Genomic DNA, 57,671 nt, shown 5'->3' on the forward strand with positions numbered 1-57,671 from the left:
ACCTGCTGGATCATCCGGCCATCCAGCCCCTGGCGCGCGGCCTGGCGGCCGAAGCCCCCGCCCATTGCCAGGCCAACCTGGCGCTGACCACGGCGCAGGATTTCCTGGCGGATCCCGACCGCCTGGGCGCGGAAATCTTCGGCGCCAGTTCCCTGATCATCCGCTGCGCCACGCCGGCAGAATTCCAAGCGATCGCCCAGGCATTGGAAGGCCAACTGACCGCCACCCTGCACCTGGAACCCGGCGCAGACGATGCACTGGCAGCGGGTCTGATTCCCATCCTGGAGCTCAAGGCAGGCCGCATCCTGGCCAACGGATTTCCGACCGGCGTCGAGGTCTGCGACGCTATGGTGCATGGCGGCCCCTACCCGGCCACCTCCGACAGCCGCACCACGTCCGTCGGCACGCTGGCGATCCGTCGATTCCTGCGCCCCGTCTGCTATCAGGACATCCCAGATCGCCTGCTGCCCGCAGCCCTGCAAGCCGCCAACCCCTGGCGCATTACCCGTACAGAGCGTTGAATCATGAGCCCAAACGCAGTTCCCGACAGCAACACCCCGCGCATCACCCAGGTCCGGGTCGTGCCGGTGGCCGGCCAGGACAGCATGCTGCTGAACCTCAGCGGCGCCCATGGCCCGTATTTCACCCGCAACATCGTCCTGATCGATGACGACGCCGGCCACCAGGGCCTGGGCGAAGTGCCCGGCGGGGAAGCCATCCGCGCCGAAGCCCAACGGTTGGGCCAGTCCCTGATCGGCCAGCCCATCGGCCGGATGAACGAGCTGCTGGAACAGTGCCGCCGCGCCACCCAGGGCGGCTCCGAGGATCGGCGCGGCAACCAGACATTCGACCTGCGTACCGGCATCCATGTCATCACCGCGCTGGAATCCGCCCTGCTGGACCTGCTGGGCCAGCATCTGGGGGCGCCCGTCGCCGCGCTGCTGGCCGACGGACGCCAGCGCGACGCCGTCGAGGTCCTGGGTTACCTGTTCTATATCGGCGATGCGGGCAAGACCACCCTGGGCTACCGCCAGGAAGACCAGGCCGACAACGCCTGGTTCCAGTTGCGCAACCGCGAGGCCCTGACGCCGGACGCCGTCGTGCGCCTGGCCCAGGCGGCCCGCGACCGCTATGGTTTCCGGCACTTCAAGCTCAAGGGCGGTGTGCTGGCCGGCGATGCGGAAATCGAGGCCGTCACCGCCTTGGCCGAGCACTTCCCCGACGCCCATATCACCCTGGATCCCAACGGCGCCTGGTCCCTGAAAGAAGCCATCCGCCTGTGCCGTGGCCAACACCACGTCCTGGCCTATGCGGAAGACCCCTGCGGGGCGGAATCCGGCTATTCCGGGCGCGAAGTCATGGCGGAATTCCGCCGTGCCACGGGCCTGCGCACCGCCACCAATATGATCGCCACCGATTGGCGGGAAATGATGCATGCCATCCAGCTGCAGGCAGTAGACATCCCGCTGGCCGACCCGCACTTCTGGACCATGCGCGGCTCGGTGCGCGTGGCCCAGCTGTGTCACGAATGGGGGCTGACCTGGGGCTCGCATTCCAACAACCACTTCGACATTTCGCTGGCGATGTTCACGCACGTCGCAGCCGCCGCTCCCGGCGACATCACCGCCATCGACACCCACTGGATCTGGCAGGACGGCCAGCAGCTGACGACCGACCCGCTGCGCATCGTCGATGGCCGCATCGCCGTGCCGGATGTGCCGGGCCTGGGGGTGCGTATCGACCCCGACAGCCTGGACAAGGCGCACGCCTTGTATCTGGAAAAAGGCCTGGGCAGTCGGGACGATTCCGTCGGCATGCAGTTCCTGATTCCGGACTGGCGCTTCGACAATAAACGCCCCTGTCTGGTGCGATGACCCCAAAAGCCCAGGGAAAAGCACTATGATTCCCCTGCCAGGCAGCCGATTCTCGGCGCCTGGCAGTTCTTTTCGTACTCCATGACGATCGACAAACGTTCTCCGGCCTGGCTGGGTCCTGCCCTGATGTGCGGCGCCAGTCTGTGCTTCGCCATGCTGGACACGGGCACCAAATATCTGGCAGCCCACTACCCGCTGCTGCAGATCGTCTGGGTCCGCTACATCGCGCAGATGATCGGCGTCGTACTGATCTTTGCCCCCGCCATGCGGCTACGCCTGCTGGAAGCCCACAACTACGGCATCCAACTGATGCGCGGCCTGTGCCTGTGCTGCGGCAGCGTCTTCGTCATCAACGGCCTGGCGCGACTGCCTTTGGCCGAGGCCACCGCCATCGTCTTCCTGGCGCCTGTCCTGATCACCATCCTGTCCGGCCTGCTGCTGAAGGAAAAAGCCCGGACCATGGACTGGCTGGCTGTGAGCTGCGGATTCGCCGGCGTCCTGATCATCGCCCGGCCCGGCGGCGGCTTGTTGACCTGGGCCATTCTGTTTCCGATGGGCTCGGCCCTGTGCAATGCCTTCTACCAGCTCGTCACTCGCTCCACGCGCAGTTCCGAACATGCCGCCACCAGCAATTTCTATACCGGATTGATCGGCGCCCTGGCGCTGACGCCCTGGGGCGCCAGCGCCTGGACGCCCATGTCCACGCCTGATTTCCTCATTCTGCTGGGCATCGGCGGCATCGCCTCGATCGGACACCTGACCATTACCTATTCCTTGCAGCATGCTTCTGCAGCATCGCTGGGCGCCTACAGCTATTCGCAGATCCTGTGGGCGACGCTGCTGGGCTGGATGGCCTTCGGCGCCATCCCCGACGTCATGGCCTGGGTGGGGATCCTGGTCATTGCGCTGGGCGGGCTGGTATTGTCCGTGCCGCAAGTAGGACAGCTGGGGGCCGCGCTGCTGCTGCGCTTTCGGCAACGCTGACGCCCCTGCTGGTGCAGCTGCGCTGCCGGACTCTATCCGCTAATCCGCATCCCCGAACGGCCCTCTGGCGGTAAACACGCCGCCCTGGTACACCATGACCGGATCGTCCGCCGCCGGGGCGGGCTGGGCCTCGATCCCTGCGCGAAAGGGCTCGGACGAATCCGCCGGCGCATAAGCCAGATGCGCCGCCAGGCGGTTGTCCCACCAGACGTCCCGGTTGTCCGACATGCCGAACACTACGGTATGCCCCACATCGGGGGTGAACAGGCTGCGCCGGATGAGTTCCGTCAAATCGCCGAAGCTGAGCCAGGTATGCAGGGCCCGGCGATCAGCCGGTTCAGCCACCGACGTGCCGATGCGGATGCTGACGGTCTCGATGCCATAGCGGTCATGGTAAAAACTGGCCATCTGTTCCCCATAGACTTTGGACAGACCGTAGTAGCCATCCGGTCTCGTGGGGGTCTGCGCATCCAGACGCTCACCCTGGCGGTAAAACCCGATCGTGTGGTTGGAGCTGGCGAACACGATGCGACGCACCTGATGACGGCGGGCGGCTTCGTACAAGTGGAAGACGCCCTTGATGTTGGCCTCGAGGATTTCCTCGAAAGGCCGCTCCACAGACACCCCGCCCATGTGCACGACGGCATCACACCCCTGCACCAGACGATCCACGGCCTGCTTATCCGACAGATCGCATGGCTGGATTTCTTCCCCTGGCCGTGGGTCGCCCAAAGACTGCACATCAGACAAGCGCAGGGTTTTCGCCATCGGCTTGAGCCTCTCCCGCAGCACGCGTCCAAGGCCGCCTGCAGCCCCGGTCAATAACAAGCGCCCGATCTGCGCATCTTCCATCTTGCACTCCAGCAATTCGGATTAGTGATACGTCATCATATGACAAGTCCGGACACAGCGCTCTGTCTCGGCATCATCCGATCACGGGTACGACTGAAACAAGCGTCAGAACCCCACCGGCAGCCAGCAGCCCCGCTCATAGCGCTGCAGCGCATCGCCCTCGTAACGCCACAGCAGCATCCAGCCGTTATCGCACAACTGGGCCAACACCGCATGACGCGCAATGATGTCGCGGATCACCTGGGCGGACGCATCGATCACGACCGTCAGACGCACGGGCTGGTGATACCAGCCGTCGCCATCGTGCAAGGACTGCTTGGGCAACCCGATACGCAGATCGCCGCCGTTGCCCTCGAAGACCCCGACATGCCCATCCACCACATTGTGCAGCACCTTGTTGCCCGACCCGTAGTGCAGGGGATCGCAGGTGGAGGCGTGATACTGCCAGGACAGCCAATTGGTGACCAGCATGGGCCCCATCATGAGCTGTTCCAGTACTGCGCCATCCGCATCGAAGCGCGCATCGTAATCGTGCAGGTAGGTCCGGCTGAGCACCCTGCCGCGGCTGCGATCGCGAGGACCGATGATGAACGCGGCATTCCGGGTCAACCCCCACTCCGGCCGGGTCTGGGAACCATCATTGGCACGGCGGCGGAAGGATGCCAGCAAGGCCTCAGGCGGAAGGTTCGCATCCATCCACAGCGCCGGCGCACGTTCATGACGGATCCGATCACCCGCCCGGGCAAAGGCCTGCTCCATTTTCTTCCAGCGCGCCTGCGCCGCCGGCGGCAGCACATCCAGATCGAAACCCGTTACCTCATCCGTGGTCGTATTGTGCAACGCGCCCATGAAGACTACGTGGGGCGGGATGCTCAGCCCCCGCAGACGCAGGCCTTCACGGACCTGTGCATCGTTCAGCAGGAACGCCAGCGCACGCGCATTGGTCTCGCCTGGCCGGCCGTAACACGCCCCGCAATCCAGGGTCGAGGCATGCGCATTGTTGGTGCTGTGCCCCGCGTGGCCGCACAGGATCACCAGCGGCGCCAGACGATCATCCAGCCCCATGGTGTGCAGAACGCCGGCAGCCAGCTCGACCTGCGCGTCGATGTCCAGCCCCGCCACCATGGGCCGGCAACGGTCCTGGACCGCCACCGGCAGACCCAGGCGGTCGGCGCTGGCACGCGGGGCCGTCGACGGCCAGATCCACCGTGCGATCTTGCCCAGATAGCCGACGCCCAGCACTTCGACGAAGGAAAACGTGGCATTCGACCATCGCACGGCAGCCAGCCACTGATCCAGCCGCGCCAGCCGCGTCCGGCGGGCCGCCTGGGCCCGCAGCGTCTCTGCCTCGTCGACGTGGGCCCGCCCCGGCGCCGTCACCACATCCCGCACCGCGATGCTGGGATAGGCCAGACCCGGCAGCTGCGGTCGATGGACATCGGTGCCCAAAGGCGTGTAATCAATGGGGATGCCGAAAAATCCTGCGAACGCCCGTGTCTGCACGCCCGGCCACACGGCTTCCAGAGCGCGCCGCATCCGCTCGCTGCGCGTATCGATGCAGAAAACAGCCTGCACATCGGGCGCCTGCATATCAGAGGACGGCACCGCAGTCCGCAGCGCCTGCGCAAACCCGCGCTGGAAGCTGATTTCCAACGCCTGCTGCCATCGCTCATCCACGATCAGCGCCGCCTCGGCTTCGGCGACGCGCGGTTGAAAATCCTGCCAATGCACACCCAGCGCAGCGACGGCGGCACTGCGCGCCGCAGACGGCATGGAACGCGCCAGCAAGGCTTCCCAGGCAAGCCGGCACGCCAGCAGATCGCTCAAGCGCGCATCGTCCTGACCCGCAGGGATCTTCTGCCAGCCAATATAGGCGCACCACGACGCCCAGCCATTGATCGACAGCAACAGCGCTTCAAAGTAGTCCTGCCAGACAGACTCATCCAGCGAGAGTTCCGCCAGCGCCCAACGCAGCACATCCTCTGCCCGCATCGGCAATTGATGCAACTGTTTCATGAGTCCCGGCAAGCCCAACCTCGCACTCAGGCCATGGTCGCCGACCATGCTTTCGCGCCAGAACCCATACAGGCCAGGACTGCCCGATGCGCGCCAATCCGCCTGATGGCGATCGAAGTAAGTCGCGCAGGTCTGGCTCATCTGGAACACGATGGCTGCCCGCCACGGCCAGCGCTTGTTCTTCTGCACCGTATCATCCAGCACATCCACCAGCAGCGGTTCGCGGCGTATCCTGGGCGCCGCCGACAGGGCGGCAATACAGTGGCCGGCCGTCACTGCGCCCGCCTCATCCGCCGCGCCGCCGCTCAGCGCGGCATCCAAGTCTGCGCGACTGATGCGGCCCGCATCCCATTCCCGCCGGATGTAATCCCGTGCGGGAAATACGCGAAAATCGCCCAGCACGGCCAGTCGCGCCGCTACCCGGCGGATCGGCAGACCGATACGCCGCCAATGAGGGTTGACCGCCACCGCCTGATCCAAGGGCCAGGCCGGCATGATGCCCGAACACGCGGATGCGACCGCGCGCCGCAGCGCCTGATCGTCCGCAACCGCCGGATCCTGCTGACCCCCGCGCCTGGTCTCCTGCACAACGGCGCTCATGACCCGGCCCCTTCGCAGGCCGGTTCATGCGCGTGCCAAGCCGCGGGCGCGTCTGCGCCGCCAGCGCCGGCCCAAGAAGCGGGCCACACTCTCAGCACCCAGTAGGTATAGCCCTCATCCATGTAAAACCCGGCATACACCCAGCGGCGCACGGCCACGACCGACTGGGGCCGCAGCTGGAACGCTACCGTCCCCAGGTACATCAGGCTCATGCCGATCAGGACGACGATGCCGGCATCCGCCAGCGGGTCATTGCGCACACCCAGCGGCGCATGATCCATGATCCCCGCCATCAGAGTCAGACCCAGCGCCATCGCTCCTGCCGTCAGCAGCCGCGCGAACACCGTCGCGCCATGGCCGGCAGCACCCGTCTTCGGCACCCACAGCAAAGGCGCCCATGCCAACGCCAGCACGGCGCTCCACCACCACGGCCAAGCCTGATTCCCTATCGCGGCCTGCAGCGCAAATACGATGATCAAGGCCAAGGGCACAGCCAGCAACATGCTTAGACCGGAATTGTGGGCTTCGCCCGTCATGAGCTTGCGTTCGCAGTCTCTGACGGCGCTGGATGCATTCAGGAAATTATGGGCCTTATACAGCGAATGCCCCAACAGATGCAGGGCCGCAAAGAGATACAGGCCCAGGCCGCACTCCAGCAGCATGAAGCCCATCTGGGCGATCGTGGACCACGCCAGATGCACTTTCTGACTGACGCGAGTCAGCAGCACCAGCCCCGCCACCGTCGCCGACACCAGCCCGAAGGCCACCAGCAGCCAACGCGCCGCCAGTGACACGCCCAGCAAAGGCGCAAACAACACCAGCACATATCCGCCCAGATTGACCACTCCGGCGTGCAGCAGGGCCGACACCGGTGTCGGAGCCTCCATCACCTGAACCAGCCAGCCATGCACCGGCATCAACGCCGTACGGGCGATGACGGCCAGCGTCAGGCACACACCGCTCCAGGCCAGTTCCGGGGAAGCATGCCCGGCCGCGATATGCGCCCACAAGGCGGACAAGGAACCGCTACCCGTCTGCGACCCTGCCAACAGGGCTGCAAACACCAGCAAGACGTCAGCCGCGCGATCCGTCACTCTTTTCTTGTGCGCCGCCAGCAAGGCAAAGGGCCGATCCTCGTAAAAGCACAGCAGATAGTGCATTGCATGCCCGATGGCTGCCCACGCAGCGATCAGCACGACCCAGTGGTTGGCCAGCAGCAGCAGATGTACGGCGGCCAGCACTGCACCCAGCGCCGTGATGTACACCGCCTGGCGCGGTTCTCCCTTCAGGTGATTGGCGGAATACAGGCCAATGGCCGCACCGAGCAACTGCACCAGCAGGCTGACCCAGGCGCCAAACGGATTGACAGCCAGCCAGCCGCCCAGGTCCGGCGACCCGGCCATGCGACCAGACGGCATCAGCGCCAGAGGCAAGAGCAGCCCCAACAGCGAAAAAAACAAAGCAACAAGCGTCAGCGCGTTGAACCGCCGCCACCGGGTCAGCACCGGCACACGGCCGCGCCACGCCCACAGCGCGGCGCCCGTCATCAATACGACCGGCGCCAGCGCGAACGTGAAATTCAATTCTTCAAGCAGATTCAACGCGTGTTCTCCCAAAAGCGACACGCGTATTCTTGGAGTTTTTATATCTTCTGTAAATTACATTTATAATACGAGAAGGTTCTATAAAACAGAACAATGAACATCAATCAGCTGAATTTCAAGCACTTGTTCTACTTCTGGCGCGTGGCAAAAACGGGTTCCCTCACCCACGCGGCTGAACAGATCCATACCTCGCAGTCCGCCCTCTCCACGCAAATCAAGCAGCTGGAGAACCGGCTGGGTACCCCCTTGTTCGACCGCCAGGGACGTCACCTGGAACTCACCGCCACGGGCCAGCAGGTCTTCGCCTACGCGGAAAACATCTTCGGCCTGGGCGAACAGATGCTGGGCTGGCTGCAGGGCCGCGACACAGGCGCCACACACGTCCGCGTGGGCAGCGTATCGACCATGTCCCGCAACTTCCAGGTCAACTGGCTGCGCCCCCTGTTCCGCGACCCGTCCATCATCCTGTCCGTGGACTCCGGATCGCTGCAGGCGCTGGTCGAACGCCTGCTGCGCCATCAACTGGACGTGGTGCTCGCCAACGAACCCGTCCCTTCCGATTCCACCCGCCCGGTGTCTGCACGGTTTCTGGGCAGCCAGGTCATCTCCCTGGTCGGCCGGGCCGATCGCTGGGCAGGCGCCACGCTGCGCGTCCCGGAAGACCTGGACGACGTCGAAATGGCCATGCCCAGCATGCGCCACAGTGTGCGGCCGCAGTTCGATGCACTATGCTTTTCAGCGGGCGTGCAGCCCAAAGTACGCGCCGAGATCGACGACATGACCATGCTGCGGCTGATCGCCCGCGACAGCGGCTGGCTGACCGTCCTGCCCGAAGTGGTCGTGCAGGATGAACTGCACTCGGGCGAACTCGTACACGTCGGCCATTCCTCGCAACTGACTGAACATTTCTACGCCATCACGGTCCAACATGACCACCTGGCGGGCCCCCTGAAGCAGCTGCTGTCGCGCACGGCAGTCGGCGGCATCCTGGGGGCCTCTTCACCTGACTCATTCGATCCCGTCTAACCCATAAGGACATCATCGTGTTCCCACAACGACTGACCGAAGGCTATTCCTCATTCCTGCACGGGCGCCTCGAAACCGAACGCGCGCGCTATCTCGATCTGGCGGCATACGGCCAGCATCCCGACATCATGCTGATCAGCTGCGGGGATTCCCGCGTCGCACCTGAAACGATTTTCGACTCCGGCCCCGGCGAAATGTTCGTCGTGCGCAACATCGCCGGCATCGTCCCGCCTTGCGACGACAACCCGGAATCGGCCTTTCACGGCACCAGCGCCTGCATCGAATTCGGCGTCAATGCCCTGGAAGTCGCCCACATCGTCGTCATGGGGCACGCCAGCTGCGGCGGCGTGTCCGCCTACGCCAACAAGGCCGAACCACTATCCAAGCCCAACTTCATCGGCACCTGGATGTCACAGATCAAGCCAGTGGCAGACAAGGTCGGTCCCCGAACGGGCGACTATGCCGAATGGATCCGCAACATGGAATGGGGCGTGGTCGAATACAGCATGAACAATCTGCTGACCTTTCCGGATGTGCGCGAACGGGTCGAAGCCGGCACGCTGACCATCCACGGCGCCTATTTCGGCGTCGCCACCGGCGTGCTGTTCATCCGCAACCCGGACACCGGCAAGTTCGAACCGTATCAGGAATAGCGCGATTCAGGCGGGCCGCCAGTCCAGGGCCCAGGCGCTGCTGCGCACATTCTGCAGCCACAGTGCGCAGCTCAGGCTTTTGGCATCGGTGACGCCGCCCGTGCGGCACGCCTGAAAGAAGTCCTGATCCGACTGCGGGCAGACGTCCAGGAACTCATCGGCATCCAGATGGCGCTCACCTGCCTGCAGTTCCCGGGCAAAGAAAATATGGATGATCTCGGTGGAATAGGCGATCGCCAGATGCAGCGCGCCCGCATGCGCCCACTGCCCGGCGGTGTAGCCGGTTTCCTCGAGCAATTCGCGTTGCGCGCAATGCAGGGGGTCTTCGCCAGGTTCCAGCTTGCCGGCGGGAAACTCGCTCATCACCCGCCCGACCGGATAGCGGAATTGACGCTCCAACAATACATGCTCGTCATCCAGCAAGGGGATGATGACGACCGCCCCCGGGTGGATGATGTATTCGCGGGTGGACGTCGTGCCATCGGGCATGCGCACGGTATCACGACGCGCCTTCAGAAAATCGCCTTCGCACAGGGATTCGCTGGCGACGCAGGTTTCCCGTAAATGACGGTCAGAGGCATCCGGCACAGAATTTCCTTTAAGAAACGATGGCGCTGCGCAACCAGGCGACGGCCTGATCTTCCGGCATGGGGCGGCCAATGCCATAACCCTGGCCCACATCGCAGCCCAGATCACGCAACATGTCTCGCACGGCATCTGTTTCGATCCCTTCGGCGATCACCTTCAGGCCCAGGGTATGACTCATTTCGATGATGGATCGCACGATGGCGCACAGGTCCGCATCATCCACCATCCCGGCGACAAATGACTGATCGATCTTCAGCGCATCCACCGGCAGGCGATTCAGATAGGCAAACGAGGAATAGCCGGTACCGAAATCGTCGATGGACAGGCGCACACCCAGGGCATGCAAGGCATACAGGGTTCGCAGAGACCGGGCGGGGTCTGCCATGATGACGCTTTCTGTGACTTCCAGTTCCAGCAAGGAAGGGTCCAGATTATGATGAATCAAGGCATCTTCCACCTGCTGCGGAAAATACTCGTCCAGCAGATTGCGGGCCGAAATATTCACTGCCATGCTCACCCCCGGCTGAATGGCTTGCAAGCGCACGCAGGCCGCCACGGCCTGATCCACCACCCAACGGGTGAACGGGTGAATCAGATCGCTGACTTCGATGATGGGAATGAACTGGGCCGGCGGCACCAGGCCGCGTTCCGGGTGCTGCCAACGCGCCAGGGCTTCAAACCCGACAGGGGCGCCTGGCGGCAGAGCATCGCCGTCCAACACGATCTTGGGCTGCAGATGCAGCAGGAATTGCCCTTGCGCCAAGGCATCGCGCAGGTCTCCACGCAGCAACTGGCGGTCATGCACCTGGGCCCGATCCCGGACATCAAACACAGCCACGCCCAGGCCTTCCCGCTTGGCCCGCCGCATGGCCGTATCGGCGCAGTGGATCAGCTCGTCAGGCTCTGCCGCGTGTACCGGATGGATCGCCATGCCAAAGCTGCAGCTGATACGGATCTGCAGCGTATTCAGCGTAAAGGGTTCCCGAACGGACGCCAGCAGATCGCGGACCTGCGTTTCGGCCTGCAGCTGATCGCTGGTGTCCAGCAGAAAGGCGAATTCGTCGCTGCCCAGCCGCGCCAGCACACAGGCGTCGCCCAGACAGTCCCGGAAGCGCCGGGCGACAGCCTGCAGCAGCTTGTCCCCGATGTCATGCCCCAAAGCCCCATTGACTTCCTTGAACCCGTCGACATTGGAGATCACCAGCATCCAGGGCCTGTCCAGGCCCTGCTGCGTACGCGACAGCAGACGATGCAGAATATCTCCACGACTCAGCAGCCCGGTCAGGGAGTCATGCGTGGCTTGATGCGTCAGCACCCGCTGCATCAGATTGCCCGCTACCAGCAGCGCCACGCACAGCAGCAGCCCCATGATCACCAGACCCGTCCACAACGCCCGCCTAGCTTCGGCATACAGGACGGATTCGGGGATCTCATAGCGCACGGACACCCCATGAGGGTCGCCACGCGGGCCAGCCTGCATGGAATAGGTCCGCCAGCGGCGTCCATCCCCATCGACATGGCTGCTGCGCAACAAGCCGGTCTGCTGATCAGGGTGAAACTCCAGGCGTTCGCCCAGATGACTGGCATCCCCCGGAATCCGCTGCAGGATGTGGCCCTGGCGATCCAATATCCACAGCCGCGCCCCTGGCAGCAGATCCGGGATCGCTGCGCCGGCACGCAGGTAACCCAGATTCATCCCCGCATACACGACGCCGGCGCTGATGCCGGAATAACCTGGCACCTGCACCGCCAGCACCAGTGTGGGAACGCTGGACATCCGGCCGATGATAAAGCCCCCCAGAATCACATCGGCGCGCTCGAGCGCCTCCTGGAAATAGGGCCGGTCGCCCAGGAACGAGCCGGCGCGATCCGGATCCGGCAAGCCGGAACAGACCTGTCGCCCGTCAACCCCGATCACCCCAAGGTTCAGATACCGCGGCAGATGGCCCAGCAAGGTCGCCATATAGCCCCGGCATTCATCCCATTGCCCTGCGCGCAGGACCGGAGAATTGGATAGCGTGAGCAGTACATCGCGGGCATCGTTCAAGATAGTCCGGTCGTAGGCGGCCGTCACCTGAACCAGGCTTTCAGCTGAACGTTCACTATTGAGCACCAGCCCCTGGTACTGATGCCACACGTAGTAGCCCAGGCCGCCGATGATGGGAATGGCGGTCGCCAGGACCGCCATAAGCAGGCGCGCACGCAAATCGCCCAGCAGGCCGAAACGGTAGTCGGTGCGGCTTCTTGCAGCGAATAAGCGGCCAAAGGCGCCGAACAATACGCTTCCCCTCCAGATGCAGGACACATCAGGTCATATCCATGACCGCTCAATATACACGGAACCAGCGCCTCTTGAAGCATCCACGCCAGCCAGCCAGCAGCTGCAGGCCTAAAATGAGCGCATTCACGACACTGTCCGGAAATCCCCCATGTTTCACCTATCCCCGCAAACCTTCGCCAGCAAAGCCGCCCACTACGCCAGCCTGGCGGATCAAGCCCGCCATTTGATCGCCGGCGAACCCGATCTGATCGCCAACGCAGCCAATTTCAGCGCCCTGGTGTTCCACAGCCTGCCTCAGCTGAACTGGGCGGGCTTCTACCTGTTCGATGGCACGGAGCTGGTCGTCGGCCCTTTCCAGGGCAAACCCGCCTGCATCCGCATCGCCATCGGTTCCGGGGTCTGCGGCACCGCCGCCCAGACCCGCCAGACCCAGGTCGTGCAAGACGTCAATCAGTTCGACGGCCACATCCCCTGCGACGCCGCATCGCAGTCGGAAATCGTCGTGCCGCTGATCCGCGCCGATGGATCCTTGCTGGGCGTCTGGGACGTGGACAGCCCCGTCACCCGGCGCTTCGACGATGAGGACCGCGCGGGGATGGAAGCGCTGTGCCAGGTGTTCATGACGCATTTGGGCTGACAAAAAAAGCACAAACTTCAAGTATGCTAGTGGTGATTTCAACTTGTTACCGCCATGCCTACTTCTGGACTACTGATCTATCTGCTCGCCACGGCGCCACCAGATCATGTACCGCATGCCGTCTGGCTGGGAATCCTGGGACTGGCGCTGCTCAATGGCGTCCTGCTGATATTCAGCCGGCGCGCGCAGCGCCGGATCGGCACGGTGCGCAAGGCGCTGGCGCATACGCAATCCATGTTCGACGGCTTGAACGGCAACACGGTCATCGGCATCTACATGGTCAACGATGCGGTGCAATTCACCTACGCCAACGCGCAGCTGGCGCACATGCTGGGCTACGATCAGGCCACGCTGGCTGACTGCTTCCCTCTGGATCGCATCTTTCCACCCGAAACCTACCAAAAAATCTGCGTGCGGGCAGGCCAGCGGCTGTCCGGCGAAGTATCCCGGGCCCGCTATGAATGTCCGGCCCTGCGCAGCGACGGCACTCCGATCGACGTCGAAGTCTACGGCTCGCAGATCCTCCTGGACGGCCGCTCCACCATCATCGGCATGATGCTCGACATCAGCGAACGCAAGCGGGCCGAGGCCATCGTCTGGCGCCAGGCGCATTTCGACACGCTGACCCAATTGCCCAACCGGCAGTCCTTCCAGGAACAGCTACAGGCCGCCATCACGCTGTCCGCAGACAAGGAGCAGGCGTTCGCCCTGATCTTCCTGGACCTGGACCAGTTCAAGGAGGTCAACGATTCTTATGGGCACGACGCCGGCGACGAACTGCTGCAACAGGCTGCCCGCCGCCTGCAGTCCTGTATCCGGGAGGGCGACCAGCTGGCCAGGCAGGGCGGCGACGAATTCACCCTGATCCTGGCAGCCCCGATCAGCCAGGATCTGGTAAACGGCATCTGCTCGCGGATATTGCAATCCATCGCCCAGCCCTTCATGCTGCACGAGCACAGGGTCCAGATTTCCATCAGTGCCGGCATCACCCGCTTTCCCCTGGATGGCCGCGACGCGACAACGCTGTTGAAGCATGCCGACCTGGCCCTGTATGCCGCTAAAAATCTGGGACGCAACCAGGCCAGCTATTTTCAGGACGCCATGCGTCAGGCAGCGCAGAGCCGGCGCGAGCTGCTGCAGGACCTGCGCGCCGCCATCCAGGCGCAGCAGTTCCACCTGCTGTACCAGCCGGTAGTGGATATGCACACCCGCCGCACCATCAAGGCCGAAGCCCTGATCCGCTGGCAGCATCCGCAACACGGCCTGATCAGCCCCGCCGACTTCATCCCGCTGGCCGAGGAATCCGGCCTGATCATCCCCATCGGCAACTGGGTGTTCGATACCGCCAGCGGACAACTGGCGCAATGGCGGCGCGACCATCACCCGCTCTTTGTGATCAGCATCAACGTGTCGCCCGCGCAATTCGGCGATCACGGTCTGGATCCTGCATCCTGGATCCAGGCCCTGCACGCGCAAGGCCTGCCCGGCGATGCGCTGACGGTGGAAATCACGGAACAGGTGCTGATGGGCGCCGAACAGCACGTCAGTTCCCGCCTGCTGATGTTCCGGGACGCCGGCATCCTGGTTGCATTGGACGATTTCGGCACCGGCTATTCATCTCTGGCCTACTTGCAGCGCTTCGACGTGGACTTCCTGAAGATCGACCAGTGCTTCGTGCGCAATCTGCACCCGGACTCCAGCGACCTGATCCTCTGCCAGGCCATCATCGCCATGGCGCACCGGCTGGGCCTGAAAGTCATCGCCGAAGGCATCGAAACCGAGCAGCAGCACCAGATCCTGCAAAGCATCGGCTGCGATTACGGACAGGGCTACTGGTACGCCCGGCCCATGACAGCCGGACAAATGGGGTTACGGCTGCAACAGGAAGCCACCGACCGGGCCTGATCACCGCCGACGACAGACCAGAGAACCCCGGAAGCCGCCGGCGGCTAGGCCGCGAGCCGGTCAGAACTCCATGCTGGCGTTCAGGGAAACGGTGCGGCCAGCCCCCAGCGTCAGATACCCATTACCCGGATACCCCCCCACGGACGCCCAGTAGTTCCGGTCCGCCAGATTATCCACCCGCGCCCGCAGCGTCACCAGTCTGCCATCGACTTCCCACAGATAGCGCAAGCCCATATCCAGGCGTGTCCAGCCAGGCACTTCCTGGGTATTGTTCGCGTCGGCATAGCTGGCGCCGGTGTAGACCACCCGGCCATCGACCGTCAAGCCATCGATCCAAGGCAGATCCCACTCCAGCCCCATGTTCGCCTGCAGCTTCGGCACCCCGATGGTGCGCTTGCCATCGGTGACGGCATCCCCGGTGTCGATCTGTTTGGCATCGATCCAGGTTGCACCGCCCAGCACCCGCACATCCTTTGCCGCCTGCCCGAACACGGTCAGCTCCACGCCCCGATGACGATCCTTACCTGACTGGACAAAGAGCTCGTCTGACTGTCGCAGGTATCCCCGCGGCTTATCCGTCGTGAAAAAGGCCAAGCCCGCTCCCAGTTCGCCACCATCGAATTTGATGCCGATTTCCTTTTGCTTGGACACATAAGGATTGAGCGTCTGGCCGTAATTGGCAGCCTTCGGATCCGTCACAGAACCACCAACCGCCAACGATTCCATGTAATTGGCATAGACCGACCAGTCAGGCGCAAACTTCACCGTCAGCCCGACTGCCGGCGATACCCTGCTATCGTCATAGGCTGGATCAGCGATACCCGTATTCCAGGCGAAATCCTGAGTGCGAAGCTGCTGATGTCGAGCACCCAAGGTCAGCAGGACGCGATCATCCAGTAATGACAGCGTATCGCCCACCGCTACGCTGGTCAGCCGAGTCTTGCTGCGCAAGGCCGGATTGCCCTGTTCGTTGCCGGTGAACGCGATCGCACTGATGGCAGGCCGATCACGATAGACAGGCCGGTAGATATTGGTCGCGAACGTGTTGAAAAAATCCATGACATACGCGCCCTTGTTCTCCAGTGCGTAATACGACGCCGACACCACCCATTCATGGCCCACTGATCCGGTGCGCAGCTTGCCGCGCAAACCCAGCTCGCCGGAATCCACCGAGTCTTGCCGGGCATTGTCGAATCGATAATATGTGCCGTCACCCCTTGCCCCGTCGTTGACGGTGACTCCCGCCAGGGAATTCGCCTCATGCGTGCGACGCATCCCCCAGGCGGCCCAAGCCGTCACCGAATCGGTGATGTCATATTCCCCGCGCAGCGTGCCGAACAGATCCCGTTCGTTCGAATACGTCCAGGGCTGCGCGAAATTCGTGTCGGCATCAGGGGCATCCGGGACGTCTGTGCCGGATGCCAGCGTAACGCTGGGGCGCGTGCGCCTGAGCCGGTTTTCCTGCCAGCCGATATCGCCCGACAGGCGCAGGCGGTCGCCTCGCCAGTCCAACCCCAGGGATACCAAATCCAGGCGCGAATCCTCACCGCCTACGGAAGTCCCGCCGCCGTGCCGCGCCGCATTCAGACGCACGCCCATACGGTCCTCATGGCCAAAACGGCGGCTGACATCCATGGCTATCTGTGATTGACCGCCACTGCCCCACCCGGTGGACACCCGGGTCAAAGACTCATTGCCCGCCCGTTTGGGCAACAGGTTCAGGGCGCCGCCCATACCCTGGCCGCCCGGAGGCGCCCCATTCAGAAAGGTAGAGGCGCCGCGCAACACTTCCACCCGTTCGAACAGTTCAGCAGCAATGTACTGTCTGGGCAAAATGCCATATAGACCGTTGTAGGCGATGGCATCCGACTCCAGCGGAAAACCGCGGATGAAATACGATTCCTGAAAATTGCCGAAGCCGCGCGCCACGCGCACGCTCGGATCACTTTGCAGCACGTCCCCGACACTGCGCGCCTGGACATCCTGAATGAACTCACTGGTATAGCTGGTGATGCTGAAAGGAGTTTCCATGAAGTCACGGGTGCCCAGGATGCCGGCACGACCGCCCTGCGCCACCTGACCGCCTGGATACGCAGGTGATAACCCTCCGGCAGAGGCATCCGCGCTTGACTCAATGCGAATCGTTCCCAGGGTATCCACTGGCTCGGACGCACTTTGCGCCTGCTGCGCATGGGTGGTCGCACTCACGCACAGCACAGCCGTCGCCAGCGCGCTCATTTTCAAGACATTCATCAGAATTCCAATCGTCAGGATAGAAAGGCCTGCAGCCCCAGACAGATTCGTACTTGCTACAGGATCAAAAATAGTTATTGATAACGATTATCATAATTATTAGATATCAATAATGTATAGTGTTGCAACTGACTTCTTCGTTGACCGAGCAAATTCATGTCCTCCACACGCCTCTCATCACCCCGGCACATCCTCCGCGTTCTGGTCCTTTCCCTGGCCGTATGCGGCACTGCCCAGGCTGCCGCCCCCACACCATTTGCCGTTCAGGCCGTGACGATCACCGCCGATGGCGCGACCCGCCGCCCCATCGCGCCGGGCATCTACGAGGCCGCCTACAGCCCCGCCACCCAGGCGCTGTACGTCGCTTCTGCTGAAGCCACGACAGGCACACAGGGGGGCGTTATCTACAAACTCGATCCGGAAACCTTGCAAACGCTGGGCATAACGCATACCAACGATGAGAATTTCGGATTGGCCATGGATCCATCCGGCAAAACGCTCTACATCACCAACAGCCTGAATGCCGGCGTCAGCGCCCTGGATACGGAAACCGGCCGCATCAAGGCGCAGACCACATTCACTGAACGCAGCAAAGACGGATCGGCCTACGGACCTCGCAAAATCATCTATGACGAGTCTCAAAAAGCGCTGTACGTCGGAGGGGTCGGCGATCCAGGTGTCATCTGGCAAGTCGACGCCGCAACCCTTCAGGTGAAAGCCGTCATCCAGAACGCCGGCAAATGGGTCACCGGCCTATTACTGGACTCGGACGCGCATCGCTTGTATGCCGCGAATGGCGGCGGAGAAGTCCTGGTGATCGACACACAGGAAAACCGGATCCTCGAACGCTGGACGCCCGGGGACGGTAAGGAATGGCTGCTATTGAACCTGGCCCTGGACAAAAGCCGCCATCGTCTCTACGTCACGGACCATTCCAAGCAGAAAACCGTGGCGGTCTTCGATACACGCACCGGCAAGATGACAAATCGGCTGGATACCGCTGGCGATTCCCTGGATATTCAGTTCGACGCGCAACGGGATCAGCTATATATCTCGCACCGCGAGGCGGGCACATTCAGCATCGTCGATGCCGATACCCAGAAAACCGTCAGGACATACGACTTGCCCCCCATGCCCAACAGCGTTCTGATCAGTCCAAATCACAAGACCGTCTACGTGACGATCAAGACGCCGCCCAACAAGGATTATTCCGCCAGCGGCGCCGGCAGCATTGCGCGCATTGCCCTGCCCTGAACGGGCTTTCTGACCGCGATCACCGATCCCGCCCCGGGCTCAATGGGTATAGTGCACAGATCACCCACAAAAGGCGCACGACTCATGAACCGATCTGCCCTGCAGGCCAGTCTGGCGCTGGCCGCCTTACTGGCCTGGTCGCCGCCAAACGCCCAGGCCGTCTCACAAAATGCCGGCGTCATTGCACCGGATGACACTGCGCCTTTCACCACCCAGCGCATCGCCACGTTCAACCGTCCCTGGGCCATCGCCTTTCTACCCGATGGACGCCTGCTGATCACTGAAAAACCCGGCCGCATGTTCCTGGTGACGCAGGCCGGCGCCAAAACCGCCATCGCCGACATCCCGCCCGTCTATGCACAAGGCCAGAATGGCCTGTTGGATGTCACGCCCTCGCCGGATTTCCGCCGCGACCACTCCCTGTATTTTTCCTTTGTCGCACCGGACAAAACAGGCGGTGCGCTGGTCTTGGCCCGCGCCCGATTGGAAGAATCTGCCGGCAGCGCACGGCTTGCCGCGCTGGAGACCCTGTGGCGGCAAGCGCCAGCCAGCCGCGGCGGCCAAGCTGGCGGCATCATCGTCTTTTCGCCTGACGGCAAGCATCTCTTCCTGAGCGTCGGCGACCGGATGGAGCCTGAAACCGCTCAAAATCCCGATGCCGCCCGGGGCAAGATCCTGCGTCTGAACCGGGACGGCTCGCCTCCCGCAGACAACCCGACGGCCCGGCAGGCAGGCATCCGCGCACTGACCTGGAGCACTGGCCACCGTAATCCATACGGACTGGCGTTCGCGCCAGACGGGCGCTTATGGGAACACGAAATGGGTCCCAAAGGGGGCGACGAGTTGAACCTGATCCTGCCCGGTAAGAACTACGGCTGGCCGGTGGTGTCCAACGGCGACCAGTACAGCGGCGCCCCGATCCCCCGGCATGATACGCATCCGGAATTCGAGGCGCCCCGTGTCTACTGGACGCCGGTGATCGCCCCTGCCGGGTTGGCGTTCTATCAAGGATCGCAATTCCCCGCCTGGCAGGGGTCTGCGCTGATCGGCGGCCTGGCCGCGCAGGGCCTGGTCAGAATCGCCTGGGAATCCGATGGCACTGCCAGGCAGCTCGACCGCTGGTCTCTGGGGGCACGCATCCGTGACGTCGCCGTGGCGCCCGATGGCGCGGTATGGCTGATCCAGGACGGCGCCAATGCCGCTCTGCTGCGACTAAGCCCGCCAGACTAAGGCGCAACCTGCTGCGCAAAAGCAACGGCCCCATGGCAAATACCATGGGGCCGTGCAAATTCTATGGTCGGGGTGACATGATTCGAACATGCGACTCCTACGTCCCGAACGTAGTACTCTACCAGGCTGAGCTACACCCCGACGGGGATGCTTCGAAGAAGCACAAGCCGGGTAACCCTGCACCTGCCCCCTTCTCGGGAATTTTCAACGATCACGCTCGACCGCGAAAGCACAGAATTTTAGCAGAGTTTCGCGGTAAACGGAATTCGGGAAGGCAGACAGCGCCTGACGGGCCAGATCAGCCTCGGCCAGCGCCGCCTGGCGCGTGTAGTCCAACGCATCGGTGGCATGGATAGCGCGCGCCACTGCTTCGAAGTCAGCATCGCCGGTTTCGATGGCCCGGCGGATCAGGCTGCGTTGTTCAGCAGTACCGGTTTCCAGCACCCGGATCAAGGGCAAGGTGGGCTTGCCTTCACGCAGATCGTCGCCCACGTTTTTGCCCAGGGCCTGCACATCGCCGCTGTAATCCAGCACGTCGTCCACCAATTGAAAGGCCGTGCCGATATGGCGGCCATAGGCGGCAGCAGCGGATTCCTGTTCAGGCGTGGCGCCGGAAATAATGGCGCCCACCTGGGCAGCGGCCTCGAACAGTTTAGCGGTCTTGTAGCGCACCACCTGCAGATAGCGCTCCAGGGACACATCCGGGTCGTGGACGTTCAGCAACTGCAGCACTTCGCCTTCGGCGATGACGGTGGTGGCGGCCGACAGCACCGCCATCGCCGCCATGGAATCCGATTCGACCATCATCTCGAAGGACCGGGAATACAGGTAGTCGCCCACCAGCACGCTGGCGGCATTGCCGAACACGGCATTGGCGGTATCGCGGCCCCGGCGCATGTCGGACTCATCGACCACGTCGTCATGCAGCAAAGTGGCCGTATGGATGAATTCGACCACGGCAGCCAGCCGATGGTGATTGTCCCCCTGGTACCCCAGGGAACCTGCCACCAGCAGCACCATGGCCGGGCGCATGCGCTTGCCGCCCGCGCCGACGATGTAATCGCCGATCGTGCGAATCAAGACGACTTCGGAATCCAGACGGGCGCGGATGACGGCATCAACCGCCTGCATGTCGGACACAATAGGAGCGAACAGTTCAGAGAAATTCAAGACGGACCCGGATACTGGTGGGTGCGGCGCCGGCCGCAAAGACCCAGATTATACTTTCCGGATCATTATCAGGAGAACTCAGTGGCTGATCCCCAACTGCAGGCGCTCATGGACCGGGCCATGGGCGTGCTCGCCCAGATCGAAGCCTGGCTGCCGCCGGCCCCGCCCGCCATCGATTGGACCGCCCACGCCTACCGCTGGCAACGGCGCGGCGCACGCGGCTGGCTGGACGCCGTCCCCCGCATCGCCCCCATCCGCCTGGAAGATCTGCAGCACGTCGAACGGCAAAAAAACACCCTGGAACGCAACACGCTGGCCTTTCTGCAAGGCAAACCCGCCAATAACGTGCTGATGACCGGCGCGCGCGGCACAGGGAAAAGCTCTCTGGTCCGTGCCCTCCTGGGCGCCTACGCCGGTCAGGGCCTGCGGCTGATCGAAATCGACAAATCCGACCTGGGCGACCTGGGCCAGATCATCGAACTGATCGCAGACCGGCCGGAACGCTATATCGTCTTCTGCGACGATCTGTCTTTCGAGGAAGACGAGGCTGGCTACAAGGCGTTGAAATCCGCCCTGGACGGCTCGGTCGCCTCGCCCGGCGATAATCTGCTGATCTACGCCACCTCCAACCGGCGTCACCTGATGCCGGAATATATGCACGAAAACCTGGAGGCTCAGCATCAACCCGATGGGGAAATCCATCCCGGCGAAACCGTCGAGGAAAAAATTTCTCTGTCCGAACGCTTCGGACTGTGGCTGTCGTTCTACCCCTTTGCGCAGACCGACTACCTGGACATCGTCCACCACTGGCTGGCGTTCCACGGTTGTCCGGCAGACCAGATCCCGGCAGCCCGCGCCGAAGCCCTGCAATGGGCATTGGAACGCGGTTCGCGCTCGGGCCGGGTGGCGCGACAGTTCGCCCGCGACTGGGCGGCCCGCCACCTCTGATCCCCTCACAGAATATTGCGCCTTTGACTCGCCATGACTGATTCCAAACCCTATATTCGCGTGGCCGCCGGCCTGATTCTGGATGCCCGAGGCCGCCTGCTGCTGGGCCAGCGCCCTGACGGCAAGGCCTGGCCGGGCTGGTGGGAATTTCCCGGCGGCAAGATCGAAGCCGGCGAAACCGTCGAGCAGGCGCTGATCCGCGAACTGGATGAAGAACTGGGCATCCATGCTACCCGTGTCTATCCCTGGGTCGTGCATGTGCACGAATACCCCAAATCCATCGTCGAACTGGCTTTCTGCCAAGTGACGGCCTGGGACGGCGAACCGCATGGCCGCGAAAATCAAGCGCTGGACTGGGTGGACCCCTGGGACATCCGGCTGGACGAATCCGAACATCCGGTCGCGCCTGGCGGCGGGTCCCTGCTGCCGGCCGCCACGCCGCCGCTGCGCTGGCTGCGCCTGCCCACCCGCTACCGCATCAGCGGCATCGGCCATCCCGATCATCTGGCCGGCTGGCTGGCCCAGCTGCGCCAGGAATTGCTGGATGGCTTGCAACTGGTACAGTTCCGCGAACCGCACTGGGCCGGCGACGCCGGCAGCCTGCAGGCAGCCTTCGAAGCGACGCTGGCCTTGTGCCGGCAACAGGGCGCCCGATGCCTGATCAACAGCTGCCACCCGCACGCCTGGTGGTCACAGGCGGATGGCGTGCAATTGCGGGCAGCCGATGCAGCCCGCATCCTGCAACAGGACACCCGCCCGCCGGGGTGGCTGGGGGTCTCGGCGCATACAGAACAGGATATTGCCTGCGCTCAGCAACTGCAGGCCGATTTCGTGGTGCTGGGACATGTGCACCCTACGGACAGCCACCCCGGCATTCCTGGGCTAGGCTGGGACCGTTTCCGCACACTGGCCATGACGGCCGGGCGCCCCGTGTTCGCCATCGGCGGGCAATCTCTGGACACGCTGGAAGCCTCTCGCCGCAACGCAGCCCACGGGATCGCGGCCCTGAGCGGATCGCTCTTCGAAGCCGGCTGATCAGGCCACGCCCCCGCTGAGTCGGGCTCAGGGCTCTGCACCCACGCCAGGCGCCTGCCTGGCCGCTGCAGGCGCATCCCCCGCCGCCACAGGCTCGACATAGCCGCCGCCCAGCGCCGCCGCCAATTGGACGGTAGCGCTCAAACGCTGCAACTGCAGATCGAGTGCATTCTGTTCGGCGCTCAGTGCGCTGGTCTGTGCCTGCACCACGTTCAGGTAGTCCACCAGCCCTGCCTGGTACTGGTTCAGGACCTGTCGCAGAGTCTCACGGGCCGCCGCCAGGGCACGGTTCTGGGCAGCCTGTTCATGGACCAGCGCCTGCGACTGCACCAGGGCGTCCTCGACCTCGCGCAGCGCATCCAGCACGGTCTTGCGGTACTGCGCCGCCTGCGCATCATAGGCCGCCCGCGCAGCATCCAGGGCGGCGCTGCGCGCGCCCCCATCGAACAGGCTCAGCGCCAGACTGGGACCCAGCGTCCAGAACCGGGCCGGGGCCATGATCCACGAGGCGAATTCGCCGGCCCGGTAGCCGCCCTGGGCGTCCAGCGTCAGGTCTGGAAACCAGGCTGCCTGGGCAACGCCGATCTTGGCATTGGCCTGGGCCGCACGCCGTTCGGCCGCCGCCACATCCGGGCGCTGCTGCAGCAACGCCGAAGGCACCCCCACAGGGACCGGCGGCACGCCCGGCAAACCGGCCCCCGCCGGCATCTGAAAGCCTGCAGGAACCTGCCCCAGCAGGATGGACAGGGCATGCACCTGCTGTTCCCGCTGCCACCCCAGGCGAATGCGCTGCACCCGTGCCTGATCCAGCTGGGCCGAGGCGGCAGCCACGTCCGCCGACGACGCCACCCCTGCGGCATACCGATTGCGCGTCATCTGCAGCGCACGCTCATATTCATCCAAGGTACGGGCCAGCAGCTCGTCCTGGCGCTGGCTGGCCCGCACGCCGAAATACGTCTGCGCCAGCGTCGACTGCAGACTCAGGCGCATGGCGGCCAGGTCAGCGGCGCTGGCCTGTTCACCGGCGCGAGCCGCCTCGACCGTGCGACGCACCCGGCCCCACAGATCCACTTCCCAGCTGACGCTGCCCGACAGCGAATAATTGGTCGCCGGGTTATTGGCGCTGGAAATCCCCTGCCCGGCCCGGCTGGCGGATGCCGCCGCACTCAACGATGGCAACAACCCCGCCCGCGCGGACCCCAAAGCGGCTTGCGCCTGGCGATACTGGGCTTCGGCCTGCGCGATGTCCAGATTTCCGGCCGGCAGACGTGCCATCAGCCCATCCAGGCCGGCATCGCCGAACGTGACCCACCAGTCGGCAGCCAAATCCGAGCCACCCGGCTGGGCAGGACGCCACTGCCCTTGCGGGGCATGCGCATAGGCCGCGCCGACATCCTGGGCAGGCCGTTGATAGTCAGGGCCGACCGCGCATGCGCCCAGCGTCAGGCTGAGCGCCAACATCAGTCCCAGGCGGCCGGCGCGAACAGCGCAATCGCGACGGACCTGCCGGCAGGCCCCAGGCGGCGGGGCAGCCACCCTGCCAGTCGCAGAAACGTTCAAACAGAGGTCAAACATGCGGCACCATATTCCGAAGAGGATCGGCCAAACGGCGCGAACCCCGCAGGCGGTCCAGGCTCAGGTAGACCACCGGCGTCGTGTACAAGGTAAGGATCTGGCTGACCAACAGGCCGCCCAGTATCGTCAGACCCAAAGGCTGGCGCATTTCCACGCCCGCCCCGGTCGCCAGCAATAAGGGCAGCGCCCCCAGCATGGCCGACAGCGTCGTCATCAAAATGGGGCGCAGGCGCGCCAGGCACGCCCGATAGATCGCCTCGCGCGGGTCCAGGCCCTCGCGGCGCTGGGCCTGCAAGGCAAAATCCACCATCATGATGGCATTCTTTTTCACGATACCGATCAGCAAAAACACGCCGATCAGGGCGATCAGGGTGAATTCCATATTGACCAGCCGCAACGCCAGCAAGGCGCCGATCCCGGCGGACGGCAGCGTCGACAGGATGGTGATCGGATGCAGCAAGCTTTCATACAACATACCCAACACCAGATACATGGCCACCAGAGCCGCCGCCAGCATCCAGGGCTGCTGAGCCACGGCGTTGCGCATCAGGCCGGAACTCTGGTCCAGGCCGGCCTGCAGCTCCTGGGTCGGCAGACCCGTGCGCGCCACGGCCTGATCGATGGCGCTCAAGGCCTGATCCAACGATATCCCGGGCGCCAGTCCAAAGGAAATGGAATCGGCCGCCAGCAGGCCGTCATGATTGACGGCGCGAGGCGCCGTGCCTTCCACGATCCGGGTAAAAGCCGTCAAGGGGACCCGCTCCCCCTGGGCATTGAGCACCTGCAAGGCCTGCAGGGAATGCGTGTCCTGGGCATACTGAGGCTGCACCCCCATCACCACATGATATTGGTTCAAGGCGCCATACAGCACGGCGACCTGGCGCTGGCTGAACGCGTTGTTCAGCACGCCGGCCAGATCCGACATCTTCACCCCCAGACGTTGCGCCGCATCCCGGTCCACCTGCAATTCCAGGCGTCGTCCTTTGTCCTCGACATCGTCATCGACATCGACCAGTTCCGGCAAGCCGGCCAGCACAGTGCGCACCTGCAGCAACCATTGATTCAACAAGGCCAGATCGCTGCCCATCAGCTGATAGGAATAGGAGCCCGAACGGGAAGAATGCCCCACAAAAATATCCTGCTGGGGCACCAGAAACATCCGCGCCCCCGGCGTATGTTCAAACCGCGGTCGCAAACGATTGACCAGTTGGGCGGCGCTGACATCGCGCTGATCCAGAGGCTTGAGCTGGATCTGAATGAAACTGGAATTACTGCCGCCACGCCCGCCGGCGGTGGCCGTGACCGTATCCACCGCCGGGTCCGACAGCAGCACCTTGCGAAACGCATCCAGGCGCTGCTGGGTTTCCTCGAATGACGTCCCGGTATCCACACGGAAGAACCCCATCAACTGCCCCGTATCCTGTTGGGGGAAAAACCCTTTGGGCACGCTGATATACAGATAGACATTCAAGCCGATCGTCGCCAGCAACAGCAGCAGGACCAGGCGGGAATGATCCAGCGCCCAGCGCAGAGACGTCGAATACGCCTGCAGGCAGGATGCGCCCACCCGCTGCGACCACCGCGCCAGCAGGTTGCGGCGCACCGGCTGGTCCACCGGCGTCACGCGCAGCAGACGCGCAGCCATCACCGGCGTCAGGGTGATGGAAATCAGCAGCGACACGCCGATGGCCGCCGACAGGGTCACGGCGAATTCCTCGAACAACCGCCCTACCAGGCCGCCCACCAGCCACAAGGGGATGAAAACGGCGATCAGCGACACACTCATGGCCAGGACGGTGAAACCGACCTCGGCGCCCCCGCGCAAGGCGGCGCGGGCCGGCCGCATGCCGCGTTCGATATGGCGCATGATGTTTTCCAGCACCACGATGGCATCGTCCACCACGAAACCGGTCGCCACGATCAGCGCCATCAGGGAAATGCTGTTCAAACTGAAGCCGAACCACCACATCAGACTGAAGGTGCTGATCAGCGAAGCCGGCACGGCGATCGCCGGGATCAGGGCGGCGCGCCAATTGCCCAAAAAGGCAAACACCACTGCCACCACCAGGATGACCGACAGCACCAGCGTCAATTCGGCCTCGGACAGCGAGGCCCGGATACTGGGGGTGCGGTCCTGAGCGATGGTCAAGCGTACCTGTTCCGGCAACAACGCTTGAAAAGCCGGCAGCAGTTCCCGCACCGCATCGACCGTATCGATGATGTTGGCGTCGCTCTGACGACGGATGATCAACAGCACCGCAGGCCGGTCATTGAAATAGCCGACCTGATTGGTATCTTCGACCGAGTCCTGCACCTGCGCCACATCGGCCAGACGCACCGGACGGCCATCTTTCCAGGCGACGATCAGCGGCGCGTAATCAGCGGCCTTGCGCAGCTGGGCATTGGCGCGGATCTGCCACTGCTGCTCGCCTAAGCGCACCAGCCCGCCGGGCCGCAGGGAATTGACGTCCTGCAGCACCTGGCGCACCCGATCCAGCGGCACTCCCATGGATTCCAGGGCGCGCGGGTCCAGCAGCACGCGCACGGCAGGCAGAGAACTGCCGCCCACCGTCACCTGTCCCACGCCGCCGACCTGGGACAGTTTCTGCGCCAGCACGGTGGATGCCAGATCGTAGAGTTCCCCCTGCGTCGCCGTATCCGAGGTCAGCGCCAGCGTCATGATGGGCGAGGACGAAGAATTCACCTTGCGGTAGACGGGATTGCCGCGCATCCCCGAAGGCAGCAGGGGCCGTGCCGCGTTGATCGCAGCCTGCACATCGCGGGCCGCGCTGTTGATGTCTCGATCCAGCTCGAACATCAGGGAAATCGTGGTCTGCCCTTCGCTGTTGCGCGAACTCATGCTGTCCACCCCGGCGATCGCGCCCAGGGATTGCTCCAGCGGCATGGCCACGCTGGAAGCCATGGTCTCGGGACTGGCGCCCGGCAGGGACGCGGACACCGAAATCATGGGGAAGTCCACCTGCGGCAAAGGCGCCACCGGCAGGAACCGCAAGGCCAAGGCGCCCGCCAACACCATGGCCAGGCACAGCAGAGACGTGCCCACCGGCCGGCGCAGGAACAGGGCAAAGAACCTCATGACCGCCGTGCAGCCGCCCGCCGATGGGCCAGGCGCTCAAACATCAGGTAGATGACAGGCGTGGTGAACAGGGTCAACAGCTGGCTGCACAACAGGCCGCCTACCATCGCCAGGCCCAGAGGCTGACGCAGTTCCGCCCCTGACCCGCTGGCGAACATCAGGGGGATGGCGCTGAAAAAGGCCGCCAGCGTCGTCATCAGAATGGGGCGAAACCGCAATAGCGCGGCCTCGTGGATGGCCGCCTGCGGCCCCAACCCGCGCTCACGCTGGGCATCCAGGGCGAAATCGATCATCAGAATGGCATTTTTCTTGACGATGCCGATCAGCAAAATGATGCCGATCACGCCGATCATGTCCAGCTCGATGCCGCCGATCCACAGCGCCAGCAAGGCGCCGATGGCCGCAGACGGCAGCGTGGACAGGATCGTCACCGGGTGGATCAGGCTTTCATACAGCACGCCCAGCACGATATACATGGTGACGACCGCCGCCAGCAGCAGCCACAGCGTGCTGGACAAGGACGCCTGAAACGCCTGCGCAGCGCCCTGGAACTGCACATCGACGGAATCCGGCACGCCCAGCGATGCCCGCGCAGACTCGATCGCCTGGACGGCATCCGACAGCGCAGTGTGCGGCGCCAGGTTGAAGGAGACCGTGGCGGCTGGGAATTGCCCCAGCCGCTGCACCGCCAGACGCGTTGCGCCCGGCACGAACCGGGCGACCGTTGCCAGCGGCGTCACGCCGCCGCCCGCCGTGGGTACGTGAATCTGCGCCAGCGCCTGCGGGCCGCCGGCGATAAAGGCATCATCGGCTTCCAGCACCACGCGGTACTGGGCGGACTGGGTGTAGATCGTGGAAATCAGGCGCTGGCCAAAGGCGTCGTACAGGGCATCATCGATGGATGCCTGCGTCACCCCCAGCCGGGCGGCGGCATCCCGATCCACCTGCACCGCCAGCGCCAGACCCCGATCCTGCAGATCGCCCGTCACGTCGCGCAGCTGCGGCAGATCCTGCATGGCCTGAATCAACTGCGGCGCCCACTGCGCCAGGGCGGCATCGTCGGGGCTGGACAGGGTCATCTGGAACTGCGCCCGGCTGACCTGGTCTTCGACCGAGAGTTCCTGCACCGGCTGCAGCCAGACCTGCAAGCCGGCGCTGTGATGCAGCGACTGATTCAATCGATCAATGACCGCATCCGCGCGATCACCGCGATCCGTCAGGGGCTTCAAGGTGATCTGCAAGCGCCCGGTATTCAGGGTCGTATTGTCGCCATCGATGCCGATGAAGGATGTCACCGACGCGACAGCCGGGTCCTGCAGCACCCGTGCGACGGCATCCTGCTGCAGGCGCGACATGACGGCAAACGATGCCGTCTGCGGCCCCTGCGTAATGGCCTGGATCGCGCCGGTATCCTGCTGCGGGAAAAAGCCCTTGGGGATACCGGCGTACAGACCGGCCGTGACGGCCAGCGTCCCCACGGCAAACCACAGCGTCGCCCGCTGATGGATCAGCACCCACTGCAGGCCCCGGTCATACCAGGCGATCAGATCGTCCAGCATGCGGCCGGACCATTGCAAAAAGCGGCCATGCTGCTCTTCGGATTCCGGGCGCAGCATGCGGGCGCACATCATGGGCGTCAGCGTCAGCGAAATCAGCAGAGACAGCAAAATCGCCACGGCCAGCGTCACCGCGAATTCCCGGAACAGGCGCCCGACCACATCGGCCATGAACAGCAGAGGAATCAGCACCGCGATCAATGAAACCGTCAAGGACACCAGGGTGAAGCCGATTTGCCGCGCCCCGCGCAGCGCAGCCGTCAGGGCGTCTTCGCCTTCCTCGATGTGACGGGCGATATTCTCGATCATGACGATGGCGTCATCCACCACAAACCCCGTGGCGATGGTAAGCGCCATCAGCGTCAGATTGTTGATGCTGAACCCCATCAGCATCATCAGACCGAAGGTGCCGACCAGCGATAGCGGTACGACCACGCCGGGAATCAGGGTGGCGCGCCACGTGCGCAGGAATACGAATGTCACGGCCACCACCAAGGCGATGGCCAGCAGCATTTCGATCTGCACGTGCTCGACCGAATCCCGGATCGTATGCGTACGGTCGGATGCCACCTGCAGGTCGACACCGGTCGGCAGGGTCTGGCGCAGGCCTGGCAGCAGGGACTGGATTTCGTCGACAACCTGGATGACATTGGCGCCAGGCTGGCGCTGGATATTCAGCAAGATCGCCGGCGTGCGGTCGAACCAGGCGGCCTGATACAGGTTTTCCGCCGCCCGGCGCACCTGCGCCACATCGCCCAGGCGCAGGGGCGCACCCTTTTCATAGGCAAGGATCAGGCGTTCGTATTCAGCCGGGTCCTTCAGCTGATCATTCACGCTGATGGTCAGCGAACGCTGCGGCCCGTCCAGATTGCCCTTGGGCTGATTGACATTGGCCTGGGTCACCGCCTTGCGCACATCGGCCAGCGTCAGATTGTGCGCCGCCAGCGCCTGGGGGTCGACCTGAATGCGCACGGCAGGCCGCTGACCGCCTGCCACGCTGACCAGCCCCACGCCGCCGATCTGGGACAGTTTCTGCACCACCCGCACTTCGATCAGATCGCGCACCTGATCCAGCGGCAAGGTGGGCGAGGTCACCGCCAGCGTCATCACCGGCGCATCCGCCGGATTGACCTTGCGATAAATGGGCGGGGAAGGCATGTCGGACGGCAACAGATTCGAGGCCGCATTGATCGCTGCCTGGACTTCCTGCTCGGCCACGTCCAGCGACAGGCCCAGGTCAAACCGCAACGTAATGCGCGAGGACCCGCCGGAACTGGTGGACAGCATCTGCGACAGGCCGGGCATCTGTCCGAACTGGCGTTCCAGCGGCGAGGTCACGAGCGCCGTCATGACATCCGGCCCGGCCCCTGGATAGAGCGTCGTGACCTGGATGGTGGGGAAATCCACCTGCGGCAGAGCCGAGACCGGCAATTCCCGGTAGCCCATCAACCCGGCCAGCGCCAGGGCGACCATCGCCAGCATCGTGGCGACAGGCCGCAGAATGAATGGGCGCGACAGGTTCACGAAGCCGGTTCCTGAGCGGCGGCGTCAGCGGGCTGTGCCACGACTTCGATCAGGCTGCCCTCGCGCAGCCGGTCTGTGCCTTCCACCACGACGCTGTCGCCCAGCTGCAAGCCGGATTCGATGACCACCTGATTACCGTCATCCACTCCGGTCACCACCGACACGACATGGGCTTTGCGTTCGGCATCCACGCGATAGACGTATTCACCCGCCGAGCCGCGCTGCACGGCTCGCAGCGGCAGCACCAGCCCCGATTCCAGTCCCAGGCGCAGACGCACCTGGGCAAACTGGTTGGGGAACAGGGATTCATCGGCATTGTCAAAACGCGCCTTGAGCTGCACCGTACCGGTCGCCACATCGATCTGGTTGTCCACGGCGATCAGCTTGCCTGTCGCCAGCACGGGTCCGCCTGCCTGTCCCAGCAACTGCGTCTGCAGCCCGGCATCCGCGCGGCGAGCCGCCAGCAGCGCCGGCAGGCGCGTCTGCGGAATCGCAAATACTACGTCGATCGGCCGGTTCTGGGTCAACACCACCAGCCCTTCCGTATCCGAGGCATGCACCATATTGCCGACGTCCACCTTGCGCAGACCCAGGCGCCCCGCCATGGGCGCCGTGATCCGGGTGTAGCTCAGCTGCAATTGGGCGTTATCCACCGCCGCTTGATCGATCCTCGCCTGTCCCTGAAGTTCCCGTACCTGGGCGCGAGCGGTGTCCAACTGCTGGCGGGCGACCGAGTCCTGCTTGAACAACTGCTCGTAGCGCGCCAGATCCCGCCGCGCATTATCCAGTTGGGCGGCATGCTGCACCTGCTGGCCCTGCGCCTGCTGCAGCTGGATCTGAAAAGGACGCGGGTCGATGACGGCCAGCAAATCTCCCGAGGCAACCGACTGGCCATCCGTGAAATGCAGGGATTCCAGCGGCCCGTCCACCCTTGAACGGATCGTGACGGTGGCAGGCGCGCTGACCGTACCCAAGGCCCGCAACGTGCGATCAATCCTGCCGGTTTCCACCGCGATGACGGAAACCGGCGTGGCTTGGCCCGGTCCGCCGCGAAACCCCCGCCCCGCCGGCTGGTCCGCACCCTGCGGCCAGAATAACCAGAGCACCAAGGCGATGCCTGCGCACAGCGCTGCCCAGACCCATAACCGGCGGCGCCCGCCCACGGGCTGCGTCTTGGAATTGATCATGATGAAAAAAACCTGGATTTAAAGATTGCAGCGGGCGAGACGGAAGGCGATGTCGTGACTGACCGGCTGCGGCTTGAGGACGTTGTCCTGAGCGGAAAACCGGACCCAGATGACGTATTTGTTGGCGCTGATTTCGGGAAACACCGACAGTTGCGGATCCACCCAGACCCGCAGCATCTGGAAGGTCTTGCCGCCCAGCATTTCCTGATAGGCGCCCTGACTGGCCATCTGATCCCGGGCATCGCCCGCATCCCGCAACAGCTGCAGAATCAAGGCCATGGCCCGATGCAAAGGCATCAGGGGTTCGATCCAGTCCTGCAGATCACGCACACGCACATCGGGGGCCTTGATCTGCCAGGCGTAGTAGGACGGCAGATCGATGGATGAAGACCCGCCCGGCATGGTGATCCGCCCGCGCAGACTGGCCAGCCATTCGTTTTCACGCAGGCACTGGCCGATGCGGCCTTGGCCCGCCAGCGCGGCTGACACCACCTGGATTTCATCCAGCAGATTATCCAGCGTCGTGCGATCGACCCCGGGATGCTCCCGCAAGGCGGACAAGGCCGAACGATGGCGATCGAGATCCTGCAGCACTGCGGTGCGGACATCCGCCCGTTCGCACACATCAAGCAGATCGAAGAGCGCAGCCATGGCGATCTGATGGTGATGCGCGTCTTCGCCGTGAGTGAAGAAAAACAGGCGGTCGAAGAGATACTCTACCCGGAGCAGAGTGCGTACACGTTCATTGCAGGGGTACTCGTACAGAATCACACGCAACAGACCCTAATCATGAATGGCCGGCCCACGCGGTGACCGGGAAGCCAGATCGCACCAAGACTGATGACAGCATCGGGACCGCTCGCGCAGCGTATCCAGATCAGTGGCGCCATCGTTCATGATGATATCGTCGGCAGCAGCCAGGCGATCCTCCCGGGAAGCCTGAGCGGACATAATACGCTCAATGGCCTCTGGCGTCAGCCCGCTGCGGCTCTGCACCCGGCGAATCTGCGTGGCCGGATCGCAATCCACGACACAGATGCGATCCACCCGATCCCGCCAACGTCCGGATTCCACCAGCAGCGGCACCACATACACCCGGTACGCCCCGTGAACTTGCGCCGCCTGGGCCCGCACGGCCTGGTCGATCAGCGGATGCAGGATGGCTTCCAGTTGCCGCCTGGCTGCCGCATCGCTGAAGACCCGCTCACGCATCCAGCTGCGATCCAGGCAGCCATCCGCAGTGATCGCCGCCGGGCCGAAGGCCTGGCGCAAAGGCCCGATCGCCTGCCCATCGGCAGCTGTGAGCGCATGAGCAATCTGATCGGTATCGATCACGGCCGCCCCCCACTGGGCCAGCCAGTCGGCCACCTGGGATTTACCGGATCCGATGCCGCCGGTCAGGCCGATGGAAAACATGCGCCAATCCTGCCAGAACTGAAAACATGACTTTACCTCAGCCGTCCCAGACCGCCCACAAGGGCCGGGTGAAATGCATCACCACCCGATCCAGCCCGTCCAGCAAGCGCGTTGCGCCAGCCGGCCACACCAGCCATGGCCCAGCCGCCAGGGCCAGATAGGGACCAAAGGGATAAGCTTGCCGTCGTGACCGGCGACAGGCCCAGGCCAGCAGGCCCAGCAAGCTGGCCATCCACAAGATCGTCAGCGCTGCGGCAGCACCAAACCAGCCGGCCAGCATGGCCAGACATTTGACATCCCCGCCGCCAAAGCCATCCCGTCCGCGCCAGCGGCGGTACAGCCCAGCGCCCGCCGCCAAGCCGGCCCAGAGCGACAGAGACGCCCCTGCCGCTGTCCAGAGATCCAGCGGCCCGAAGCACCAGCCCGCCCCCATCAAAGGCAGCGTCAAGGCATCCGGCAGCAGGCCGCTGCGCTGGTCCAGGCAGGCCAGCGCCATCAGGCCCAGCCCCAGCAACAACACCCCCAGGCCACCCCCGCCCTGCAGGCGCCATACGCAAGCCCCCAGCGCTGCGGCAGCCAGGCCGCCGGCGCCATCCCGCAGCCACCGAACAGGCTGTCGGCGAGCACGGCGAGCCGCCTGCCACAGCGTTTTGGCCGTGACAGGCGCGCCCGCGCGCAAGCTGCCGTCATATGCCTGCGCCCAACGCGCCAAACCCATGCCCCACCATGCACACAAGCCGATCATGGCCGCCGCCGACCACAGCCATAGCGACCCGGCAGCGCTTGCCCCGGCCATCATGGCTGCGCCACACTGCCCAAGCGGGCTGCAAATGCGTAGAATGGCGTTTTCGCCCATCTGACCGATACCGTCATGCCGCGCCCCATGTTTCTTTCCCCGATCCGCCTGCTCAGCCTCAGCCTGCTGGTGTTGCTGGGCGCCTGCGCCCAGCAACGCGCTCCTGGCTATTACGACACCCCGCGCGACAGCACGGTATCCGACGCGTTGCATCGCGCCCAGGGGGATTCCGCCACTCAGGCGCCTTCCCAGCTACAGCTGGGCTTCGGCAGCCAGGAACAAAAACCCAAGCCCACAGGCAGCCAAGCCGTCCCCCCGGCAGGATCCGATGCCGCCGCCGCACCGGCAGCAGGTACTGCTCGGCAGAACCTGCCCCAGACGCTGGCCGACACCCGCACCTACCTGGGCACCATCGCCTGCATGGACGGCGGGCAATGCCCGTCCAGCCGCATGACCCTGACGCTGGCGCCTGACGGCCAATGGCGCGCCCGCAATACGCCGGTGGACGGCAGCAGCCCTGCCCGCACCACGCTGGGCTGCTGGTTCCTGACGGGCGTCGATCCGGTGCGCATCGTCCTGCAAAGCGGCGATCAGGCCCGCGCCAGCCTGGAATTCAGCGCATCCAATGTGCTGCGGGTCGTGCGTGTGAATGGCCAGCCCCCCTTGCTGGAATCCCGCCTGACGCGTCAGGCGGATCTGGACCCGATCGCTGAACTATCGTCCCAGCCGGCCCAGCACTGCGACGCATCCTGACCGCTGCACCGGCGCCCGCTGCCGTATCTGATGATGCGGCAGCCAGCCCGACCCATGGTCATCCGACAAGGGCAATTTCCATCGCACATAATGCTGCGTCAGTTCGACGGCATTGCGCACGCCGACCTTCATGAAAATCCGGGCCCGATGCGCCTCGATGGTGCGCTGAGACACCCCGAGTTCCGCGGCAATATATTTATTGGAACGCCCCCGCGTGATGTAAGCCGCCACCTCGCGTTCCCGCAAGGTCAGGCGCTGGACAGCCTGAGCACTGGGTGAAGCATCCCCCAGATGCATGCCCATGATCGACATGACAATCCCCCTTGTTACTTGCTTTTTGGTGCAGGGATTCTGTCACAGCCCCCGATCACGGGCAGCTGTCAGGCCTGACAGACAGCAAAACAGCCATCTGCACGACTCAAACAGGGCGCTACTGTCCGGCCTGGAATTCCAGATTGTCGATCAGGCGCGTACTGCCCAGGCGGGCCGCCGTCAGCACGACCAGCGGTTCACCCTGGCGGATTTCAGCCGTCGTCGGCGCCAGCAGATCGCGCTGCCGGCGCACAGAGACATAGTCCGGGTCCCAGCCCCGATCACGCAGCGTTTGCATGGCCTGGGACTCGACAGCGGCGTGATCGTCACGGCCGCCTGAAATCATCTCGCGCACCTGCTGCAGCAGGCTATACAGCTGCGGGGCTTCGGCGCGTTCGTCCGCCGACAGGAAGCGGTTGCGCGACGACAAGGCCAGACCATCGGGATCACGCACGGTTTCATGGGCGAGAATTTCCACCGGCAGCTGAAACTGCCGGCACATGGCCCGCACCACCATCAGTTGCTGATAATCCTTTTTGCCGAAGACCGCCACGCGCGGCTGCACACAGGAAAAGAGCTTCAGCACCACGGTGCTGACGCCCATGAAGAAATCCGGGCGGAATTCGCCTTCCAGGATCTTGCCCAGAGAGTCTCCGGGCTGGATGCGAAAGTTCTGCGGTTCCGGGTACAGCTCGCGCTCGTCCGGCGCGAACAGCACATAGACGTCACGCTCGCGTTCCAGCTTCTCGATGTCTTCGGCCAGCGTGCGCGGATAACGGTCGAAATCCTCGTTGGGGCCGAACTGCAGGCGATTGACGAAAATGCTGGCCACCACCGGGTCGCCATGCTGGCGGGCCAGGCGCATCAGCGACAGGTGGGCATCGTGCAGATTGCCCATCGTGGGCACAAAGGCGACGCGCAACTGGCCTCGCAACTGGTCACGCAGATCTTCGATATTGTGGACGACTTTCAAAACGGACTCCGACGCGGGCCATCAGGCCGAACGGGTATAAGACAATCTGACGTACAGGGGCGCATAGGGCGCCGCCTGGGTGATTTCAAGCAGGGATTCGCGTGTCAGTTCCAGCAGGGCCAGGAAATGCACGACGATGATGGCTGCCGGCTCGCCCATGCGGATGCGTTCCATGAACAGCTCGGTGAATTCCATGAAACGCACGTCCGACAGGCGGCGCAGGATATGGCTCATGTGATCGCGCACGGACAGCTGTTCGCGCGTAATGCGGTGGCTGGCATTCAGACGCGCGCGCTGCAAAATCGCATTCCAGGCATCCCGCAGGTCAATCGGACTGATCTCGGGCAACAGGGCCTCGACAGCCAGATCGGCCTGCGCATGGGGCAACTGGAAATCGCGGCCGACGCGCGGCAGCGCGTCCAGGCGTTGCGCCGCCAGTTTCATGCGTTCATATTCCAGCAGACGGCGCACCAGCTCGGCACGCGGGTCTTCGACTTCTTCCCCGGTATCCGACTGGCGCACGGGCAACAGCATGCGTGATTTGATTTCAATCAGCAGGGCCGCCATCAGCAGGTATTCGCCGGCCAATTCCAGATTGGTGCGCCGGACCTGCTCGACATAGCTGAGATATTGAGCGGTGACTTCCGCCATCGGAATGTCGAGCACATTGAAATTCTGCTTGCGGATCAGATACAGCAGCAGATCCAGCGGGCCTTCGAAGGCTTCCAGGAAGACTTCCAGGGCATCGGGAGGAATATACAGATCCTGGGGGATCGCAAACAGCGGTTCGCCGTACAGCCGCGCCAACGCCACGTGGTCGACCACGTCGGGCGTGCTGTCCACAGCCGGCGCCATCAAGGCATCCAGCCCGGTGGCGGGCTCGGGCGGCATGACGGCCGATCAGGCCTTTTGGTAATAGACGTAGGGGTCCTGCGAGACCCGGGCGGTGCGGAAGCCGTCTTGCTGTTCCGCATCCAGGTCCTTGTCCCAGAGCCGGAAGCGGCCTGCCCGCTGACGCGAGTCCGTGTCAGGGTGATCCGTCTTGTACTGGGTGATGAATTGTGTCAGTTCGGAAGTGAAGTTGTTTGCCATAATAGTGCCATTGCCAATCGTCATGACTGATGCGCCCCAAGTGTACTGCACTCGAGCGCCCCCGAGTGCCTATGCCCGACCCCAGCAGCCCCCCATTGCCCGCCGCCCCGCCTCGCACCCGGGAACAACGGATGATTCCCTTCATCGTGGGCTGCGCCCTGTTCATGCAGATGCTGGATTCCACCGTCGTGGCCACGGCCCTGCCTGCCATGGCGCGGGATTTCAGCACCACCGCCGTCCACATGAACATCACCATCACCGGCTACCTGCTGGCCACGGCGGTGTTCGTCCCCATCAGCGGCTGGGCGGCCGACCGCTTCGGGGCGCAGCGCGTCTTTCTGGCGGCCATCCTGCTGTTCAGCCTCAGTTCGGCGGCCTGCGCGGCGTCACAGTCCCTGACGCAGCTGGTGCTGTCGCGCGTCGCACAGGGTGCGGCTGGCGCCATGATGGTGCCGGTCGGGCGCATCATCCTGCTGCGGCGCATCCCCAAATCCGAACTGGTCCAGGCCATGGCGTTTCTGACCCTGCCCGCCTTGCTGGGGCCGGTCATCGGGCCGCCCGTCGGCGGTTTCCTGGTGACGTATGCCTCCTGGCACTGGATTTTCCTGATCAACATCCCGGTCGGCATGCTGGGCATTGCGCTGGTGCGGCGCTACATCGCCCGCGACACCCCCGATAGCCGGCCCAGGCTGGATACCATCGGATTCCTGCTCAGCGGCATCGCCATGGCGGCGCTGATGACCTGCCTGGAAGCCATCGGCCACGGCGGCTTCAGCACCCGCGCCATCATCGGCCTGATCGGCCTGGGACTGGTATGCGGCGTGCTGTACGTCCGTCACGCACGCCACGTCACCTATCCCATCATCGACCTCAGTCTGCTGCGCACCCAGACCTTTGCAGTTTCAGTGCTGGGCGGCAATCTATGCCGCTTCGGCAGCGGCGCATCGCCTTTCCTGCTGGCGATTCTGTTGCAGGTGGGCTTTGGCCTGTCGGCCTTTTCCGCCGGACTGATCACCTTTACCTCGGCGGCAGGGGCCTTGCTGATGAAACTGGTCGCTACCCCGATCGTGCAGCGCTTCGGCTTTCGCCGCGTGCTGATGTGGAATGCCTTGATCGCTGCCAGCTTTACAGCGGCCTGCGCCTTGTTCCAGGCCACCACGCCAGTCTGGCTGATGGTGATGGTGCTGCTGATCGGGGGGTTCTTCCGCTCGCTGCAGTTCACCGCCGTCAACGCGCTGACCTACGCCGACATGGATTCCGCGCAAATGAGCCGGGCCAGCAGTTTTGCCGCCATGGCCCAGCAACTGGGCATCAGCCTGGGCGTGGCCTGCGCCGCCACGACCTTGAACCTGAGCATCAGCCTGCGCGGCGGCATCGAGGCCGACCGTATCGACGTGATGTGGGGGTTTGCCATCACCGCGCTCTGTGTCGCCGCGTCCGCCTTGTCCTTCCGCCGTCTGTCGACCCATTCCGGCAATCAACTGCGCCATCGCCAAAACGCCTGAGGCCACGCCGCAAACAAGCCAGACACAGCCCCTTCAGTCGCCCTCCAGCAGGATGACCAGCTTGCAGTCAGGACGGATCGCCAGGCGAAAGGTGAACTGCCGGAACCGCAGCCGCCCGCGCGCCGGATGCTGGAATTCCCGCACACCGCCCTCCCGGTCGACCACCGTCTGACGCGTCCAGCAGCGGGCAAACAGGGGGCTGCCCGCCTGCAATTCAGTCACCAGCGTCTGGATGGCCGGTTCGCCGGCCAGGGCAGCCACATCCGCGCGAAATTCCGCCACCACGCGGCTGGCACGCTCTTCCCAGTCCACCACCAGGGTGCGCGCCGCCGGTTCCATGAAGATGTAGTGCAGCAGATTCGCCTGCTCCTGCCCCGGCCAGCCATCGAACAGGCGCTGCAGGGCCGGATTCCAGGCCAGCACATTCCAGGCCTGATCCAGGATATAGGCCGGCCCCTGGATGCTGTCGACGCAATCGCTCAAACCGTCCGGCAGCGCCGCGGCATCCAGCCGTCCCGCCTGAGGATCGGCGCACTCGGCCAGATTGAACAGATAATGCCGCTCGGCGCGCGCCAGGCGCAAGGCTTCGGCCAACCGGCGCCAGACATCCACCGACACGGACACCTCGCGGCCCTGTTCGATCCAGGTGTACCAGGTCGTGCTGATCCCGCATAGCTGAGCGACTTCCTCGCGGCGCAGGCCGGGGGTACGCCGCCGCAGGCCCGGCGGCAAGCCATGATCGCCGGGACTGACCCGGGCGCGGGCGCTGCGCAGGAACGCCCCCAGGGACTGGCGGCGGGCGGCATCGTCACGCGGCATGCTTGCCCCCTGCACGTCGGGCCGCTGCAAGCAAAGTCACGCCCTGCTCCGCCACGGGAGTCCAGCCCTCGTCAGCGCAAAACGCTGGCCAATGTGCGGCGCACATCTTCTTCATCACGGCCCGTGCGGTTCATGTAATCGCTCACCTGATCGGCGCCGATGCTGCCGACGTTGAAATACTTGGACTGCGGATGGCTGATATAAAAACCGCACACGCTGGAGGCCGGCATCATGGCGAAACCTTCGGTCAGCTGCATGTCGATCTCGCCGCATTCCAGCAGGTCGAACATCAGGCGCTTGACGACGTGTTCGGGACAGGCGGGGTAGCCTGGCGCCGGGCGGATGCCCTGGTATTTTTCGCCGATGATGTCCTCGTTGGGCAGGTCCTCGTTGGGCACATAGCCCCACAGATCGCGGCGCACCCGGGCATGCAGGGTTTCGGCAAAGCCTTCGGCCAGGCGGTCCGCCAGGGCCTTCAGCATGATGACGGAATAATCGTCGCCGGCTTCCTGGAATTGTTTTTCGTATTTTTCGATGCCGATGCCCCCGGTCACGGCAAACATGCCGATGTAATCGGTGACGCCGGAATCCTTGGGCGCAATGAAATCGGCCAGGCACTTGTTGTCCACGCCGGCGCGTTTTTCCGTCTGCTGGCGCACGCCGCGCCAGGTCAGCAGGACTTCGCTGCGGGTTTCATCACGATAGATTTCGATGTCGTCGTCATTGATGCTGTTGGCGGGATAAAAGGCCACGATGCCGTTGGCCGTCAGCCAGCGACCTTCGACGATGCGCTTCATCATGGCCTGGCCTTCTTCGTACAACTGGCTGGCCTGCTCGCCCACCACTTTGTCCGTCAAAATGGCCGGGAACTGCGCCATCAGCCCCCAGGACTGAAAAAACGGCGTCCAGTCCAGGAATTTCAGAATTTCATGCAGATCGTAGTGCTTGAAGACCCGCCGACCGATGAATTTAGGACGCGGCGGCGTGTAATTGGCCCAATCGATGGCAGGCTTGGCTGCGCGCGCCTGCTCGATGGTCAGCATGGGCGTGGCTTTGCGGTTGGCGTGGCGCTCGCGCACCAGTTCATATTCGTCGGCCACGTCCTTCAGGTAGGTCTTGACCTGATCGGACATCAGGCTGGTGGCCACCCCCACGGAACGGCTGGCATCGGGCACATAGATGACCGGACCTTCGTAGTTGGGAGCGATCTTTACCGCCGTATGCACCCGGCTGGTCGTCGCGCCGCCCACCAGCAACGGGACGTTGCGTTCGCGGAAGTACGGGTCGCGCTGCATTTCCGATGCAACATAGGCCATTTCTTCCAGGCTGGGAGTGATCAGGCCCGACAGACCGACCATGTCGGCGCCGACTTCCTTGGCCATGTCCAGGATCTTGGCGCACGGCACCATGACCCCCATATTGATGACTTCGAAGTTATTGCACTGCAGCACCACGGTGACGATGTTCTTGCCGATGTCGTGCACATCGCCCTTGACCGTGGCGATGACCAGCTTGCCCTTGGACCGTACGTCGCCGCCGGCCTCTTCCAGCAGGCGTTTTTCTTCCTCGATGAAAGGCAGCAGATGCGCCACGGCCTGCTTCATCACACGGGCGGATTTGACCACCTGCGGCAGGAACATCTTGCCCGCGCCGAACAGATCGCCGACCACGTTCATGCCGTCCATCAGCGGCCCTTCGATGACCTCGATGGTGCGTCCGCCCGCCGCGTCGATTTCCAGGCGGACTTCCTCGGTATCCTCGACGATGAAGGTCGTGATGCCGTGCACCAGCGAATGGGTCAGGCGCTCGCGTACCGTGCCCTGGCGCCAGACCAGATCTTCTTCCTTCTTGGCGCCCGACCCCCGAATGGTTTCCGCCAGCTCTACCAGACGCTCGGTCGACGTGCGTTCGTCGGCCGGATCGGTCTTGCCGACCGGGTCCTGGCGATCCAGCACCACGTCTTCGACCAGGTCGCGCACCTGCTTGTCCAGCTCGGAATACACCCCCAACTGGCCCGCATTGACGATCCCCATGGTCAGGCCGCACTGCACCGCGTAATACAGGAAGACAGCGTGAATGGCCTCGCGCATGGCCTCGTTGCCGCGGAAGGAAAAGCTGACGTTGGAAATGCCGCCCGACACGCGGGCATGCGGCAGGTTTTCCGTGATCCAGCGGGTGCCGTCGATGAAATCCATCGCGTAGTGATTGTGTTCGTCCAGCCCCGTGGCGATAGCGAACACATTGGGATCAAAGATGATGTCTTCGGGGGGGAAGCCCACCTGATTGACCAGGATGTCATACGCCTTGGCGCAGATATCGATGCGCCGCTGCAGGCTGTCGGCCTGGCCCTCGGTATCGAAAGCCATGACGACGATGGCGGCGCCATATTTGCGGCACAGCTTGGCATGCTCGATAAATGGTTCGACGCCTTCTTTCATGGAAATCGAATTCACCACGCACTTGCCCTGCACGCAGCGCAGACCGGCTTCGATCACCGGCCATTTGGAACTGTCGATCATCACCGGCACGCGCGAAATATCCGGCTCGGACGCCAGCAGGTTCAAGAAGCGCGGCATGAGCGTCAAGGCATCGAGCATGCCCTCGTCCATATTGATGTCGATGATCTGCGCCCCGTTTTCCACCTGCTGGCGGGCCACCGACAGCGCCTCGTCGAATTTTTCCTCGCGAATCAGACGCAGGAACAGTTTGCTGCCCGTCACGTTGGTGCGTTCGCCCACGTTGATGAACAGTGTGTCGCGGTCGAAATTCAGGGGCTCCAGGCCCGACAGGCGCGTCTTGACCGGGATGACCGGCGGCTGACGCATCGGCAGATCGCGCACCTTGCGGGCGATCTCGCGGATATGGTCGGGCGTGGTGCCGCAACAGCCGCCGACCACGTTGACCAGCCCTGCCTGGGCGAATTCTTCCAGCAGGCCGGACGTGTCCGACGGCGTTTCGTCAAAGCCGGTTTCCGCCATGGGGTTGGGCAGACCGGCATTGGGGTATACGCAGACGTAGGTATCGCAGATCTTTGACAGTTCGGCGACATAGGGGCGCATCAGGGCCGCCCCCAGGGCGCAATTCAGGCCGATGGTCACGGGCCGCGCATGACGCACGGAATTCCAGAAGGCCTCGACCGTCTGGCCCGACAGGATGCGGCCGGACGCATCCGTCACGGTACCGGACACCATCACCGGCAGACGGACATTGCGTTCTTCAAAGACCGACTCAATGGCGAAAATGGCCGCCTTGGCATTCAAGGTATCGAAAATGGTTTCGACCAGCAGGATATCCACCCCGCCGTCGATCAGGCCGTTGATCTGTTCCGTATAGGCCACGCGCAATTCTTCGAACGTGACATTGCGCGCGCCCGGGTCATTGACGTCCGGCGACAAGGACGCGGTCTTGGGCTGCGGCCCCAGTGCTCCCGCGACGAAGCGCGGGTGATCCGGCGTGGACACGGCATCACAGGCCTCGCGGGCCAGCCGCGCAGCCGCCACGTTCAGGTCATAGGAGATGTCCCGCAGATCATAGTCGCCCTGCGCCACCCGGGTCGCCCCGAAGGTATTGGTTTCCACCACATCCGCGCCGGCCTCCAGGTAGGCCTGGTGGATCTCCCGGATCACGTCGGGTCGCGTCAGGGACAGCAGATCGTTATTACCCTTGACGTCGCGATCATGATCGGCAAAACGATCCCCCCGGAAATCGGCCTCTGTCAGCTTGTAGCGCTGGATCATGGTGCCCATGGCCCCATCCAGCACCACGATGCGCTTGCCCAGCAAGCGCACGAAATCGGCGCCACGGGTATAGGATTCGATGGGATAGGGCAGAACGGGATAGGACACGGCGGGATCCAGGGATGATGGGAATAACTGTTTATTGTATCGTCGCCCCTGCCGGATACCGCGGATTCCCGACGGCACGGCGGGACTTCCTTCAAATATCAAGGATCGGCTGGGGGATATTCAACTGAACCACCGTACCGACAGGCGGGGCGGAACATTGCACCGCCCGCGCGGCAGCCCGCTCCAGCAGGTCTTGCCGAACCAGCGCCGCCAGCGTCGGCGAACGCTGGCCGGTTTCAGCTGCCGACGCCCCATGCCAAGCCAGCAGCATCTGAATCGTGCCGCCATGACACACCAGCACCGCGTCCCGTCCGTCATGACGACAGGCCTCATACGCCCTCGTCACACGGCGCATCATGTCCAGGACCGATTCACCACCGCCTGGAGCATGATGGACAAGGTCCCCCGCCCAGGCATCGACGGCCGGCCGGCCGATCGCATCCCATGACTGCCCTTCCCAAGCGCCAAAATCGAGTTCCTGCCAGCGCGGGTCGATGTCCAGCGCCAATCCCAGGCGCGCCGCCAGCGCCTGCGCCAACACCCGGCAGCGTAGCGCCGGGCTGCTGAGCACACGCTGATACCCCGCCCAAGGCTGCCCGGTCTGACGGCCGGCATCCCAGTCGGCCAGCCAGGCGTCTCGCTCCGCGGGCCGGGCAGACACATCCAGCCGGCCATAACAGACGCCGGCAGCAATATCGGGCGCGGTATGGCGGATCAACAGCAATCGCATCCGCCCCCCTGCGGCATCATGAGGACTATTTCTTTTTTCCATACTGTCTATTTACCGCACGACGCCCCGCGGCTCCACGAAAAGCTGGCTTTTCCAGACTCTCTTCTATATACTAGGGTTAACCCCTAAGGGTTTTTACTAGTAGCTCAACGACAAACAAACACAAACCAGGAGAGCAGCATGTCGGCACCTTTCTCGAACTATCCCGTCAATCAAGCCTACGAGCGTCTGCTGGCACAAGAACTGGCCGCCCGCGCCAACCGTCCGCAAGAAGGCCTGATGGCCCGTATCCTGGACGTCCTGTTCGGCGCCAAGCAGCCGGCACACCAGGCCTGATCGACGCCCGGCAGCAAGCGACTCATACGCAGGCAGCTACGCTGCCGCGCCCGCCGCCTCTGTCGACGACAGGCGGGCTTTTCATGCCATGACCAGCAGCAGCCCCAGATAGCAACCCAGCTCGCTCAGCTGCTGCGCCGCCCCCAGACCGTCGCCGGTATAGCCGCCCAGCCGTCGCTGCAGGACCCAGGCGATCCAGGCAGATCCTGCCAGTGCAGCCGCCATCGCCCATATCACGCCTGCCAAGGGCAAAATGCCGGCGAGAATCAACAGCAGCGCCGGCAAGCCGCCGCAGGCTGCCGCCACAGCGAATTCCTGATCGCGCATGCGATGCCCCAGCGGCTTTGCCTTGCCTTCTTCCCGCGCATAGCGCATGCGCCAGATCAGCACCGCCGACCCCAACCGCGACACAGGATGCGCCAGCAGCAAAGCCCCTGCCACCCCTAGCGGCGGCAGGGCATTCAAGGTGCAGAATTTCAGGGCCAGCATCAGGCCGATGCCCGTTACCCCATACGTACCCAGACGCGAGTCTTTCATGATGTCCAAGGCGCGCTCCTTGGATACCGCCCCGCCCAGGCCGTCGCAGACATCCGCAAAACCGTCCTCGTGGAAGGCCCCGGTCAGCACCAGCCCCGCCGCCATGGACAGCAGCACCGCGACCGACTGCGGCCAGACCGACTGCGCCAGCCCATACACCAGCGCCGTCACACCCCCCGCCACCCAGCCCACCAGCGGGTAATAGCGGGTGCAGTGTTGCAGCCAGGCGGGCCTGAAGCCCACCCAGCCCGGAATCGGCAGGCGTGTGAAAAACTGCAGTGCCGTGAAAAACAGGCGGCATTCGTGACATAGACGATCCTGCCACCGGCCCAGCGGCTGATGTCCAACACGGCGCGAGCGCCTCATGCCCGATCCCCGGCATCGCTGACTCCGGCATCCTCAAAACTGGCCATATCGCATAAAAACCCGGCAGCTGCCTGCACCAGAGGCCAAGCCAGCACGCAGCCGGTCCCCTCGCCCAGACGCAAGCCCAGGTCCAGCAAAGGCCGGGCGCCCAGCGCCTGCAGCATGCGGGCATGGCCCCGTTCGTCGGACTGATGGCAGAACACGCAGTAATCCAGAATCGCCGGACTCAGACGGGCAGCCAGCAGCAGCGCAGATGTCGCAATGAAGCCATCGATCAGCAAGACCCGGCGCCGGGACGCGGCCCCCAGCATGGCGCCGGCCATCATGGCGATCTCCAGCCCGCCCACGGCCGCCAGAATGTCCAGCGGCGTCTGCGCGCCGGCATGCCGCTGCACGGCCTGCTCTATCACCTGGCTCTTGCGCTGCACGCCGTGAGCATCCACGCCGGTTCCGGCGCCCACACAATCGGCAATAGCGACGCCCGTCAGGCGATGCATCAGTGCGGCAGCCGGCGTGGTGTTGGCGATGCCCATCTCGCCAAAGCCGATGACATCGCTATCGGTCTGCGCCGCCAGATCCACCCCTGTCTGCAGCGCCTGGCCGCATTCCTGCGCGGTCATGGCCGGTTCCCGGCAGAGATTGCCGCTGCCCGCCCGGATCTTGCGGTCGATCAGCCCGTCCCGACCGCCAAAATCATGCTTCACGCCGGCATCCACAATGTGCAAGGCCACGCCTTGCTGGCGCGCCAGCACATTGATGGCCGCCCCGCCCGCCAGGAAATTTTCCACCATCTGCCAGGTGACTTCCTGAGGATAGGCGGATACGCCCTCGGCAGCCACGCCATGATCGGCGGCGAACACAAAAACCGTAGGCGGCGACAGGCGCGGCGACACGGTACGACGAATCAGCCCGATCTGATGCGCCAGCGATTCCAGCCGCCCCAGGCTGCCGCGCGGCTTGGTCTTCAGGTCGATACGCTGCTGCAGACGACGGGACAAGGCGTCATCCCGGATCGGCGTGATAGAGGGGGATTCAAACGGCATATAAGCGGATCAGATGGGCAGGAGGCCCCTATAATAGCTGTCGAAACAGGTATGCCCCGGCGTTTACCCACGCTGCGGCATCCAAACGGGAAACAGACGGTTCGCCCGCGAACCCAGCTGTGCTGCCCCCGCAACGGTGCGCGCACTCGCCAGGCCTTCAGCCCGGCCCGCGCCAGCCCGATACCGGCCTGATTCAACCTCCTGATTGCCTGCCTGCCGCGCCCGACTACTGATCCGGGTGAATCCATCACGGCCTGCGGGTGTTGATTATTCCGGCGTGCGGGGACGCGCGCCACACAGGGTTTGTCATGACCATCCCATTTCCCCGGCGTGCGCTTGCCGCCGCCATCTGTGTCTTCCCCCTGGCCGCCACGGCCCAATCCGATACCGCCGCCATCCCCCGGCTGCAGGACATCGTCGTCACCCCCAGCCGCAGCGCCGAACCCTTATCCGACGCCATCGGCGATGTCACGGTGATCGGGCCGGAGCAACTGGCCGAAGCACGCGGCGACAGCATCGCTGAGATTATCGGACGCGCGCCGGGGGTGCAGTTCACCTCGAACGGCGGCCCGCAAACTGTGACCAGCCTGTTTCTGCGCGGCGCGAATTCCGCCCATACGCTGGTGCTGATCGACGGCATGCGGATCAACGGCTCGACTTCGGGCAGTGTGCAGTTTCCCGCCATTGACCCAGCCATGGTCGAGCGCATCGAAATCCTGCGCGGCGCCGCCAGCAGCCTGTACGGTTCGGACGCCATCGGCGGCGTGGTCAACATCATCACGAAAAAAGGCGAGCAGGATCGCCCGCTATCCGCCTGGGCAAACGTAGGCTACGGCACCTATGAAACCGCCAAGTCCAGCATGGGTCTGTCGGGCGCGGCCCAAGGGTGGGATTACAGCTTCTCAAGCAGCGCGGAGAACAGCAAGGGATTTGATGCTTTGCGTCAGCGTAAAGCGAACAACAGCGCCACCATCGCAGGCTACTATCCGGACAAGGATGGATACCGCAGCCATGCTGTCTCCGGAACCCTGGGTTATCGCTGGGCCGAGGGCCACCGCATCGGATTGACCGCCTACAACGGTTATATCGATGGCGACTATGACAATGAATTCACACGCTACCCCAACAGCTACGCCATCAACCGTCAGCAAGCCTACAGTCTGACCAGCACAGACAAGATCACAGACTGGTGGGAAAGCGACCTGCGTTTCGGTTTCACCAAAGACAGCAGCGACAATCGCAGCGACTCGTCCAGTGTGTTTAATTCACTCAAGCGCCATTACACCTGGACCAATACCTTCACGCCGCACACCGACCACCGGATTTCCGTTCTGCTGGAACGCCAGGAAGAGCGCGTTCAAGCCACGACCACACGATTCGATCAGGATGCTCGCGACACGAACGCTGCGGCGCTGATCTATAAAGGCAAAATCAACCGCCTGCACACCCAGGCCAGCGTACGCAATGACAATATCTCCGGCTACGGCAACCAGACGACCGGCAGCCTAGGTTTGGATTTCGATCTCACAGACTCGTGGCAAATCGGGGTCGCAGGCAACACCGGCTTTCATGCGCCGACATTCAACGATCTTTACTGGCCCTTTGAAATTTCAGCCTGGGGATCCTATGGCGGCAATCCTGATCTGAAGCCCGAAAAATCCAAGAACATTGAAGGGCACGTTCAATTTCATCCAGAGAGACACAGCGGATGCAAGATGACCGTTTTTACAAACAAGGTCCGCAATCTGATCGCCACCAACACCACATGTGTTGAAACTGCGCCATGGGTTTCTATCAAACGACGATTCAGAACGTTAATCAGGCCACCATTCGCGGGCTGACGCTGACCGGTGAACACAGCGTCGGCGACACTACCCTGCGGGCTAGCGCCGACTTTCTTGGATCCGCGCAACGACGACTCCAAACCTAGGGAGAAGGTTCGATGCTACCCTACAGAGCCCGCCAGGTCTTCCACCTGGGCGTCGAACATCGCATCCAGGCCCTGAAGCTGGGCGCAGAATACCAATACACGGGCAACCGCTATGCCGAAGATGCGGCCAATAAAACCCGCCTGGGCGGCTATTCCCTCGTCAACCTGACGGCCGCCTATGACTTCAACAAATCTCTGGGTGTTCAGGTGCGCTGGAACAATGTGCTGAACAAGGACTACGTGCTGGTGGACGGCTACAACACCCCCGGTTCAAACGTGTTCGTCAACCTGTCCTGGCGGATGTAAGCCATGCAAGCTCGCGGGATGTGCGGACGGACACGCGGGCGGCAGCGGAGCATTTCGCATCCGCTGCGCACGACTTGGGCGCAGGGCCTGCCGCTCATGGTGCTCATGCTGCTGGCGGTCAGTCTGCTCTGGCCGCCACCGGCGGCCCAGACCTCGGCAAGCCCAGACTGACGCCCTCTTCCCGCATCATCACCCTGGCCCCCAGCGCCACCGAACTGGTCTACGCGGCAGGGGCCGGCGCCGACATCGTCGGCACCGTGCTGCACAGCGACTACCCGCCAGCCGCCCGAGACATCCCGCGTATCGGCGACGGCGTCCAGGCCAGCGAAGAAGCCATCCTGGCCCTGCGCCCGACCCTGGTCGTCGCCTGGTACCCGACCGATGCCAGCCGTGCGCTGGCCAGCCGCCTGCAGGCGCTGGGCACCCCTCTGATCTACGCCGACCCCAAGACGTTGGACGACATCCCCGCCCTGGTCCGCGAACTGGGTCAACGCCTGGGCACACAGGTCCGCGCCGATGCCACCGCGTCTGCATTGCAGCAGCGCATCGACCGATTGCCTCTTGCATCGCAGCCGACGCAAACTGTCTTTATCGAGATCAGCACCGACCCCCTGTTTACCCTGGGCCGCGATCCCCTGATCAATGATCTGCTGAGCCGCTGCGGCGGGCGCAATCTCTATGCCGACAGTCGCGTGGCCGCCCCTCAGGTCAGCGTGGAATCCGTCCTGCACCTGAACCCGCATGTGCTGATCATGTCCCCCTACGGGCGTGAAACCCTGACCGCCCGCACCCGCTGGTGGGCAGAACACGGCCTGGCCGCCGCCCGCCAAGGCCGCATTTACGCCATCGATCCCGACTGGCTGCACCGGCCCGGGCCGCGCCTGATCGATGCAGCAGAGGCGATCTGCCGCGACCTGGCCCAGGCCCGGGCGCACTCGCGCATGCCATCGACACCGTGACGTCGGCTCTCTTGGCCCGCTGATCACAAACCTTCCCCTACCCAAGGCTCCACTCTCCTGTCAATCGCAGGCGGCGTGCCTGTATGCTTTTCGCACATAAATTTCATTCCAGAAACACATATTGCCGGTTTGAAAACATTATGTGACAATCCCTCACCCGGGAGACACATTTCCTGATGGGGACATAATCAAACGATACCTGGAAGGGGAACCATCACCATGCGCCGACTGCTCATCACTTGCGCCTGCGCCATTGTCCTGGCCGGCTGCGCCACATCTGAATCCACCAAGAACTACAAACTGGAACTGCAGGCGGGCAATATCCCCGCTGCCACCGAACGGGCCGTCAAGGAATCCGACCTGAACAAGGAAGGCAAACCCGAAGACCTGCTGTGGTCCCTGGAAGCCGGCACCATGCTGCGCTACAACACCCTCAGCGAGCGCTCCACCGCCATGCTGGACGGCGCCGAAGACCTGATGAAGGACGACGACACCCGCAACGCCGTTGCCAGCGGCGGTCAGCAGGTCGCGGCGGTCCTCACTAACGACAACATGCTGCCCTACTCACCCAATGTCTATGACACGGTGATGCTGAACACCTACAAAGCCTTGAATTTCTGGCAGATGGGCGACCACGACAATGCACGGATCGAATGGAATCGCACCGATGACCGGCAGCGCCGCGCAGCCGAGCATTTCGAATCGGAAATCGCCAAGCAAAAAGACGAAGTCGCATCCAGCGACAATTCCGACCTGGTGAACCGCAGCCTGAGCAGTTCAGGCGCCGCCTTCGACAAAGCCGGGGTGGACGTCGAGCAATGGGCGCCCTATGCGGGCTACATCAACCCGGCGTCCCTGTACCTGCACGGCCTGTACTTTCTGCTGAACGGCGAAAACAAGGCTGACTTCGATAAATCCAAGAGCAGCCTGGAACGCGCATTCGCCCTGACCCAGAACGCCCAGGTCAAAGCTGATCTGGCCTCGGCCCGCAAACCCGGCAAAATCAAACCCGCCGTCTGGGTGGTCTTTGAAAACGGCATGGCCGCCTCGAAACGCGAACTGCGCATCGATCTGCCGCTCTTCCTGGTCACAGGCGCCCTGAACTACACCGGCATCGCGCTGCCCATGCTTCAGGACGGCGTCCCGGCCTACGACCACATTGCCATCGGCCGCCAGCAAAGCCAGCACCTGGCCAGCATGGACACGATCATCCAGGGCGAATTCAAGACCCGATTCAATGCCATCCTGGTGCGCGAGATCATCCGCGCCACGGCCAAGACCGTGATGCAAAAGCAGCTCAATGACCAGAACCCCTGGCTGGGCCTGGCTGCCGCCATCGCCCAGGCGGCCAGCACCCAGGCCGACCTGCGCAGCTGGCTGACCCTGCCGCATGACTTCCAACTGATGCAGGTGCCCTACCCGGGCAACAACATCCTGACGCTGACCCTGCCCGGCCCAGAAACCGAGATCGAGATCCCGCTGCCAGAGGAAAAACGATCCCTGGTCGTCTACGTCCGCGCCTTGAACACCACGGCGCCGCCCAGCATCCAGATCCTGCCGTCCAAGGCTGCGATCCGGTCCTGATCCCGCCCCCTACGACATCATCACGCCAAGAGGTTCACCGTGAATACACGCCTACTGCTTTCCACCACCACCCTGTGCCTGGCCTTGGCCGGTTGCGTCACACCGACCCACTACGTCGACATGAAGAACGACAACGTCGCCGTCATGGGTCTGGACTACAAGGACTTTGAAAGCGCCGCCACCGAACTGGTCAACCAGATGCTGGCTTCTCCGCTGATGGTGCATCCTAAATCCAACCAGGGCGCCCGCTATGTGCTGACCGTGTCCAACGTGGTCAACGACACCGTGCAGCGCATCGACACCGATCAGTTGACGAAAAAGATCCGCATCAGCCTGCTGAATTCGGGTCGCTTCGTCGTGACCACGGCCGTCGGGCTGAACGGCCCGGAAGACGCCATGACTGCCAAATCACGGCAGCTGAAATCATCGAAAATGATGAACCAGAAAACCGTCAAGAAAGCGGGCCGCGTCATTGCACCGGACTATTCCCTCTCGGGCAAGATCATCCAGCGCAACAACCGCGTCAACAGCAGCACGCAACAGGTCGACTACTACTTCATGCTGACCATGACCAATCTGGATGACGGCCTGGCCTACTGGGAAGGCGAATACCCCATCGTCAAACGCGGCGACAACCGCACCGTCACCTGGTAATCTCATCATGAAGAAACTGCTTCTGGCTTGCTGCCTGGGCCTGACGTGGCCTCTGACGGCGCCCGCGCAACAAACCCAGGACGTCACCATACAGGCCCATGGCTACGGGGACACCTACGAACAGGCCGTGGAATCTGCCTTGGGCGATGCCGTGCGCCAGGTCACGGGCGCCCGGGTAGCCACACGATCCGCCGGCCCCAAGGCCACGCTGAACATCAAGGAATCCGGCGAAAGCCAGGTCACGACGGGCTACAGCGGCCTGGCAACCGAAGGCAAGCTGCAATCCCCCGGCAAGGGCAAAGCTGAAACCACCAGCGGCAGCGCCCGTGTCGAGACAGAAGGCGCCAGCCGCACGACCGTCGAAGCCGGCATGAGCAGCGAAAACCGCGTCACCAGCCAAGGCAAGGTCAAGGGCTACAAGGTCCTGAAGCAATCCTGCGAGAACAAGGGCTGCGAAGTCGATCTGGAAGTCACTGTCGAAAAGACCGAATTCCAGAGCAAGGCTCCCCAGGCCAAGCGCGACAGCATCGCCATCGTCACCACGGGTCGCCTGCGCAAAACCGCCAATGCCGACCAGCTGCGGCAGTCGCTGACGGACAAACTCGTCAAAAGCGGCCGCTTCACCGTCCTGGATCGCAGCAACGATGCCGCCCTCGACCAGGAAATGGGCCGCATAGACAGCGCTCAAGCCTCTGATGAACAACGCAGCAAGCTCGGGCAGCTATTGGGCGCTGATTTCATGCTGATCGTCAATCTGACCCAGGCAGGCGTCTCGACCAAGGTCACAGAGGAATACATCGACCTGACGGGCGAAACCAACCGCGAAGTCTCGTCGTCGACCCGCGCCTCGGTACGGTATACGCTGGTGGAATCGGCGACCCGCGCCGTGCGCTGGTCGGATTCCAGCCAGTTCAGTTCCAGCGGCAACCGGCTCAGCGCCGCCCTGGATGGCTTTCTGGACAAGATCACCAACGACATCGCCGAAATCGTCAGCCCGCCCAAAGTCATCGGCCTGAACAACGGCCAGGTGATCATCAACCGGGGCAAGGGTCTGGCAGAAACCGGGCAGACCTATGCCATTTTCTCGGTCGGCGAGGCGCTCATCGACCCCGACACCGGCGAACAACTGGGCGCCACAGAAGAAAAGGTCGCCACGATCCGCATCGCCACGGTCCAGGCCAAGCTGGCCTACGGTGACATCCTGAGCGGCAACGCTGACGCCATTGCCCGCGGCTCGATCGCCCGACTGCAAGCCGCCCCGCCAAAGCCGAAACCGGCCAAAAAGGCCTCGGCCCGTAAAAAGGCAGCCGAGCCGGACCAGCAAGTTCAGGACAGCGGCGGCATCATTCTGAACTGATCTGTCCTAAATGGATTATCCTTCTCTGTGGCCGCCCAGTGCGGCCACATCCATTACAGGCCAGCCCACGACACACGCCATGAACACCGCAGACACCCTCACTATTGCCGATCGTACCTTTCATTCACGCTTGCTGGTCGGCACCGGCAAATATCGCGATTTCGACCAGACCCGCGACGCCATCGAGGCAAGCGGCACAGAAATCGTGACAGTCGCCATCCGCCGCACCAACATCGGCCAGAACCCTGGCGAACCGAACCTGCTGGATTTCCTGTCCCCGGACCGCTACACCATCCTGCCCAATACGGCCGGCTGCTATACGGCTGACGATGCCGTGCGCACGCTGCGCCTGGCGCGGGAACTGCTGGACGGCCACAAACTGTGCAAGCTCGAAGTCCTGGGCGACGCCGGCAATCTGTTTCCCAATATGCCCGAAACCCTGGCGGCAGCCCGCACGCTGGTGGCCGACGGGTTCGACGTCATGGTCTACTGCAGCGACGACCCGATCCAGTGCCGCATGCTGGAAGACATCGGCGTAGCAGCTGTCATGCCGCTGGCATCCCTGATCGGTTCGGGCATGGGCATCGTCAACCCCTGGAACCTGCGCCTGATCATCGACCAGGCCTCGGTACCCGTGCTGGTAGATGCCGGGGTGGGCACGGCGTCCGACGCCGCCATCGCCATGGAACTGGGCTGCGACGCCATCCTGATGAACACGGCCATCGCCGGCGCCCGCGATCCGATCCGCATGGCACGAGCCATGCGCCTGGGCGTCGAAGCCGGGCGCGAAGCCTATCTGGCGGGCCGCGTGAAACGCAAATACTACGACGCGGACCCCAGCTCTCCCGCCGAAGGCCTGCTGCCCTCGACCCGGGCCGCCTGACGCGCATGACACCCAAGATGATCCCGAACACCCTATCCATTGCCGGCGTAGACCCATCCGGCGGCGCCGGCGTGCTGGCCGACGTCAAAACCATGAGCGCCCTGGGCGCCTACGGCATGGCGGTGATCGCGGCCCTGACGGCCCAGAACACCCAGGCTGTCACGCATATCTCGCCCGTTCCGCCGGATTTCGTCGCTGCCCAGATCGACACCCTGTTTGCCGATGTGCGCATCGACGCCGTCAAAATCGGCATGCTGGGACAGGCAGGCGTCACGCGCACGGTGGCTGACCGCCTGGCGCACTGGAAACCCGCCCATCTGGTGCTGGATCCGGTCATGGTGGCCAAAAGCGGCGACCACCTCCTGGAACGCCAGGCCGTCGAAGCCTTGCGCGAAGGCCTGATCCCGCTGGCGACCATCATCACCCCCAATCTGCCCGAAGCCGGCGTACTGCTGGGCCAAAGCCCGGTCGACACCCTGAAGGAAATGCGCCGCGTGGCCGAGCGCCTGCGCCGCCTGCTGCCAGACGACGCGCACCGCTGGGTCTTTTTGAAGGGCGGCCATTTGCCCGGCAACGACACGGTGGACATGCTGCACGATGGCGACCGCATGATCGAACTGCCGGGCCGGCGCATCGACACCCCCAATACCCATGGCACGGGTTGCACGCTGTCAGCCGCGCTGGCCGCCCTGCTGCCGCGCACCGGCGACGTACCCGAAGCCGCCCGCCAGGCCAAACACTATCTGGAACGCGCCATTGCGGCATCCGGCCAATTGCAGGTCGGGTCCGGCCACGGCCCGGTACACCACTTCCATGCCTGGTGGGGCCAACCCGCCTGAATCCGTCCGCAGGACGAGGGTCTGGCCTATAATCGCTTCACGTTAACCCTAAGGCTTACGAGACATGAACGTCAACGACATCAGCGACGCCGAACGTGCCCGTTTCAATATGGTCGAGCAGCAGATCCGTCCCTGGAACGTCCAGGGCGAACGCCTCTTGCAGGCGCTTTTCGATTTGCCGCGCGAACGCTTCGTGCCCCCGCAGCTGCAATCGCTGGCGTTCGCAGATACCGAACTGCCCTTGGTGATCGACGGTGTCGACTCCCGCGAACACATGCTCTCGCCCAAGGTCGAGGCCAAACTGGCCGAAGAACTGCAGCTGACCGCCAGCGACTGCGTGCTGGAAATCGGTACCGGGTCCGGCTACCAGGCCGCCCTGTTGTCGCGCCTGTGCCAACAGGTCACGACCATCGAAATCGACAGCCGTCTGGCCGCTTTCGCCCAAGGCAATCTGGCCCGCAACCAGATCAGCAACGTGGTCCAGGAAACCGGCGACGCTCACGCCGGCTGGGGAACGGCGGAATACGACGCCATCCTGATCACCGGCTCTGTCCCCGCCGTGCCTGACGCCTTGAAATACCAGTTGGCCGTGGGCGGGCGCCTGGTGGCCATCGTCGGCCACAGCCCCATCATGACGGCCTGTCGCATCACGCGCACCAGCGCCGCCAACTTCGAGACCGTGCAGATCTTCGACACCTGGACCAAGCCCCTGCGCGGTACGGCGCGGTCCCGCTTCAAGTTCTGATCGCGCATCTGCGCAGTCTCGTCTGTATCACGCAAAAGCCCCTGCCGGCCGGCACAGGGGCTTTTTAACGGCCATTCACAGGCCGCTTAGCGCCGGATCTTGTGCAGCAAGGCCGTCGTGGATCGTTCGTGCTCGAACGGAATGGCCACGGCACTGCCGCCCCAGCTGCGCACGGCAGCGGTTTCCGGCAGCAGATCCATATCGTAATCGCCGCCCTTGACGATGATGTCAGGGCGCAGCGCCTGGATGAGTTCCAGCGGCGTATCTTCTTCGAACCAGGTCACGACATCCACGCAGGCCAATGCCGCCAGCAAGGCGGCCCGGTCGGCGCAGGTATTCAGGGGCCGGTCCGCGCCTTTGCCCAGCCGCCGCACAGAGTCATCCGTATTGACCGCCACGATCAGGGACCCGCCCAATTGCGCCGCCTGATCCAGATAGGTGACATGGCCACGATGCAGGATATCGAACACCCCATTGGTGAATACCCAGGGGCGCGGCAAGCGGCCCTGGCCGATGGCCTGCCGGCAATCCAGCGGCGACAGGATCTTGGATTCAAAACGGGGCGACGTCATAGCCCGCCTCCCCGCGTCAGCGCCCAGACGGCCACCCCCAGGCCGATGGCCAGGATGCCGCACAGCACCGCCAGCAGGCGGTTGGCGCCTTCCTGCGCCCGACGCAAGCGTTCCAGTTCGGCCCGCATCGCCGGGCCGGGGTCCGGATGGTTCAGACGGGCATAGGCCAGCCGGGGAATCTGCGGCAGGATCTGCGCCCATTGACTGGCTTCCTGATCCAGCCGCTGGCGCAGGCCGCGCAGACCGACGCGCTGGTGCATCCATTTTTCCAGGAAGGGCTTGGCTGTCTGCCAAAGATCCAGTTTCGGGTCCAATTCGCGCCCCATGCCCTCGACATTGAGCAGGGTCTTTTGCAGCAGCACCAACTGCGGCTGGATCTCGACATTGAAACGGCGCGACGTCTGGAACAGACGCAGCAGCACCTGTCCCAGGGAAATTTCGGCCAGAGGCCGATCAAAATAGGGCTCACACACTGCCCGCACAGCGCCCTCGAGTTCTTCTTCGCGGGTCGTGGGCGGCACCCAACCCGATTCGATGTGCAGTTGCGCCACGCGGCGGTAGTCGCGGCGGAAAAAGGCCAGAAAGTTCTGCGCCAGGTAATTCTTATCGAATTCGGACAGCGAACCGACAATACCGAAATCCAGGGCGATATAGCGCCCCAGCGTATCGGGATCATCGGACACATAGATATTGCCCGGATGCATGTCGGCATGGAAAAAGCCGTCGGTGAATACCTGCATGAAAAAGATTTCCACACCCTGGCGCGCCAGCAGGGGGATATCGACGCCCATGTCGCGCAGCTGGGCGATCCGGCTGACCGGCACCCCGCGCATGCGCTGCATGGTAAAGACCTGGCTGGCGCAGAATTCCCAGACGACTTCTGGTACCAGCAACAAATCCGAGCGGCCGGTATCCGGCCCGAAGTTGCGTCGCAGCTGGCTGCAATTGGCGGCCTCGCGGATCAGATCCAATTCATCGTGCAGATATTTGTCGAATTCGGCCACGACCTCGCGCGGCTTCAGGCGCCGGCCATCGGGCACCAGGCGTTCGACCAGTCCGGCCAAAGCCCGCAGCAGCGTCAGGTCGCGCTCGATGGCTTCGCGCATGCCGGGCCGCAAGACCTTGACGGCGACCTCGCGCCCATCGTGCAACACCGCGAAATGCACCTGGGCGATTGATGCGGACGCCACTGGATCGCGATCGAACTGCGCAAACAGCGCCTGCGGAGATGCCCCCAGCGATTCCTGAATGATGGCAGCTGCCTGATCCGACGGAAACGGCGGTACGCGATCCTGCAGATGCGCCAATTCATCCGCCAAGTCAGCCGGTACCAGATCGCGGCGCGTGGACAGCACCTGGCCGAATTTCACATAGATCGGCCCCAGCGTTTCCAAGGCCCGTCGCAGGCGCTCACCCCTGGGGGTCTTGGGTCGACGCCCAAGACACACCACGCGCAACAAGGTATGCGCC

The 57,671-nt window shown here is 63.7% G+C and carries 48 protein-coding genes, 1 tRNA gene and 1 riboswitch (2 of these 50 cut by a window edge); of the genes, 23 read left to right on the forward strand and 26 right to left on the reverse strand.

The features are described from left to right. The 3 genes from VDP79_RS10670 to VDP79_RS10680 form a co-directional block, all read left to right on the forward strand. Positions 1 to 521: the 3' portion of an aldehyde dehydrogenase (NADP(+)) gene (locus tag VDP79_RS10670; RefSeq protein ID WP_323018182.1), read on the forward strand. The gene continues 1,048 nt to the left of window position 1, outside the view; the window shows 521 of its 1,569 coding nt (coding positions 1,049-1,569); its start codon lies off the left edge, out of view; it ends in the stop codon at positions 519 to 521. Between the two features lie 3 nt (positions 522 to 524). Next, entirely contained in the window at positions 525 to 1,874 is a 1,350-nt protein-coding gene (locus VDP79_RS10675; RefSeq protein ID WP_323018183.1) for an enolase C-terminal domain-like protein, read from the forward strand. Between the two features lie 81 nt (positions 1,875 to 1,955). Beyond that, positions 1,956 to 2,858 (forward strand): DMT family transporter, encoded by a 903-nt coding sequence (locus VDP79_RS10680; RefSeq protein WP_323018184.1) that lies wholly within the window; start codon positions 1,956 to 1,958, stop codon positions 2,856 to 2,858. A gap of 39 nt (positions 2,859 to 2,897) precedes the next feature. On the opposite strand, the gene VDP79_RS10685 is transcribed toward VDP79_RS10680, so the two are convergent. The 3 genes from VDP79_RS10685 to VDP79_RS10695 form a co-directional block, all read right to left on the reverse strand. Beyond that, a complete protein-coding gene (locus tag VDP79_RS10685) occupies positions 2,898 to 3,710 on the reverse strand; it encodes an NAD(P)-dependent oxidoreductase (protein WP_323018185.1) in 813 nt (270 codons plus the stop codon). Positions 3,711 to 3,815: 105 nt separating this feature from the next. Further along, the gene (locus VDP79_RS10690) at positions 3,816 to 6,326 is read right to left on the reverse strand and encodes a DUF2309 domain-containing protein (protein WP_323018186.1); all 2,511 of its coding nucleotides are present in this window, start codon (positions 6,324 to 6,326) and stop codon (positions 3,816 to 3,818) included. Beyond that, positions 6,323 to 7,927 (reverse strand): NADH-quinone oxidoreductase subunit L, encoded by a 1,605-nt coding sequence (locus VDP79_RS10695; RefSeq protein WP_323018187.1) that lies wholly within the window; start codon positions 7,925 to 7,927, stop codon positions 6,323 to 6,325. The genes VDP79_RS10690 and VDP79_RS10695 overlap by 4 nt, the downstream gene beginning before the upstream one ends. Positions 7,928 to 8,023: 96 nt before the next feature. Between VDP79_RS10695 and VDP79_RS10700 the strand changes: the two genes are divergently transcribed. Both VDP79_RS10700 and VDP79_RS10705 read left to right on the forward strand, forming a co-directional pair. Then, positions 8,024 to 8,956, forward strand: a complete 933-nt coding sequence (locus VDP79_RS10700; protein WP_323018188.1) for a LysR family transcriptional regulator — start codon at positions 8,024 to 8,026, stop codon at positions 8,954 to 8,956. A gap of 17 nt (positions 8,957 to 8,973) precedes the next feature. Next, positions 8,974 to 9,609 (forward strand): carbonic anhydrase, encoded by a 636-nt coding sequence (locus VDP79_RS10705; protein WP_323018189.1) that lies wholly within the window; start codon positions 8,974 to 8,976, stop codon positions 9,607 to 9,609. 6 nt (positions 9,610 to 9,615) lie between these two features. Here VDP79_RS10705 and VDP79_RS10710 read toward each other — a convergent pair whose 3' ends face one another. Both VDP79_RS10710 and VDP79_RS10715 read right to left on the reverse strand, forming a co-directional pair. Further along, positions 9,616 to 10,197 carry an NUDIX hydrolase gene (locus VDP79_RS10710; protein WP_323018190.1) on the reverse strand — a complete coding sequence of 194 codons (582 nt, stop codon included), beginning with the start codon at positions 10,195 to 10,197 and terminating at the stop codon, positions 9,616 to 9,618. A gap of 10 nt (positions 10,198 to 10,207) precedes the next feature. Continuing rightward, the gene (locus VDP79_RS10715; protein WP_323018191.1) at positions 10,208 to 12,502 is read right to left on the reverse strand and encodes a putative bifunctional diguanylate cyclase/phosphodiesterase; all 2,295 of its coding nucleotides are present in this window, start codon (positions 12,500 to 12,502) and stop codon (positions 10,208 to 10,210) included. Positions 12,503 to 12,626: 124 nt separating this feature from the next. On the opposite strand from VDP79_RS10715, the gene VDP79_RS10720 reads away from it, so the two are divergent. Both VDP79_RS10720 and VDP79_RS10725 read left to right on the forward strand, forming a co-directional pair. Further along, positions 12,627 to 13,115 (forward strand): GAF domain-containing protein, encoded by a 489-nt coding sequence (locus tag VDP79_RS10720; protein WP_323018192.1) that lies wholly within the window; start codon positions 12,627 to 12,629, stop codon positions 13,113 to 13,115. A 54-nt stretch (positions 13,116 to 13,169) separates the two neighbouring features. Next, positions 13,170 to 15,020: a putative bifunctional diguanylate cyclase/phosphodiesterase gene (locus VDP79_RS10725; RefSeq protein WP_323018193.1), complete on the forward strand. Its 1,851-nt coding sequence runs from the start codon at positions 13,170 to 13,172 to the stop codon at positions 15,018 to 15,020. 60 nt (positions 15,021 to 15,080) lie between these two features. Here the strand turns inward: VDP79_RS10725 and VDP79_RS10730 are convergent, their stop codons facing one another. Then, complete coding sequence (locus VDP79_RS10730) at positions 15,081 to 17,273, reverse strand: TonB-dependent receptor (protein ID WP_323018194.1); 2,193 nt, start codon at positions 17,271 to 17,273, stop codon at positions 15,081 to 15,083. A 156-nt stretch (positions 17,274 to 17,429) separates the two neighbouring features. Between VDP79_RS10730 and VDP79_RS10735 the strand changes: the two genes are divergently transcribed. Together VDP79_RS10735 and VDP79_RS10740 are read left to right on the forward strand one after the other, a co-directional pair. Further along, the gene (locus VDP79_RS10735; protein WP_323018195.1) at positions 17,430 to 18,527 is read left to right on the forward strand and encodes a PQQ-binding-like beta-propeller repeat protein; all 1,098 of its coding nucleotides are present in this window, start codon (positions 17,430 to 17,432) and stop codon (positions 18,525 to 18,527) included. 84 nt (positions 18,528 to 18,611) lie between these two features. Next, positions 18,612 to 19,757, forward strand: coding sequence for a PQQ-dependent sugar dehydrogenase (locus VDP79_RS10740; protein WP_323018196.1), 1,146 nt, complete (start codon positions 18,612 to 18,614; stop codon positions 19,755 to 19,757). 64 nt (positions 19,758 to 19,821) lie between these two features. Here VDP79_RS10740 and VDP79_RS10745 read toward each other — a convergent pair. Together VDP79_RS10745 and ispB are read right to left on the reverse strand one after the other, a co-directional pair. Next, positions 19,822 to 19,898 (reverse strand) — tRNA-Pro (locus VDP79_RS10745). Positions 19,899 to 19,961: 63 nt separating this feature from the next. Beyond that, a complete protein-coding gene (gene ispB / locus VDP79_RS10750; protein WP_323018197.1) occupies positions 19,962 to 20,927 on the reverse strand; it encodes an octaprenyl diphosphate synthase in 966 nt (321 codons plus the stop codon). Between the two features lie 108 nt (positions 20,928 to 21,035). Here ispB and VDP79_RS10755 point away from each other — a divergent pair, with 108 nt between their 5' ends. After that, entirely contained in the window at positions 21,036 to 21,875 is an 840-nt protein-coding gene (locus VDP79_RS10755; RefSeq protein WP_323018935.1) for an ATP-binding protein, read from the forward strand. A gap of 33 nt (positions 21,876 to 21,908) precedes the next feature. Then, on the forward strand, positions 21,909 to 22,910 hold the full coding sequence (locus VDP79_RS10760; protein ID WP_323018198.1) for a Nudix family hydrolase: 1,002 nt from the start codon (positions 21,909 to 21,911) through the stop codon (positions 22,908 to 22,910). Between the two features lie 27 nt (positions 22,911 to 22,937). Here the strand turns inward: VDP79_RS10760 and VDP79_RS10765 are convergent, their stop codons facing one another. The 7 genes from VDP79_RS10765 to VDP79_RS10795 form a co-directional block, all read right to left on the reverse strand. Next, positions 22,938 to 24,371, reverse strand: coding sequence for an efflux transporter outer membrane subunit (locus VDP79_RS10765; RefSeq protein ID WP_416233125.1), 1,434 nt, complete (start codon positions 24,369 to 24,371; stop codon positions 22,938 to 22,940). A gap of 106 nt (positions 24,372 to 24,477) precedes the next feature. Then, positions 24,478 to 27,582: an efflux RND transporter permease subunit gene (locus tag VDP79_RS10770; RefSeq protein WP_323018200.1), complete on the reverse strand. Its 3,105-nt coding sequence runs from the start codon at positions 27,580 to 27,582 to the stop codon at positions 24,478 to 24,480. Beyond that, entirely contained in the window at positions 27,579 to 30,662 is a 3,084-nt protein-coding gene (locus VDP79_RS10775) for a multidrug efflux RND transporter permease subunit (protein ID WP_323018201.1), read from the reverse strand. The genes VDP79_RS10770 and VDP79_RS10775 overlap by 4 nt, the downstream gene beginning before the upstream one ends. Continuing rightward, positions 30,659 to 31,849: an efflux RND transporter periplasmic adaptor subunit gene (locus VDP79_RS10780; RefSeq protein ID WP_323018202.1), complete on the reverse strand. Its 1,191-nt coding sequence runs from the start codon at positions 31,847 to 31,849 to the stop codon at positions 30,659 to 30,661. The genes VDP79_RS10775 and VDP79_RS10780 overlap by 4 nt, the downstream gene beginning before the upstream one ends. Before the next feature lie 18 nt (positions 31,850 to 31,867). Continuing rightward, a complete protein-coding gene (gene zapD / locus VDP79_RS10785) occupies positions 31,868 to 32,620 on the reverse strand; it encodes a cell division protein ZapD (protein WP_323018936.1) in 753 nt (250 codons plus the stop codon). 12 nt (positions 32,621 to 32,632) lie between these two features. Further along, complete coding sequence (gene coaE, locus VDP79_RS10790; protein ID WP_323018203.1) at positions 32,633 to 33,265, reverse strand: dephospho-CoA kinase; 633 nt, start codon at positions 33,263 to 33,265, stop codon at positions 32,633 to 32,635. A gap of 37 nt (positions 33,266 to 33,302) precedes the next feature. After that, positions 33,303 to 34,064 carry a prepilin peptidase gene (locus tag VDP79_RS10795; RefSeq protein WP_323018204.1) on the reverse strand — a complete coding sequence of 254 codons (762 nt, stop codon included), beginning with the start codon at positions 34,062 to 34,064 and terminating at the stop codon, positions 33,303 to 33,305. Positions 34,065 to 34,148: 84 nt separating this feature from the next. Here VDP79_RS10795 and VDP79_RS10800 point away from each other — a divergent pair, with 84 nt between their 5' ends. After that, positions 34,149 to 34,814 carry a hypothetical protein gene (locus VDP79_RS10800; RefSeq protein WP_323018205.1) on the forward strand — a complete coding sequence of 222 codons (666 nt, stop codon included), beginning with the start codon at positions 34,149 to 34,151 and terminating at the stop codon, positions 34,812 to 34,814. Here the strand turns inward: VDP79_RS10800 and VDP79_RS10805 are convergent. The 4 genes from VDP79_RS10805 to VDP79_RS10820 form a co-directional block, all read right to left on the reverse strand. Further along, positions 34,776 to 35,126, reverse strand: coding sequence for a helix-turn-helix transcriptional regulator (locus tag VDP79_RS10805; RefSeq protein ID WP_323018206.1), 351 nt, complete (start codon positions 35,124 to 35,126; stop codon positions 34,776 to 34,778). The two genes, VDP79_RS10800 and VDP79_RS10805, sit on opposite strands and share 39 nt — an antisense overlap. Before the next feature lie 118 nt (positions 35,127 to 35,244). Beyond that, positions 35,245 to 36,099: a pantoate--beta-alanine ligase gene (gene panC, locus VDP79_RS10810; protein ID WP_323018207.1), complete on the reverse strand. Its 855-nt coding sequence runs from the start codon at positions 36,097 to 36,099 to the stop codon at positions 35,245 to 35,247. 21 nt (positions 36,100 to 36,120) lie between these two features. Continuing rightward, positions 36,121 to 36,990 carry a ScpA family protein gene (locus tag VDP79_RS10815; RefSeq protein ID WP_323018208.1) on the reverse strand — a complete coding sequence of 290 codons (870 nt, stop codon included), beginning with the start codon at positions 36,988 to 36,990 and terminating at the stop codon, positions 36,121 to 36,123. Between the two features lie 9 nt (positions 36,991 to 36,999). Then, complete coding sequence (locus VDP79_RS10820; RefSeq protein WP_323018209.1) at positions 37,000 to 37,191, reverse strand: DUF3460 family protein; 192 nt, start codon at positions 37,189 to 37,191, stop codon at positions 37,000 to 37,002. Positions 37,192 to 37,262: 71 nt separating this feature from the next. Here VDP79_RS10820 and VDP79_RS10825 point away from each other — a divergent pair, with 71 nt between their 5' ends. After that, a complete protein-coding gene (locus VDP79_RS10825; RefSeq protein ID WP_323018210.1) occupies positions 37,263 to 38,696 on the forward strand; it encodes a DHA2 family efflux MFS transporter permease subunit in 1,434 nt (477 codons plus the stop codon). 33 nt (positions 38,697 to 38,729) lie between these two features. On the opposite strand, the gene VDP79_RS10830 is transcribed toward VDP79_RS10825, so the two are convergent. The 3 genes from VDP79_RS10830 to VDP79_RS10840 form a co-directional block, all read right to left on the reverse strand. Then, positions 38,730 to 39,515: a helix-turn-helix transcriptional regulator gene (locus tag VDP79_RS10830; protein ID WP_323018211.1), complete on the reverse strand. Its 786-nt coding sequence runs from the start codon at positions 39,513 to 39,515 to the stop codon at positions 38,730 to 38,732. Between the two features lie 71 nt (positions 39,516 to 39,586). Further along, positions 39,587 to 43,360 (reverse strand): methionine synthase, encoded by a 3,774-nt coding sequence (metH, locus tag VDP79_RS10835; RefSeq protein WP_323018212.1) that lies wholly within the window; start codon positions 43,358 to 43,360, stop codon positions 39,587 to 39,589. Between the two features lie 91 nt (positions 43,361 to 43,451). After that, on the reverse strand, positions 43,452 to 44,090 hold the full coding sequence (locus VDP79_RS10840; RefSeq protein ID WP_323018213.1) for a histidine phosphatase family protein: 639 nt from the start codon (positions 44,088 to 44,090) through the stop codon (positions 43,452 to 43,454). Positions 44,091 to 44,270: 180 nt separating this feature from the next. Between VDP79_RS10840 and VDP79_RS10845 the strand changes: the two genes are divergently transcribed. Beyond that, entirely contained in the window at positions 44,271 to 44,426 is a 156-nt protein-coding gene (locus VDP79_RS10845; protein WP_323018214.1) for a hypothetical protein, read from the forward strand. A gap of 81 nt (positions 44,427 to 44,507) precedes the next feature. On the opposite strand, the gene VDP79_RS10850 is transcribed toward VDP79_RS10845, so the two are convergent. Then, positions 44,508 to 45,329, reverse strand: coding sequence for an adenosylcobinamide-GDP ribazoletransferase (locus VDP79_RS10850; protein WP_323018215.1), 822 nt, complete (start codon positions 45,327 to 45,329; stop codon positions 44,508 to 44,510). Further along, positions 45,326 to 46,372 (reverse strand): nicotinate-nucleotide--dimethylbenzimidazole phosphoribosyltransferase, encoded by a 1,047-nt coding sequence (cobT, locus tag VDP79_RS10855; RefSeq protein WP_323018216.1) that lies wholly within the window; start codon positions 46,370 to 46,372, stop codon positions 45,326 to 45,328. The genes VDP79_RS10850 and cobT overlap by 4 nt, the downstream gene beginning before the upstream one ends. A 30-nt stretch (positions 46,373 to 46,402) precedes the next feature. Then, positions 46,403 to 46,579: riboswitch (cobalamin riboswitch) on the forward strand. Between the two features lie 266 nt (positions 46,580 to 46,845). On the opposite strand from cobT, the gene VDP79_RS10860 reads away from it, so the two are divergent. From VDP79_RS10860 to VDP79_RS10900, 9 genes are all read left to right on the forward strand, one after another. Further along, positions 46,846 to 48,213: a TonB-dependent receptor plug domain-containing protein gene (locus VDP79_RS10860; RefSeq protein ID WP_323018217.1), complete on the forward strand. Its 1,368-nt coding sequence runs from the start codon at positions 46,846 to 46,848 to the stop codon at positions 48,211 to 48,213. 101 nt (positions 48,214 to 48,314) lie between these two features. Then, a complete protein-coding gene (locus VDP79_RS10865; protein ID WP_323018218.1) occupies positions 48,315 to 48,608 on the forward strand; it encodes a TonB-dependent receptor domain-containing protein in 294 nt (97 codons plus the stop codon). Between the two features lie 20 nt (positions 48,609 to 48,628). Then, positions 48,629 to 49,567, forward strand: a complete 939-nt coding sequence (locus tag VDP79_RS10870; RefSeq protein ID WP_323018219.1) for a cobalamin-binding protein — start codon at positions 48,629 to 48,631, stop codon at positions 49,565 to 49,567. Positions 49,568 to 49,786: 219 nt separating this feature from the next. After that, complete coding sequence (locus VDP79_RS10875) at positions 49,787 to 51,151, forward strand: hypothetical protein (RefSeq protein WP_323018220.1); 1,365 nt, start codon at positions 49,787 to 49,789, stop codon at positions 51,149 to 51,151. A gap of 39 nt (positions 51,152 to 51,190) precedes the next feature. Next, a complete protein-coding gene (lpoB, locus tag VDP79_RS10880) occupies positions 51,191 to 51,805 on the forward strand; it encodes a penicillin-binding protein activator LpoB (RefSeq protein WP_323018221.1) in 615 nt (204 codons plus the stop codon). 7 nt (positions 51,806 to 51,812) lie between these two features. Continuing rightward, the gene (locus VDP79_RS10885) at positions 51,813 to 53,162 is read left to right on the forward strand and encodes a CsgG/HfaB family protein (protein WP_323018222.1); all 1,350 of its coding nucleotides are present in this window, start codon (positions 51,813 to 51,815) and stop codon (positions 53,160 to 53,162) included. Positions 53,163 to 53,241: 79 nt separating this feature from the next. Next, positions 53,242 to 54,045 (forward strand): thiazole synthase, encoded by an 804-nt coding sequence (locus VDP79_RS10890; protein ID WP_323018223.1) that lies wholly within the window; start codon positions 53,242 to 53,244, stop codon positions 54,043 to 54,045. Between the two features lie 17 nt (positions 54,046 to 54,062). Further along, positions 54,063 to 54,884: a bifunctional hydroxymethylpyrimidine kinase/phosphomethylpyrimidine kinase gene (gene thiD, locus VDP79_RS10895; protein ID WP_323018224.1), complete on the forward strand. Its 822-nt coding sequence runs from the start codon at positions 54,063 to 54,065 to the stop codon at positions 54,882 to 54,884. 64 nt (positions 54,885 to 54,948) lie between these two features. Then, positions 54,949 to 55,629 (forward strand): protein-L-isoaspartate O-methyltransferase, encoded by a 681-nt coding sequence (locus VDP79_RS10900; RefSeq protein ID WP_323018225.1) that lies wholly within the window; start codon positions 54,949 to 54,951, stop codon positions 55,627 to 55,629. A gap of 86 nt (positions 55,630 to 55,715) precedes the next feature. On the opposite strand, the gene rfaE2 is transcribed toward VDP79_RS10900, so the two are convergent. Both rfaE2 and ubiB read right to left on the reverse strand, forming a co-directional pair. Beyond that, complete coding sequence (gene rfaE2, locus VDP79_RS10905) at positions 55,716 to 56,201, reverse strand: D-glycero-beta-D-manno-heptose 1-phosphate adenylyltransferase (protein WP_323018226.1); 486 nt, start codon at positions 56,199 to 56,201, stop codon at positions 55,716 to 55,718. Further along, positions 56,198 to 57,671, reverse strand: the 3' portion of a protein-coding gene (ubiB, locus tag VDP79_RS10910; protein WP_323018227.1) for a ubiquinone biosynthesis regulatory protein kinase UbiB. The gene runs 92 nt beyond the window's last position; 1,474 of the gene's 1,566 nt are visible here — the last part of the coding sequence; the start codon falls outside the window, past its right edge — the gene reads right to left on this strand; it ends in the stop codon at positions 56,198 to 56,200. Before ubiB ends, rfaE2 begins: the two co-directional genes overlap by 4 nt.

This window comes from Castellaniella sp. (assembly GCF_034675905.1).
Classification (GTDB): domain Bacteria; phylum Pseudomonadota; class Gammaproteobacteria; order Burkholderiales; family Burkholderiaceae_B; genus Castellaniella.

Excerpts from the sequence above, each read along its gene's own strand:
- cobT (WP_323018216.1), bottom strand. The coding sequence starts at position 46,372 with ATGCCGTTTGAATCCCCCTCTATCACGCCGATCCGGGATGACGCCTTG.
- VDP79_RS10885 (WP_323018222.1), top strand. The coding sequence starts at position 51,813 with ATGAAGAAACTGCTTCTGGCTTGCTGCCTGGGCCTGACGTGGCCTCTG.
- VDP79_RS10890 (WP_323018223.1), top strand. The coding sequence starts at position 53,242 with ATGAACACCGCAGACACCCTCACTATTGCCGATCGTACCTTTCATTCA.
- VDP79_RS10795 (WP_323018204.1), bottom strand. The coding sequence starts at position 34,064 with ATGATGGCCGGGGCAAGCGCTGCCGGGTCGCTATGGCTGTGGTCGGCG.
- VDP79_RS10725 (WP_323018193.1), top strand. The coding sequence starts at position 13,170 with ATGCCTACTTCTGGACTACTGATCTATCTGCTCGCCACGGCGCCACCA.
- VDP79_RS10685 (WP_323018185.1), bottom strand. The coding sequence starts at position 3,710 with ATGGAAGATGCGCAGATCGGGCGCTTGTTATTGACCGGGGCTGCAGGC.
- VDP79_RS10875 (WP_323018220.1), top strand. The coding sequence starts at position 49,787 with ATGCGCCGACTGCTCATCACTTGCGCCTGCGCCATTGTCCTGGCCGGC.
- VDP79_RS10840 (WP_323018213.1), bottom strand. The coding sequence starts at position 44,090 with ATGCGATTGCTGTTGATCCGCCATACCGCGCCCGATATTGCTGCCGGC.
- VDP79_RS10800 (WP_323018205.1), top strand. The coding sequence starts at position 34,149 with ATGTTTCTTTCCCCGATCCGCCTGCTCAGCCTCAGCCTGCTGGTGTTG.
- rfaE2 (WP_323018226.1), bottom strand. The coding sequence starts at position 56,201 with ATGACGTCGCCCCGTTTTGAATCCAAGATCCTGTCGCCGCTGGATTGC.
- VDP79_RS10780 (WP_323018202.1), bottom strand. The coding sequence starts at position 31,849 with ATGATCAATTCCAAGACGCAGCCCGTGGGCGGGCGCCGCCGGTTATGG.
- coaE (WP_323018203.1), bottom strand. The coding sequence starts at position 33,265 with ATGTTTTCCATCGGCCTGACCGGCGGCATCGGATCCGGTAAATCCCAG.
- VDP79_RS10770 (WP_323018200.1), bottom strand. The coding sequence starts at position 27,582 with ATGAGGTTCTTTGCCCTGTTCCTGCGCCGGCCGGTGGGCACGTCTCTG.
- VDP79_RS10760 (WP_323018198.1), top strand. The coding sequence starts at position 21,909 with ATGACTGATTCCAAACCCTATATTCGCGTGGCCGCCGGCCTGATTCTG.
- VDP79_RS10900 (WP_323018225.1), top strand. The coding sequence starts at position 54,949 with ATGAACGTCAACGACATCAGCGACGCCGAACGTGCCCGTTTCAATATG.
- VDP79_RS10675 (WP_323018183.1), top strand. The coding sequence starts at position 525 with ATGAGCCCAAACGCAGTTCCCGACAGCAACACCCCGCGCATCACCCAG.
- VDP79_RS10690 (WP_323018186.1), bottom strand. The coding sequence starts at position 6,326 with ATGAGCGCCGTTGTGCAGGAGACCAGGCGCGGGGGTCAGCAGGATCCG.
- VDP79_RS10765 (WP_416233125.1), bottom strand. The coding sequence starts at position 24,371 with ATGTTGGCGCTCAGCCTGACGCTGGGCGCATGCGCGGTCGGCCCTGAC.
- VDP79_RS10815 (WP_323018208.1), bottom strand. The coding sequence starts at position 36,990 with ATGCCGCCCGAGCCCGCCACCGGGCTGGATGCCTTGATGGCGCCGGCT.
- VDP79_RS10700 (WP_323018188.1), top strand. The coding sequence starts at position 8,024 with ATGAACATCAATCAGCTGAATTTCAAGCACTTGTTCTACTTCTGGCGC.
- thiD (WP_323018224.1), top strand. The coding sequence starts at position 54,063 with ATGATCCCGAACACCCTATCCATTGCCGGCGTAGACCCATCCGGCGGC.
- VDP79_RS10740 (WP_323018196.1), top strand. The coding sequence starts at position 18,612 with ATGAACCGATCTGCCCTGCAGGCCAGTCTGGCGCTGGCCGCCTTACTG.
- VDP79_RS10825 (WP_323018210.1), top strand. The coding sequence starts at position 37,263 with ATGCCCGACCCCAGCAGCCCCCCATTGCCCGCCGCCCCGCCTCGCACC.
- VDP79_RS10850 (WP_323018215.1), bottom strand. The coding sequence starts at position 45,329 with ATGAGGCGCTCGCGCCGTGTTGGACATCAGCCGCTGGGCCGGTGGCAG.
- VDP79_RS10820 (WP_323018209.1), bottom strand. The coding sequence starts at position 37,191 with ATGGCAAACAACTTCACTTCCGAACTGACACAATTCATCACCCAGTAC.
- VDP79_RS10865 (WP_323018218.1), top strand. The coding sequence starts at position 48,315 with ATGCTACCCTACAGAGCCCGCCAGGTCTTCCACCTGGGCGTCGAACAT.
- VDP79_RS10845 (WP_323018214.1), top strand. The coding sequence starts at position 44,271 with ATGTCGGCACCTTTCTCGAACTATCCCGTCAATCAAGCCTACGAGCGT.
- VDP79_RS10755 (WP_323018935.1), top strand. The coding sequence starts at position 21,036 with ATGGACCGGGCCATGGGCGTGCTCGCCCAGATCGAAGCCTGGCTGCCG.
- VDP79_RS10735 (WP_323018195.1), top strand. The coding sequence starts at position 17,430 with ATGTCCTCCACACGCCTCTCATCACCCCGGCACATCCTCCGCGTTCTG.
- VDP79_RS10805 (WP_323018206.1), bottom strand. The coding sequence starts at position 35,126 with ATGTCGATCATGGGCATGCATCTGGGGGATGCTTCACCCAGTGCTCAG.
- VDP79_RS10730 (WP_323018194.1), bottom strand. The coding sequence starts at position 17,273 with ATGAATGTCTTGAAAATGAGCGCGCTGGCGACGGCTGTGCTGTGCGTG.
- VDP79_RS10720 (WP_323018192.1), top strand. The coding sequence starts at position 12,627 with ATGTTTCACCTATCCCCGCAAACCTTCGCCAGCAAAGCCGCCCACTAC.
- VDP79_RS10680 (WP_323018184.1), top strand. The coding sequence starts at position 1,956 with ATGACGATCGACAAACGTTCTCCGGCCTGGCTGGGTCCTGCCCTGATG.
- VDP79_RS10830 (WP_323018211.1), bottom strand. The coding sequence starts at position 39,515 with ATGCCGCGTGACGATGCCGCCCGCCGCCAGTCCCTGGGGGCGTTCCTG.